55 protein-coding genes and 2 pseudogenes (1 of these 57 only partly in view) are annotated in these 57,495 nt (G+C 55.1%); 22 read left to right on the top strand and 35 right to left on the bottom strand.

Features of this window, described 5'->3' with window-relative positions; all coding sequences use genetic code 11:
- A protein-coding gene (locus MUU51_RS06530) for an SDR family oxidoreductase (protein WP_159768418.1) crosses the window boundary here: on the bottom strand, positions 1–734 show its 5' portion. 13 nt of this gene lie to the left of the window's left edge; only the first 734 of its 747 coding nucleotides appear in the window; it begins with the start codon at positions 732–734; the stop codon falls past the left edge of the window.
- A 121-nt stretch (positions 735–855) separates the two neighbouring features.
- Between MUU51_RS06530 and MUU51_RS06525 the strand changes: the two genes are divergently transcribed.
- On the top strand, positions 856–1,203 hold the full coding sequence (locus MUU51_RS06525; RefSeq protein WP_235033607.1) for a winged helix-turn-helix transcriptional regulator: 348 nt from the start codon (positions 856–858) through the stop codon (positions 1,201–1,203).
- 45 nt (positions 1,204–1,248) lie between these two features.
- Here the strand turns inward: MUU51_RS06525 and MUU51_RS06520 are convergent, their stop codons facing one another.
- Together MUU51_RS06520 and MUU51_RS06515 are read right to left on the bottom strand one after the other, a co-directional pair.
- Positions 1,249–2,433, bottom strand: a complete 1,185-nt coding sequence (locus MUU51_RS06520; RefSeq protein WP_159768415.1) for an aminotransferase-like domain-containing protein — start codon at positions 2,431–2,433, stop codon at positions 1,249–1,251.
- A 117-nt stretch (positions 2,434–2,550) separates the two neighbouring features.
- Positions 2,551–3,606 (bottom strand): YncE family protein, encoded by a 1,056-nt coding sequence (locus MUU51_RS06515; protein WP_374684787.1) that lies wholly within the window; start codon positions 3,604–3,606, stop codon positions 2,551–2,553.
- Between the two features lie 310 nt (positions 3,607–3,916).
- Here MUU51_RS06515 and fhuE point away from each other — a divergent pair, with 310 nt between their 5' ends.
- From fhuE to MUU51_RS06500, 3 genes are all read left to right on the top strand, one after another.
- Positions 3,917–6,088, top strand: coding sequence for a ferric-rhodotorulic acid/ferric-coprogen receptor FhuE (gene fhuE / locus MUU51_RS06510; protein ID WP_258967395.1), 2,172 nt, complete (start codon positions 3,917–3,919; stop codon positions 6,086–6,088).
- Between the two features lie 177 nt (positions 6,089–6,265).
- Positions 6,266–7,465: a TCR/Tet family MFS transporter gene (locus MUU51_RS06505; protein ID WP_374684786.1), complete on the top strand. Its 1,200-nt coding sequence runs from the start codon at positions 6,266–6,268 to the stop codon at positions 7,463–7,465.
- 14 nt (positions 7,466–7,479) lie between these two features.
- Positions 7,480–8,124 carry a TetR/AcrR family transcriptional regulator gene (locus tag MUU51_RS06500; RefSeq protein ID WP_258967393.1) on the top strand — a complete coding sequence of 215 codons (645 nt, stop codon included), beginning with the start codon at positions 7,480–7,482 and terminating at the stop codon, positions 8,122–8,124.
- Here the strand turns inward: MUU51_RS06500 and MUU51_RS06495 are convergent, their stop codons facing one another.
- Positions 8,125–8,562 carry an RrF2 family transcriptional regulator gene (locus MUU51_RS06495; protein WP_258967392.1) on the bottom strand — a complete coding sequence of 146 codons (438 nt, stop codon included), beginning with the start codon at positions 8,560–8,562 and terminating at the stop codon, positions 8,125–8,127. It abuts the gene before it with no gap.
- Positions 8,563–8,680: 118 nt separating this feature from the next.
- Here MUU51_RS06495 and MUU51_RS06490 point away from each other — a divergent pair, with 118 nt between their 5' ends.
- Together MUU51_RS06490 and MUU51_RS06485 are read left to right on the top strand one after the other, a co-directional pair.
- On the top strand, positions 8,681–9,301 hold the full coding sequence (locus tag MUU51_RS06490) for a class I SAM-dependent methyltransferase (RefSeq protein ID WP_258967391.1): 621 nt from the start codon (positions 8,681–8,683) through the stop codon (positions 9,299–9,301).
- Positions 9,302–9,628: 327 nt separating this feature from the next.
- On the top strand, positions 9,629–10,903 hold the full coding sequence (locus tag MUU51_RS06485; RefSeq protein ID WP_159768394.1) for a Glu/Leu/Phe/Val family dehydrogenase: 1,275 nt from the start codon (positions 9,629–9,631) through the stop codon (positions 10,901–10,903).
- Positions 10,904–10,956: 53 nt separating this feature from the next.
- Here the strand turns inward: MUU51_RS06485 and MUU51_RS06480 are convergent, their stop codons facing one another.
- A complete protein-coding gene (locus tag MUU51_RS06480; protein WP_159768391.1) occupies positions 10,957–11,571 on the bottom strand; it encodes a DapH/DapD/GlmU-related protein in 615 nt (204 codons plus the stop codon).
- A gap of 132 nt (positions 11,572–11,703) precedes the next feature.
- On the opposite strand from MUU51_RS06480, the gene tam reads away from it, so the two are divergent.
- Entirely contained in the window at positions 11,704–12,465 is a 762-nt protein-coding gene (tam, locus tag MUU51_RS06475) for a trans-aconitate 2-methyltransferase (protein ID WP_159768388.1), read from the top strand.
- 156 nt (positions 12,466–12,621) lie between these two features.
- Here tam and MUU51_RS06470 read toward each other — a convergent pair whose 3' ends face one another.
- Positions 12,622–13,062, bottom strand: a complete 441-nt coding sequence (locus tag MUU51_RS06470; protein WP_258967390.1) for a GNAT family N-acetyltransferase — start codon at positions 13,060–13,062, stop codon at positions 12,622–12,624.
- Positions 13,063–13,073: 11 nt separating this feature from the next.
- Entirely contained in the window at positions 13,074–13,988 is a 915-nt protein-coding gene (locus MUU51_RS06465) for a bestrophin family protein (protein ID WP_258967389.1), read from the bottom strand.
- Between the two features lie 169 nt (positions 13,989–14,157).
- Between MUU51_RS06465 and MUU51_RS06460 the strand changes: the two genes are divergently transcribed.
- Complete coding sequence (locus MUU51_RS06460; RefSeq protein ID WP_258967535.1) at positions 14,158–15,282, top strand: Fic family protein; 1,125 nt, start codon at positions 14,158–14,160, stop codon at positions 15,280–15,282.
- A 188-nt stretch (positions 15,283–15,470) separates the two neighbouring features.
- Here the strand turns inward: MUU51_RS06460 and MUU51_RS06455 are convergent, their stop codons facing one another.
- The 5 genes from MUU51_RS06455 to sad all read right to left on the bottom strand — a co-directional run bounded on the left by MUU51_RS06455 (position 15,471) and on the right by sad (position 21,696).
- Positions 15,471–16,922, bottom strand: coding sequence for a tagaturonate reductase (locus tag MUU51_RS06455; RefSeq protein ID WP_258967388.1), 1,452 nt, complete (start codon positions 16,920–16,922; stop codon positions 15,471–15,473).
- A gap of 116 nt (positions 16,923–17,038) precedes the next feature.
- Positions 17,039–17,566 carry a GNAT family N-acetyltransferase gene (locus MUU51_RS06450; protein WP_258967387.1) on the bottom strand — a complete coding sequence of 176 codons (528 nt, stop codon included), beginning with the start codon at positions 17,564–17,566 and terminating at the stop codon, positions 17,039–17,041.
- An 87-nt stretch (positions 17,567–17,653) separates the two neighbouring features.
- Positions 17,654–19,090 carry a sensor domain-containing diguanylate cyclase gene (locus MUU51_RS06445; RefSeq protein ID WP_258967386.1) on the bottom strand — a complete coding sequence of 479 codons (1,437 nt, stop codon included), beginning with the start codon at positions 19,088–19,090 and terminating at the stop codon, positions 17,654–17,656.
- A gap of 152 nt (positions 19,091–19,242) precedes the next feature.
- Positions 19,243–20,169: a glutaminase B gene (gene glsB, locus MUU51_RS06440; RefSeq protein WP_258967385.1), complete on the bottom strand. Its 927-nt coding sequence runs from the start codon at positions 20,167–20,169 to the stop codon at positions 19,243–19,245.
- A 138-nt stretch (positions 20,170–20,307) separates the two neighbouring features.
- Positions 20,308–21,696, bottom strand: coding sequence for a succinate-semialdehyde dehydrogenase (gene sad, locus MUU51_RS06435; RefSeq protein ID WP_258967534.1), 1,389 nt, complete (start codon positions 21,694–21,696; stop codon positions 20,308–20,310).
- 103 nt (positions 21,697–21,799) lie between these two features.
- On the opposite strand from sad, the gene ptrR reads away from it, so the two are divergent.
- On the top strand, positions 21,800–22,678 hold the full coding sequence (ptrR, locus tag MUU51_RS06430) for a putrescine utilization regulator PtrR (protein WP_258967384.1): 879 nt from the start codon (positions 21,800–21,802) through the stop codon (positions 22,676–22,678).
- Here ptrR and MUU51_RS06425 read toward each other — a convergent pair.
- The 3 genes from MUU51_RS06425 to MUU51_RS06415 form a co-directional block, all read right to left on the bottom strand.
- Positions 22,635–23,114, bottom strand: a complete 480-nt coding sequence (locus MUU51_RS06425; protein ID WP_258967383.1) for a GNAT family N-acetyltransferase — start codon at positions 23,112–23,114, stop codon at positions 22,635–22,637. The two genes, ptrR and MUU51_RS06425, sit on opposite strands and share 44 nt — an antisense overlap.
- Positions 23,115–23,199: 85 nt before the next feature.
- Positions 23,200–23,988: a PhzF family phenazine biosynthesis protein gene (locus MUU51_RS06420; protein ID WP_258967382.1), complete on the bottom strand. Its 789-nt coding sequence runs from the start codon at positions 23,986–23,988 to the stop codon at positions 23,200–23,202.
- Complete coding sequence (locus tag MUU51_RS06415) at positions 23,988–24,788, bottom strand: PhzF family phenazine biosynthesis protein (RefSeq protein WP_258967381.1); 801 nt, start codon at positions 24,786–24,788, stop codon at positions 23,988–23,990. The genes MUU51_RS06420 and MUU51_RS06415 overlap by 1 nt, the downstream gene beginning before the upstream one ends.
- A 244-nt stretch (positions 24,789–25,032) precedes the next feature.
- Here MUU51_RS06415 and MUU51_RS06410 point away from each other — a divergent pair, with 244 nt between their 5' ends.
- On the top strand, positions 25,033–26,229 hold the full coding sequence (locus tag MUU51_RS06410; RefSeq protein WP_258967380.1) for a sugar transporter: 1,197 nt from the start codon (positions 25,033–25,035) through the stop codon (positions 26,227–26,229).
- Between the two features lie 45 nt (positions 26,230–26,274).
- The gene (locus tag MUU51_RS06405; protein ID WP_258967379.1) at positions 26,275–27,099 is read left to right on the top strand and encodes an aminoglycoside phosphotransferase family protein; all 825 of its coding nucleotides are present in this window, start codon (positions 26,275–26,277) and stop codon (positions 27,097–27,099) included.
- Between the two features lie 25 nt (positions 27,100–27,124).
- Here the strand turns inward: MUU51_RS06405 and MUU51_RS06400 are convergent, their stop codons facing one another.
- Positions 27,125–27,295 (bottom strand): tautomerase family protein, encoded by a 171-nt coding sequence (locus MUU51_RS06400; protein WP_258967533.1) that lies wholly within the window; start codon positions 27,293–27,295, stop codon positions 27,125–27,127.
- Positions 27,296–27,350: 55 nt separating this feature from the next.
- Between MUU51_RS06400 and MUU51_RS06395 the strand changes: the two are divergent.
- A pseudogene (locus tag MUU51_RS06395) lies at positions 27,351–28,058 on the top strand (LysR substrate-binding domain-containing protein); the annotation flags it as partial.
- Between the two features lie 13 nt (positions 28,059–28,071).
- Here MUU51_RS06395 and MUU51_RS06390 read toward each other — a convergent pair.
- Complete coding sequence (locus MUU51_RS06390; RefSeq protein ID WP_159768338.1) at positions 28,072–28,740, bottom strand: MarC family NAAT transporter; 669 nt, start codon at positions 28,738–28,740, stop codon at positions 28,072–28,074.
- A gap of 259 nt (positions 28,741–28,999) precedes the next feature.
- Between MUU51_RS06390 and marR the strand changes: the two genes are divergently transcribed.
- The 3 genes from marR to marB all read left to right on the top strand — a co-directional run bounded on the left by marR (position 29,000) and on the right by marB (position 30,214).
- A complete protein-coding gene (gene marR, locus MUU51_RS06385) occupies positions 29,000–29,434 on the top strand; it encodes a multiple antibiotic resistance transcriptional regulator MarR (protein ID WP_159768335.1) in 435 nt (144 codons plus the stop codon).
- 23 nt (positions 29,435–29,457) lie between these two features.
- Complete coding sequence (gene marA, locus MUU51_RS06380; protein WP_125354491.1) at positions 29,458–29,832, top strand: MDR efflux pump AcrAB transcriptional activator MarA; 375 nt, start codon at positions 29,458–29,460, stop codon at positions 29,830–29,832.
- Between the two features lie 163 nt (positions 29,833–29,995).
- Positions 29,996–30,214, top strand: a complete 219-nt coding sequence (gene marB / locus MUU51_RS06375) for a multiple antibiotic resistance protein MarB (RefSeq protein WP_258967377.1) — start codon at positions 29,996–29,998, stop codon at positions 30,212–30,214.
- A 40-nt stretch (positions 30,215–30,254) separates the two neighbouring features.
- Here marB and eamA read toward each other — a convergent pair whose 3' ends face one another.
- Complete coding sequence (eamA, locus tag MUU51_RS06370) at positions 30,255–31,154, bottom strand: O-acetylserine/cysteine exporter (protein ID WP_159768329.1); 900 nt, start codon at positions 31,152–31,154, stop codon at positions 30,255–30,257.
- Positions 31,155–31,348: 194 nt separating this feature from the next.
- Here eamA and ydeE point away from each other — a divergent pair, with 194 nt between their 5' ends.
- Entirely contained in the window at positions 31,349–32,542 is a 1,194-nt protein-coding gene (ydeE, locus tag MUU51_RS06365) for an efflux MFS transporter YdeE (protein ID WP_159768326.1), read from the top strand.
- Positions 32,543–32,549: 7 nt separating this feature from the next.
- On the opposite strand, the gene MUU51_RS06360 is transcribed toward ydeE, so the two are convergent.
- Complete coding sequence (locus tag MUU51_RS06360) at positions 32,550–33,386, bottom strand: helix-turn-helix transcriptional regulator (RefSeq protein WP_159768323.1); 837 nt, start codon at positions 33,384–33,386, stop codon at positions 32,550–32,552.
- A 98-nt stretch (positions 33,387–33,484) separates the two neighbouring features.
- Between MUU51_RS06360 and MUU51_RS06355 the strand changes: the two genes are divergently transcribed.
- Positions 33,485–34,384, top strand: coding sequence for an SDR family oxidoreductase (locus MUU51_RS06355; RefSeq protein ID WP_258967376.1), 900 nt, complete (start codon positions 33,485–33,487; stop codon positions 34,382–34,384).
- A 55-nt stretch (positions 34,385–34,439) separates the two neighbouring features.
- On the opposite strand, the gene zinT is transcribed toward MUU51_RS06355, so the two are convergent.
- The 8 genes from zinT to MUU51_RS06315 all read right to left on the bottom strand — a co-directional run bounded on the left by zinT (position 34,440) and on the right by MUU51_RS06315 (position 42,639).
- Entirely contained in the window at positions 34,440–35,078 is a 639-nt protein-coding gene (zinT, locus tag MUU51_RS06350) for a metal-binding protein ZinT (protein WP_159768317.1), read from the bottom strand.
- A 70-nt stretch (positions 35,079–35,148) separates the two neighbouring features.
- On the bottom strand, positions 35,149–35,847 hold the full coding sequence (gene urtE / locus MUU51_RS06345) for an urea ABC transporter ATP-binding subunit UrtE (protein ID WP_258967374.1): 699 nt from the start codon (positions 35,845–35,847) through the stop codon (positions 35,149–35,151).
- Positions 35,848–35,856: 9 nt separating this feature from the next.
- A complete protein-coding gene (gene urtD, locus MUU51_RS06340) occupies positions 35,857–36,654 on the bottom strand; it encodes an urea ABC transporter ATP-binding protein UrtD (RefSeq protein WP_110508254.1) in 798 nt (265 codons plus the stop codon).
- Positions 36,654–37,727, bottom strand: a complete 1,074-nt coding sequence (urtC, locus tag MUU51_RS06335) for an urea ABC transporter permease subunit UrtC (protein WP_258967373.1) — start codon at positions 37,725–37,727, stop codon at positions 36,654–36,656. Before urtC ends, urtD begins: the two co-directional genes overlap by 1 nt.
- Positions 37,727–39,292: an urea ABC transporter permease subunit UrtB gene (urtB, locus tag MUU51_RS06330; RefSeq protein ID WP_258967372.1), complete on the bottom strand. Its 1,566-nt coding sequence runs from the start codon at positions 39,290–39,292 to the stop codon at positions 37,727–37,729. The genes urtC and urtB overlap by 1 nt, the downstream gene beginning before the upstream one ends.
- 97 nt (positions 39,293–39,389) lie before the next feature.
- Entirely contained in the window at positions 39,390–40,661 is a 1,272-nt protein-coding gene (gene urtA / locus MUU51_RS06325) for an urea ABC transporter substrate-binding protein (RefSeq protein WP_159768308.1), read from the bottom strand.
- A 332-nt stretch (positions 40,662–40,993) separates the two neighbouring features.
- A complete protein-coding gene (locus MUU51_RS06320; RefSeq protein ID WP_159768305.1) occupies positions 40,994–42,097 on the bottom strand; it encodes a cobalamin-independent methionine synthase II family protein in 1,104 nt (367 codons plus the stop codon).
- Between the two features lie 146 nt (positions 42,098–42,243).
- Complete coding sequence (locus tag MUU51_RS06315; RefSeq protein ID WP_159768302.1) at positions 42,244–42,639, bottom strand: rhodanese-like domain-containing protein; 396 nt, start codon at positions 42,637–42,639, stop codon at positions 42,244–42,246.
- 82 nt (positions 42,640–42,721) lie between these two features.
- Between MUU51_RS06315 and ftrA the strand changes: the two genes are divergently transcribed.
- Complete coding sequence (gene ftrA, locus MUU51_RS06310) at positions 42,722–43,714, top strand: transcriptional regulator FtrA (RefSeq protein ID WP_258967371.1); 993 nt, start codon at positions 42,722–42,724, stop codon at positions 43,712–43,714.
- Between the two features lie 112 nt (positions 43,715–43,826).
- On the top strand, positions 43,827–43,922 hold the full coding sequence (gene mgtS / locus MUU51_RS06305; RefSeq protein WP_110508261.1) for a protein MgtS: 96 nt from the start codon (positions 43,827–43,829) through the stop codon (positions 43,920–43,922).
- Between the two features lie 278 nt (positions 43,923–44,200).
- Here the strand turns inward: mgtS and MUU51_RS06300 are convergent, their stop codons facing one another.
- The 6 genes from MUU51_RS06300 to guaD all read right to left on the bottom strand — a co-directional run bounded on the left by MUU51_RS06300 (position 44,201) and on the right by guaD (position 53,049).
- Positions 44,201–44,608 (bottom strand): hypothetical protein, encoded by a 408-nt coding sequence (locus MUU51_RS06300; RefSeq protein ID WP_258967370.1) that lies wholly within the window; start codon positions 44,606–44,608, stop codon positions 44,201–44,203.
- A gap of 503 nt (positions 44,609–45,111) precedes the next feature.
- A complete protein-coding gene (gene dcp / locus MUU51_RS06295; protein WP_258967369.1) occupies positions 45,112–47,157 on the bottom strand; it encodes a peptidyl-dipeptidase Dcp in 2,046 nt (681 codons plus the stop codon).
- 32 nt (positions 47,158–47,189) lie between these two features.
- Entirely contained in the window at positions 47,190–47,963 is a 774-nt protein-coding gene (gene xdhC / locus MUU51_RS06290) for a xanthine dehydrogenase accessory protein XdhC (protein WP_258967532.1), read from the bottom strand.
- Complete coding sequence (xdhB, locus tag MUU51_RS06285; RefSeq protein ID WP_258967368.1) at positions 47,953–50,316, bottom strand: xanthine dehydrogenase molybdopterin binding subunit; 2,364 nt, start codon at positions 50,314–50,316, stop codon at positions 47,953–47,955. Before xdhB ends, xdhC begins: the two co-directional genes overlap by 11 nt.
- On the bottom strand, positions 50,306–51,724 hold the full coding sequence (xdhA, locus tag MUU51_RS06280) for a xanthine dehydrogenase small subunit (RefSeq protein ID WP_258967367.1): 1,419 nt from the start codon (positions 51,722–51,724) through the stop codon (positions 50,306–50,308). Before xdhA ends, xdhB begins: the two co-directional genes overlap by 11 nt.
- Complete coding sequence (guaD, locus tag MUU51_RS06275) at positions 51,721–53,049, bottom strand: guanine deaminase (RefSeq protein WP_159768281.1); 1,329 nt, start codon at positions 53,047–53,049, stop codon at positions 51,721–51,723. Before guaD ends, xdhA begins: the two co-directional genes overlap by 4 nt.
- Positions 53,050–53,572: 523 nt before the next feature.
- On the opposite strand from guaD, the gene ydfG reads away from it, so the two are divergent.
- Both ydfG and MUU51_RS06265 read left to right on the top strand, forming a co-directional pair.
- Positions 53,573–54,322, top strand: a complete 750-nt coding sequence (ydfG, locus tag MUU51_RS06270) for a bifunctional NADP-dependent 3-hydroxy acid dehydrogenase/3-hydroxypropionate dehydrogenase YdfG (RefSeq protein WP_258967366.1) — start codon at positions 53,573–53,575, stop codon at positions 54,320–54,322.
- A 93-nt stretch (positions 54,323–54,415) separates the two neighbouring features.
- The gene (locus MUU51_RS06265) at positions 54,416–55,102 is read left to right on the top strand and encodes a GntR family transcriptional regulator (RefSeq protein ID WP_159768275.1); all 687 of its coding nucleotides are present in this window, start codon (positions 54,416–54,418) and stop codon (positions 55,100–55,102) included.
- 47 nt (positions 55,103–55,149) lie between these two features.
- Here the strand turns inward: MUU51_RS06265 and MUU51_RS06260 are convergent, their stop codons facing one another.
- On the bottom strand, positions 55,150–56,613 hold the full coding sequence (locus MUU51_RS06260) for a mannitol dehydrogenase family protein (RefSeq protein WP_258967365.1): 1,464 nt from the start codon (positions 56,611–56,613) through the stop codon (positions 55,150–55,152).
- A 170-nt stretch (positions 56,614–56,783) separates the two neighbouring features.
- Entirely contained in the window at positions 56,784–57,362 is a 579-nt protein-coding gene (locus MUU51_RS06255; protein WP_258967531.1) for a TRAP transporter large permease subunit, read from the bottom strand.
- 17 nt (positions 57,363–57,379) lie between these two features.
- Here MUU51_RS06255 and MUU51_RS22285 point away from each other — a divergent pair.
- Positions 57,380–57,495 (top strand): annotated as a pseudogene (locus MUU51_RS22285) (hypothetical protein); the annotation flags it as partial.

Raw genomic sequence — 57,495 nt, 5'->3', positions numbered from 1 at the left:
ACGCCGCCATCAACCAGTAAATCGGTCCCAACGATATACGCAGATTCATCGGAGGCCAGAAATACCGCGGCTTTTGCCAGTTCAGACGAAGTGCCTAAACGCCCAATCGGCACCAGTTGACGGATACCCTCGCGCAGTTTTTCCTCTGCCACGCCGTTGCCCAGTTTACCCAGTGCCGGAGTTTCTGTTGGGCCAGGGCTTAAGCCGTTGACACGGATCCCTCGCGGATGAAGCTCGCCCGACAACGTGCGTGCCAGTGACAGTATTGCCGCTTTACTGGCGGCGTAAACGCTGCTCTGCGGTAAGCCAATCCGGGCGCTCACTGACCCGCAGACAATCACCGATGACGGATTCGCCAGCATCGGTAACAGCGCCTGGATGAGGAAGAACGGCCCTTTGAGATTGGTGCTCATCAGACGGTCATATGCGTGTTCATCCCACGCCTCAAGCGACTGATGCGTGACATCACCGGCGTTAGCGAAAAGGATATCCAGCCGTGGCCACTGTTCGCGTAATGCACCGGCCAACTGTTGTTGTTGGCCTAAATCGCCCGCATCGCTTTTGAGAATCAGCACATTTTCACCGAGCTGCTCCCTCGCGGCCAGCAGGCCTGATTCGCTGCGTCCGGTTATCGCCACCGTCGCACCTTCCTCCAGGAACTGGCGAGCTGTTTCCAACCCAATGCCGCTGGTGCCGCCGGTAATTAATGCGTATTTGCCGTTAAGTCTGCCCATTATGTCACCTCATATTTAGCTGGTGACGTCATTATTTGCGCTATAGTATCTTTTAGATAGTAGGCACCTTTTGGATACTAAGGCACGCCATGGAATGCATTGACGAACGACGGGAGTCCGCATGACAAAAAATATTTACCTGGTGCCAACCGCAGGGTCGGATTGTCCGATGGTTGGTTTTGTAAACCTGATTGCCGGGAAATGGGCGATCCCTATCCTCTATCGGCTGATCCTGATTGATGAGCCGGTCCGATTCAGCGAATTACAGCGCGCGGTCGACCCTATCACCCAAAAAGAGCTCACGCGCCAGCTGCGCCAGTTTGAAGCGCGCGGGTTGTTAACCAGAGAGGTATTTGCCGAAGTGCCGCCGCGTGTGGAATATCAGATTACCGCACTCGGGAAATCACTGCGCCCGACGCTGGATTCATTGGCGGAATGGATGCGGGAGAATGCCGCCGCGATGAGGTGAAGACTAGCCCGGCAGCAGAGCACCACCGGGCGAAACATACGGAAATTACAGTGCAGATTTAAGACGTTTAACGGCTTCGTACAGTTGCTCTTCGGTGGCAGTCGCGTAAGAAAAACGCAGCGTTTTCTTATCCGCATGATCGCTAAAGAAGAACTCGCCCGGCACGTAAACCACACCTTTTTCCAGCGTCTGCTTCAGCCATTTTGTGGTGTCGAAGTCATACCGGAACTGCGCCCACAGGAACATACCGCCCTGTGGCTGATTAAAGGTGATGTGATCGCCGAGTTCCTCTTTCAGGAAGCGCGACAGCGCCAGGCATTTTTGCTTATAGGCATCACGGATCAGCGCGATTTGCGGGTCAAGGCGATTCAGGGTCAGATACGCCGCCACCAGAGATTGGGTAAATGAGTTGGCGTGAAGATCGGTCGCCTGTTTCACAATCGCCACTTTCTGTTTCATCCATTCCGGCAGAATAATCCAGCCCACACGCAGGCCCGGTGCCAAAATTTTTGAGAACGTCGACGTGTAGACCACGCTGTCATGGTTACCCAGTTCAGCTGCGGTCTGGAACAAGGTTTTCTGACGTTCTTCGGTAAAGCTGATGGCGCCATAGGGGTCGTCTTCGATGATCACGAAGTCGTGTTTAATCGCCAGTTTGACCAGTTTTTCACGACGTTCGGCGCTCAGCGTAGTCCCGCTCGGGTTACCGAAGGTCGGCACAATGTAGACCGCTTTGATGCGCGTCGTGTGCAGCAGTGTTTCGAGCTCATCGACGAGCATCCCATCGGCGTCGCTGCCCACCGACTGCACGGTGGCGTTGGTCAGACTGAGAATTTGCAGGGTCGCCAGATACGTTGGACGCTCTACAACAAACACATCGCCCGGATTAGCAAGCGAACGGATCAGCAAATCCAGCGCCTGCTGAGAACCCGAAGTGACCAGCAGACGGTCAGCCGTGGTGTCAATTCCACGAGATTGACACAGCCCGACCAAATGATCGCGTAATTCGACGGTCCCTTCTGTTAAACCGTACTGGAACGCCTCACCGAAGTTCTCTTCGACGACGAGCTGCGTGGCCTGGATAAGCCCTTCTTTATCGAATAATTCTCCCGACGGGATGCCGCCAGCCAGTGAAATAACGCCTGGCATTTTACTGTGTTTTAACAGTTCACGAATGGCGGAAGGTTGAAGCTGTTGGATGCGGTCTGCGAGGTGATTGCTCTTGCTCATGTTTTTTCTCTCGTTTTTATTCACCTAAAATATACATAGCACCCAAACGAATAAGCAATGCCTTTAACAATCAAAAGCAAAAAACCACGCCAGGCGTGGTTTTTATGCGCAACAGACTCAGTTCAGTGCAATACGCACCACGCTATCCGGGCCTTTGGTGGTGTTGTCTTCATTAAATTCCTGCTTGACCGTTACATACAGCGACTGTCCATCCGGCGAGATAAGCAGGCTATTTGGATGACTGTCAAAAGACCAACTGTGTTTCACTGCATAACTGGTGGCGTCCAGCTGCAGTACTTTCTTCGATTCACGCTGGCTGATATAAATTTCGTTGCGCTTATCATTAAATTTAATCCCTAACGCATCACCTTCAATGCGTTTAAGCACCTTGCCAGTCCGTTCATCAATGACCAGCGTCACTTTGGCTTTGGAATCGTCAGTCACGAACAGCCGACCGGTTTTGGCGTCTTCCGCCATGTTCAGGAATAAATACGTTTTTCCGTCGCCTGGCGTCCAGCGCTGTTCTATTTTGTAGGTTTCAGGATTGATCGTGAGAATTTCCCCGCCCCCGTTGGCTGCATAGATACGCTGAGTGACCGGGGAATAGATAATGCCAGTGACCCATTTGCCGGCATTTTCAATCCGATGTTTCAGCGTCATGGTGTTTGCGTCGACGACCGAAATAAAACCTGGGTCCGCGACACCGCCGATAAACAGCATGCCGTTGTGCCAGAAGATTTCTCGCGCGCCCACCGGGTCGCCGTCTTTGTCTTTGCCTTCAAACATCAATCGTTGCAGCACTTTTCCGCTTTCGGCATCCACTTTCGATACCCCACCGTCCAGCGTGTTGGTGGTGTAAAACAGCTTCCCACCAGGATCCATCGTCATGCCGAAGTTTTTGTAATCGGTAAAGGTCTCACCGGTTTTTTTCAGCGTAGCCGGATCAAGACGATATAACGCCCCGCCGTTTACATCTTTAAAACCCTGTGCGCTGGCGACGTACAGGGCCTTTGTTTCTGGCAAATACACCATTTCATACAGTCCATCGCCTATCACCTTTTCCGACACGCCAGTCACCGCAGTTTGCGCCTGAACGTTAAAGGTCGACAGGCTGAAAGCCGCGGTCATCGCAAGGGCGATTGTTGTTTTGTACTGCGCGAAGGGAAATAGCATCTGAAACTCCGTAATAGGAAAGAACCCTGCCCAAAATGGGAAAATCGGTGTGGCTTTTATATTAATGAGAATCATAAGCATTTGCGTTATTTCTGTAAACCCATTGAAAAACAGGGTTATCAGTCGGTTGCTGATTCACAAATTGTTACATATAGAGCTAAACTCTTGCGCGACGACGCAAAAGCAAATAATTATTATTACCATTCTTATTAAGTCGTTCTCCGCTTTTCACGTACCAGGCCATGAGAGAGCCAGGGCATCCACAGAAACGACAACGCTTCACATAACAATAATTCTGACAGGAACCTTTATGTTTTTTATCTGCAAGGAAGCCAGCGGCGGCCCCCGCACGTCTGGCAAAAAGTTAATGACCGTTTCACTGCTTGCGTCAGCTATCCATGCCCTGCTCTATTCACCTCAGGCACTTTCTGCCAGTCCTGAGAGCGAACAAACGATGATCGTCGAAGGCAGCAGCGGTACGGACAGCGACGAAACGCATGATTACAACGTGAAATCGACTCATGCGGGCACCAAAATGCAGCTTGCTCCGCGTGATTTACCGCAGTCTTTCAGTGTGATCACCGAGCAGCGCATGAAGGATCAGGATCTGGAAAATGTCGGTGATGTACTGACGAACACCACCGGTATTTCAGCACAGGTGGTGGACAGCGAGCGCTCGACCTACTTCTCACGCGGATTTGAAATCAGTAATTACACCTATGACGATATCCCCACCTCCGTTAGCGACGTGTGGAACTACGGCGATGCGGCATCTGATACGGCGATTTATGACAGAATAGAAGTGGTTCGCGGTGCAACGGGCTTGATGACCGGCGCAGGAAGCCCGGCGGCGTCGGTGAATATGGTACGCAAACATGCCGACAGCAAAATATTTACCGGCAATCTGAGTGCCAGCTACGGCAGCTGGAACGATCAGCGCTACGTGGCCGATCTCTCTGCCCCGCTCAATCAGGAAGGTTCCGTGCGTGCCCGTGTGATTGCCGGTTATCAGGACCAGGACGGCTGGCTCGACAGGTACCATAAGACCAAAAAATTCTTATACGGCGTTATTGATGCCGACGTAACCGACAGCACCCTGCTCTCATTGGGTTATGACTATCAGGAAAGCAACACCGATAACCCGACCTGGGGCGGTCTGCCAACGTGGTACAGCAACGGCAAGCGTACCGATTACGATCGCAGCCTGAACAGCGCCGCAGACTGGACGCGATATAACCTGAATTCGCGCAAAGTCTTTGCCAATCTGACTCACACCTTCGACAACGGCTGGATCTTCCGCGTGAACGGCACGCACGCGGAGCAAACGTTTAACGACAAGCTGCTTTATGTGATGGGCAATCCGGACGAAACCACCGGCGCAGGGACCACCGGTTTTGGCAGTAAAGACCGCGGCGAACGTCATCTGGACTCCATCGACACCTACGCCAGTGGCCCGTTTGAGCTGTTGGGTCGTCAGCATCAGCTGGTGGCCGGCGTGAGTTACAGCCGTCAGCATAATTCAACTTTTAGCGCCGATGGCCCGTTGGACAGCGAACAAATGGGTATCTTCAACAATGGCTGGACTGGCAATGTGGTCGATCCGCAATGGGGTGACTGGTATCAGAACGCCGATGACATCGTAAGACAGAAATCGGCTTACACCGCAGCCCGCCTGTCTCTCGCCGATCCGCTGTCACTGATCCTGGGGGCGCGCTACACCCAGTGGAGCACTATCGGCAGCAGCGGTGACATGAGCAAAAACAACATTACGCCATACGGCGGTTTGGTGTATGACATCGATGACACCTGGTCAGCGTATGCCAGTTACACCTCTATCTTCCAGCCGCAAACCAAACGCGACTCAAGCGGCCAGTATCTTTCACCGATTACCGGGAAAAACTACGAAACGGGGCTCAAATCCGACTGGTTCAACGGCAGCCTGACGGCTACTTTCGCGATTTTCCGCATCGAACAAGAAAACGTCGGGCAGGAAGTGGAAGGTGAATTTGTGAATGGCAGCAGTGAGCAGGCCTATCGTCCGGCGAAAGGCGCCGTCAGCAAAGGTGCGGAATTTGAATTAAACGGTGCCCTGACGGATAACTTGCAGATGACATTCGGCGCGACGCGTTATGTGGCGCGGGATTCTGAAGGCCGGTTTAACAGTAATATGCCGCAGACCACCTTCAAGCTGTTCACCCGTTATCAGGTGCCCACGCTGGCAGACCTGACCATCGGCGGTGGGATGACCTGGCAGAATAAAACCTTCCAGGATGCAATTGGGCCAGACGGCGAAACGCAGCGTGTTTATCAGGGAAGCTTCCCGCTGGCGAGCCTGTTTGCCCGATATCAGGTCAGCAAACAAGTCGCCGTTCAGGCGAATGTTAACAACCTCTTCGACCGCAGCTATTATAGCTGGCTTGGCGACTCGGCGGTGTACGGCGAACCGCGGAATGTCTCCGTCAGCGTAGGGTATACCTTCTGATGTTCTCGCCCTGGCGCTCGCCGGGGTCTCTTTTTGAAGTCTTAAGCCGCTCTCGCCTGTTCCGTCCTACTCCTTTCCATCGCTATCGTTGACAAGTCATCGGTGATCGCACACACTAAATGTGTACCAAGTACATTTTTATGTTCAGTACACTATCTTCCTCTTCAGAGAATCACTATGAATAAATCCCTGATTGTTATCTTCACAACAATCTGTCTCGATGCGGTGGGCATTGGTCTTATCTTCCCTATTCTTCCACGTCTGCTGGAAGACGTGGCGCACACCACCCACATCGCACCGTATATTGGCATCATGACGGCGCTGTATGCTGCGATGCAGTTTGTTTTCGCCCCGATGCTGGGCGCGTTAAGCGATAACATTGGTCGTCGACCGGTGCTGCTCATCTCCCTTGCCGGCGCGGCGATCAACTATGTTGTGATGGCGTTCGCGCCTCATCTTTGGATGCTGTTTGTTGGCCGTGCGATTGCCGGGCTGACCAGCGCCAACATTTCCGTCGCCACCGCCTACATCACCGATATTTCAAAACCTGAACAACGCGCGCGCCGTTTTGGCCTGTTTAACGCCATGTTTGGCATCGGCTTTATTATTGGCCCGGTGTTAGGCGGCGTGCTGGGCGATACCTGGATTCGCCTGCCGTTTCTGGTGGCTGCAGTGCTTAACACCTGTAACCTACTGATGGCGCTTTTTTTATTGCCAGAATCGCGCGTTCCGGCGCATCGTTCACTGAAACTTTCCGCGCTTAATCCTCTCCAACCGATGCGTTGGGTATTTTCAATGAAAAAGCTGATGCCGCTGGTGCTGGTCTTCTTCATTCTTAGCGCAACCGGTGAAGTATACGGTACCTGTTGGGCGCTGTGGGGCTCGGACACTTTCGCCTGGAACGGCATGTGGATTGGCCTGTCGCTAGGCGCGTTTGGCGTGTGTCAGACGCTGGTTCAGGCGTTTTTACCCGGCCCGGCGACCCGTCTTTTTGGTGAACGGGGCGCGGTTCTGGTGGGTGTCGCCTGCTCCTGCTGTGCGCTGGTGATCCTGGCCTTTACCCGTGAAGGCTGGGTGGTGTTCGCGATAATGCCGCTGTTTGCGCTGGGCGGGATTGGTGCTCCGGCGTTACAGGCGCTCGCCACCCGGCAGGTCGATGCAGATCGTCAGGGTCAGTTCCAGGGCGTGCTGGGGTCAGCCATCAGCCTGGCGTCGATTATCGCCCCGCTCGGCTTTTCGTCATTCTATTTTGTCGTACAGCAAAGCTGGCCAGGTGCTATCTGGCTATCAGTGGTTGTGGTGTACGCTATCGCGGTGCCGTTAATTATTCTGGGCACGCGTAAAAACGTTGACGCTGAATCCACTGATGCTGCGTAATTAAAGGAGAAACCATGTCTGAAGTTACCGACCGTCGTGCCAGAAAGCGTCTGGAAACGCGCCGCAATATTTCTTACGCCGCGACCGGACTGTTTGCAGAAAAAGGGTTTGATAACGTCACCATTGATGAAATCGCATCGGCGGCAGACGTCGGAAGAATGACGGTGTTTAACCACTTTCCCCACAAAGAAGATATGTTTTTCGACCGAGACGATGAGATTCGCCAAACGGTGGCCGACGCGCTGCGTCAGCGCAAGGACGCTGAGTCTCCCATTGAATCATTGCGCCTGTTGGCTCATCGGCTGATTGCTGAAGATCGCCCTTTCTTGCAGTTTTCCGACGCCAGCCAGGGGTTCATTGCAATCATTAAAGGCAGTGACACGCTCAAAGCGCGGGCCAGAGCGATTCGGGATGAAGTAGCAAACGGCGTGGCCGTCGAGCTTGCGCACTGTGCGGGGCGTGAAGACGTAGATGCAGATGCAGATGCGAGGCTTGCGGCTGCGCTACAGCTGGCCTGCTGGAGTACGGCGCTCATCAGCGCCCATGAGGAATTTGCGCAATCTCTCGACGCTACCCGGGCCGCCGCGACCTTTCTGAAACTGGTTGATAAAGGGGCCGCCGGGCTCAACGCGGCATTAGCCGGAACGCCTTACGTCTGATTAGCCTTCCGAACCCGCCGAGGCGCGTTTATCAAAGCGCTCGGCAAGGTTCGCCAGCGTGATATCCGCAAACTTCGCCAACAGCTTTTGTTCCGCTTCTGCCAGCACGCTTCCCAGCTCTTCATTTACGGCGGCTTCGACCGCGCAATTCGGATGCTCATCCCCGCTGCCAATGGCAAAAAGCTGCTTTACCCCGACCCCCTGATATATATCCAGTAGTGTTATTTCATTGAGGTCTTTCGCAATACGCCAACCGCCGTGATGCCCCTTCTCGGATGCCACAAAACCGGCATCCCGCAGCCCTGCCAGCGTGCGTCTGACGACGGCGCTATTGCTTCCGAGCATATGCGCGATTTGCTCTGAGGTGAACGCTTCGTTGCGTCTGGCCATGTGCAGCAGCACATGCAGCATTCGTGACAGCTTATTATCCTGGCGCATTGATGACTCCGCGAAAACGATTTCATGTATCTTACAATGTTACGTGAGATTGACAAGGCGATAAGTCATGTGATTTTATAAGTCACATGAAATCCCTTCCCTGCTCCAGGAGAAAACCATGAGCTCATCACCAACGTCTGCGCAGTTCTGGGACGATCGCTACGCTAACATTTCGCCGGTGTCGAATGGCAAACCGGGCACCATGCTGGTGCGCTTTACCGGAGATCTTTCCCCGGGTCGGGCCCTTGAACTGGGATGCGGCCGTGGTGACGATTCCGTCTGGCTCGCGAAACACGGCTGGCAGGTCACCGCCGTTGATATTGCTAAACAAGCTCTCGCCTATGCCGCTGCCAATGCCCGTCGAAATAACGTTGAAGAGAGCATTCACTTCGAACAGCATGATCTGTCGCTGACGTTTCCTGAGGGAGAATATGATCTGGTTACAGCGTCGTTTCTGGAATCGCCCGTCGATTTTGGTCGCCAGATGGTTTTGCGAAAGGCTGCAGCCCTTGTTGCACGCGGCGGCGTGCTGCTGATTACCTCTCACGGCTCGGCGGTTTCGTGGTCGGATCATCGACCGTCCCCCTTCCCCACGCCTGATGAAGCACGGGCTGAACTGCGACTGGGCGATGACGCATGGCAGTCCATTTTCGTCGGAAATATTGAACGGCTGGCGACGGGACCAAACGGCGAAACCGGGGACATTTTGGATACTGTGCTGGTTCTGAAGCGGTCCTGAGCACCAATACCGCCAAGACACAAAGTCAACACAGTTAATTATCATTATATTTACTTTTAGAGGCGCGTCATACTTCTGGAAAATAGATTATTTCGTTTATTATGCACTTAAAGTGCATGAATTTAGGCTTTAAAAGGCGCTCAGACGCCTTTTTCATTTGGATATTTATTCAAATATGCTGTTAAAAATTACTTCCACAACATCTCATTCCTGCGCTTCGCCTGATGCTAAATTTTAAAAAAGTGTTAAATTTATACTCACATAGTCAGTAACGCTATGGACCACGGTTAATTAAGAACATATTACTTACAATACTTAAGGTTCATCATGGATAAGTTATCTTACGCTTCAGATAGCAATACATCTGCCTGGAATACCTACCTGCAACAAATCGAGCGCGTTGCGCCCTACCTGGGCGAGCTGACCCGTTGGGTGGATACCCTTCGTCATCCGAAACGTGCGCTGATTGTCGATATTCCAGTACAGATGGACGATGGCACCATCCGTCATTTCGAAGGTTATCGGGTGCAGCACAACCTCTCCCGCGGCCCGGGCAAAGGCGGTGTGCGCTACCACCCGGATGTGGATCTGAACGAAGTTATGGCGTTGTCTGCCTGGATGACCATCAAATGTGCTGCGCTGAACCTGCCTTACGGCGGCGCAAAAGGCGGCATTCGCGTTGACCCGTTTGCCCTGTCGGAAGGCGAACTTGAGCGCCTGACCCGTCGCTATACCAGCGAAATCGGCATCATTATCGGGCCACAAAAAGACATTCCTGCTCCAGACGTTGGCACCAACGGCAAAGTGATGGCGTGGATGATGGATACCTACTCCATGAATCACGGCAGCACCATTACCGGCGTCGTCACCGGCAAACCGATTCACCTTGGCGGCTCTCTCGGACGTGAAAAAGCGACCGGCCGCGGCGTGTGGATCAGCGGCCGTGAAGTGGCGCGCCGGGCAAACATTCCGGTGGAAGGCGCTCGCGTTGCAGTGCAAGGTTTCGGTAACGTCGGCAGCGAAGCGGCTCGCCTGTTTGCCGCATCGGGTGCGCGCGTGGTAGCGATTCAGGACCACACCGCCACGCTGTTCAATGCGATGGGCATCGACATGAACGCCCTCACCGCCTGGCAGATTGAACACAAACAGATCGCCGGGTTCCCGGGGGCTGAAACCATCGCCAGCGAAGCGTTCTGGGACGTTGAAATGGACATTCTGATCCCGGCCGCGCTGGAAGGTCAGATTACCCGTCACCGCGCGGAAGCGTTGAAATGTAAACTGATCCTCGAAGGCGCGAACGGCCCGACCTATCCGGATGCCGACGATATGCTTGCCAACCGTGGCATTATCGTGGTGCCGGACGTTATCTGTAACGCCGGTGGTGTCACCGTCAGTTACTTTGAATGGGTTCAGGACATGGCGAGTTTCTTCTGGAGCGAAGAAGAAATTAACGCGCGCATGGATAAAATCATGACCGACGCAATGGTTCACGTCTGGGAAAAGGCAGCTGAAAAATCCTGTTCCCTGCGTACCGCCGCGTACATCGTTGCCTGCGAACGCATTCTCCTGGCACGTAAAGATCGTGGTATCTATCCAGGTTAAGGCCTGAAAACGGTGAGTCGCCCCTCGGCTCGCCGTTATTTTATCGTGCGCAATCAGCGATACTTTTCGCAAAACTGCGCAATATCCTGGTGCTGAAAATCCGCTAAGCGTGCAACGATCGTTTCCAGCGGCCAGTCCCACCATGCGATGCGCTGCAATTCGTTGGCAATGGTCCCGGTAAAGCGCGGACGTAACAGTTTGGCCGGAACCCCGCCGACAATAGTGTATGGCGCCACGTCTTTAGTGACTACCGCCCCCGCTGCCAGAACCGCACCGTCCCCTACCGTAACGCCCGGCAACACAATGACCCCGTGCCCCATCCAGACGTCGTTGCCAATAACCACCCGCTCATCCCGGCGCCGGGCGAAAAAATCATGATCGCGGGTGGCGTTCGGCGAATAGTATTCCGGGCAATAGGTGATGCGGTGCTGTGATGCACGTTCCATCGGATGATTCGGCGCGCCGAGGCGAACATGGTTGGCAATCGCCACAAAGCGGCCTATTTGCGCATCGGCAATCGTGCAATATTCCCCAACGTATGAGAAATCGCCGAGAGACGAATACTCCAGCGCGCTGTGCGCCAGAATCTCACACTGTTGGCCAATCCGGCATTCGCGCAGACGCACGCTGCTTTCAATAAAGGTTTCGGCAAGTTTTACGGTTTTCATTAACGCACAGCTCCAGAGAGAATTATTGATACTCTATTGCCTGTTTGTTAACAAAAAATGACCAGCGTTTTCGGTTAAATCACACAGCCTGCGCTATGCTGTAAGCCGTTGAAACCGCGCTAGGGAGTCAAAATGGCTGACTGGAACCCGTCGTTGTATTTGCAGTTTGCGTCAGAACGTACCCGCCCGGCGGCAGAGTTGCTCGCCCGTATTGCTAAACCTTCAGCAAAACACATTGCCGATTTGGGCTGCGGTCCGGGTAACAGCACCGAGCTGCTGCGGGCCGCGTGGCCAGAAGCCGCCATTACCGGCGTGGATAACTCCCCGGCGATGCTGGATAAAGCGCAAAAAGCGCTGCCGGATTGTCAGTTTGTGAATGCCGATATTGTCACATGGCAACCCGAACAACCGCTGGACGTACTGTATGCCAATGCGTCGCTACAATGGGTGTCCGGACATTCAGCGCTGTTTCCGCATCTGGCCTCACTGCTGGCGAAAGATGGCGTGTTAGCGGTGCAAATGCCGGACAACTGGCAGGAACCGTCACATGCCTCAATGCGGCAGGTTGCCGCCGAGCTTGGGTACCCGGCGCACAGACGCATTCCGCTGGAAAGCGTGCAGAGTTATTACGATTTATTGAGCGGTAGCGGCTGTGAAGTGGATATCTGGCGGACGACTTATTTCCACCCGATGGCATCGCATCAGGCCATCGTGGAATGGCTGAGTGCCACCGGCTTGCGTCCTTTCTTGCAGGATCTGGATAGCGTCAGCCAGAAGGCGTTTTTGAGTCGTTATCTGCAATTACTGGAAGAACATTATCCTCGCCAGCAAAACGGACAGATCCTGCTGGCGTTCCCACGTTTGTTTATTGTTGCTCGCCGCATTACCAGCTGAAGTCGCGGACTAAAGAGAGGTCCCAGGCCGTCGCGAACAAGGAAACAAAAATGATAATGTTCACGGCGGTCTCAATTTTCTTTTCCATGATGATTCTCCTGTTGGCTCGATGGCCATGTTACTGGGAAAATCTTAATGATTTCTTACCCTGCACGGTTACAGATTCATCCGATAAAGTACAAACCCTTCCACATCGGTGAACTCGTCATACAGTTTTCGGGCCGGATTATCGGTGCCAGTGTGCCAGTAAACGCGCGACCAGTTCTTCTTTTTACCTTCATCAACCAACGCCTGAATCAGCTGGCGGGCAATGCCGTGACCACGCATTTCAGGTGCCACAAAAAGGTCTTCCATATAACAAATGGTAGATAATTCCCACGTCCCCTCATGCAAAACGCTGTGCGTGAAACCCACGACATCGCCGTTAACAACGGCAACGCGCCCGTAAATCGGAGACTGGTCGTTCATCATCCGCTGCCAGGTTTTCTCCGTCACGGACTCACGGACGTTTGACTGGTAAAAGGCGTTATAGCCATTCCACAGGGTGCGCCACTGGGTTTTGTCCTGGGGTTGAATGTCACGAATCAAAACGTCCATTGCGGATTTCCTTAGGTGAGTTGATAGCACTTATCGGGGAGCATTTTTGCTGGCACGTCTTTTTCATCATTCATTTGCAGCAGATCGATCTCGATCGCGTTAGTGATGGCGTCCAGCGGCAGGTCATTATTTTCCACCCCGAACGGTTCTTCAAGCTCTTCCGCCAAAACATCCAGGGATATAAAAGTATAAGAAATCAACATCGAAATGAACGGCGTCATGTAATGCAAGTCACTCACCAGTGCAAATGGCAGCATAATGCAGAACATGTATACCGTTCGGTGCAGGATCAGCGAATAAGCGAACGGCACCGGCGTGCCCGCAATGCGCTCACAGCCAGCCAGCACGCCCGACATATCATTGAGTCGATTATTGAGACTGTGGAACAGAATGTCCGATAGCACGCCTTGCTGACGATGTTCTGCCAGCCAGTTGCCCATCAACAACAAAATTCTGTTCGCGGGAGACTGTACCGCTAAAACCTGTGCGAGCTGTTCTGGCGTCAGGTATTTCTCCAGCGTTTTTTCCTGCGGTAAACGACGTAGCTGCATACGCAGCGAGTGCGCAAACGCGATTTGCAGACGCACAAATGCCGTCATATCCGTTTCCGGCGGCAGCGTGTTTTTGACTTCGCGCAGCAGCGAGCGTGAGGCAATCATCAACTGGCCCCAGAGCTGGCGAGCCTCGACGTAGCGTGAATAACAGGCGTTATTACGAAAACCAAGGAAAATGGCGATGGCGACGCCAAGAATACTGAACGGCGCGACAGTGAGCTTCACGCCTAGCGAGGTATACCAGGGCAGCAGAATGATAACCGCCACTGACAACAGAAAATTGAGAAATAGTCGGGAGAAAATCTTGGGTAACACCGCGCCGTGCCAGACAAAAATGCGGGGCAGCCAGTGTTCAGTCGGTCTGAGGATCATGAGTCACTATCAGTAAGAAAGGAAGGCTGCGTTATTTAACGTGATCCAAATCACTCTTTCAAGTTTAATGCGATATTTAGCTACAAAACAATAACAAGTGGTAGTTTTACTTTTCGCTCTATTCGGCTCATAATGTGAGCCAATTACGATATTATTCGGCTCAGAGGTCATCATGACGCAATGGATCTGGCAACAACCGGACTGGCCCGCTTTTCACTGGCGGGACGAAACCGTTTTGCCGCTGCTGCGCCAGCTGCAGCGTAAATCCGGCGTGCTGATTGGCCGCAGCGAAATGCAGGACGAAGACCGGCAAACGCTGGATGCGCTGCTGTCGAACGTGCTCGCCTCTTCGGCGATTGAAGACGAACGGCTCAATGCCCAATCGGTCCGCTCGTCTCTCGCCCGCCGTCTTGGCGTCGATGAAGAAACACCGTTCCCGGTATCCGAGCGCTCTGAGGGCGTGGCGTCGATCATGCTTGATGCCATCGACAATCGCCATGCACCGCTGTCTATGGCTCGTTTGAATCAGTGGCACCATTGGCTTTTTCCGCATGACCCCTGGTCCATGCACGCCGTTCATGCGGGAGAATTGCGCGGCGGCGAACCGATGCAGGTCGTCTCTGGCCGAATGGATAAGCCGGTGGTGCATTTCGAAGCACCGCCGCGCGAAGGACTCGACGCCCTTCTGGACGCCTTTATTGCATGGTTCAATCAGAGTAAAGATGACCCGCTTTCGGACCCAATACTGCGAGCGGCCGTGGCGCATTTGTGGTTCGTGACGCTGCATCCGTACGATGACGGCAACGGACGATTAACGCGTGCGCTGACGGATCTGGCGCTGGCTCAGGCGGATAATCAGAGTATCAGGCTGTATGCTATGTCGGTGTCGATTCTTGAACGGCGGAATCACTACTATCGCATCCTCGAGCAGACGCAAAAAGGTGGCCTGGACGTGACAGAGTGGGTGTTGTGGTTTTTGCAAACGCTCGATGTGACGCTGGATACGGCACTGGCCAGAATCGACAGCACGCTGGCGAAGAGCCGGTACTGGAAACACAACGATTCGGTGCGCCTGACACTGACAGCCGAACAGCTGAAAGTGATCAATCGCCTGCTTGACGGCGGTGAATCAGGCTTTGCCGACGGGATCAGCGCCAGTCAGTATCAAAAAGTCGCCAAAGTCAGTAAAGCCACCGCCACGCGTCATCTGGCGTATTTTCTTGAACAGGGTTTACTGGAAAAGCTGCCCGGCGGCGGGCGCAACACACGTTATCAAATCACCCAACCTTCGTGAGCCGATAAACCTGGCCAATTCGGCTCTTATAGTGAGCCGAATATTTGCGGTATTTGGCTCATTTCTCCCCTGAGAGACAAAACGCGCTGAGGTGTTAAAGGGTGCGTTATTAAAGCCATAAATATGTATGTTGTAACTAATGCATATTCTACATAACCCGGCACGCTGGCCGGGTCAGATTCAGGCAATCAGCAAAGCGGTTTAACGGCTTCGCGCATCCCCTTCGTCAGTATGGTATCAAGGTCGTGCGTCACCTGCTCAACCAGACCGTTAACTTCTGTCAGGTCCTGCTCCCAGTGCTCTTTCACCGACAGCACAGACTCAACCAGCGACGTGGTGCTGATTTGCTTATCGTGATGCAGCGACCAAAGCTGCTGGTAGCGCTCAAGCCAGTGCGCATCGTCCTGCACCGGATAGCGTTCACCGTGACGTTCAGCACGATAAAATGCAATCAGCGCCGCCAGGGAGAACGTCAGTCGTTGAGGCAGTTTCCCGGTCGCGGCCTGCCCCGCCAGCAGTTGCGGCAGAATACGGGGGCGGAATTTGGTCATTCCATTCAGCGAAATCGACAGTAGCTGATGCTTGATGTACGGGTTACGAAAACGCCCGGTCACCGCACGGGCAAATGACTCCAGTTCATCGCGCGGTAAATCGAGAACCGGGATAATTTCCTGATGAATCGCTTTCTCAACGAATGCGCAAACGTCGGCATCGTTCATTGATTCACCCACGGTATCCAGCCCGGCCTGATACGCGACCGGCACCAGCGCGGTGTGCGCGCCGTTGAGGATCGCCACTTTACGTTCTTTATACGGTTTGATGTCATCGACAATCAGCACGTTGAGCGAAAGTTTGTCGAGACGCAGTTCGCGGGCCAGTGTTTTTGGCCCCTGAATCACGAACAGGTAAAAGTGCTCGGCAGTATCGAGGAATCCGTCTTTATAACCGAGCTCAGCTTCGAGATTTGCCGCTTCATCTCGCGGATAACCGGTCACGATGCGGTCAACCAACGTGGAACAGAATGCATTGGCAGTATTCAGCCAGGCCACAAATTCCGCCGGTAGCGCCCATTCCTGTGCATAGCGCAGGACCAGTTCACGCAGGGCATTGCCATTATAATCAATCAGCTCACACGGAATGATGACCCAGCCTTTATCCGCCGCACCATTGAAGTGGCTGAAACGTTCGAACAGCAGACGCGTCAATTTCGCCGGATAGCTCACCGCTGGCGCATCTTCAAATTTGTCGCCCGCGTGATAGCTGATACCCGCTTCAGTGGTGTTAGAGAACACAAAGCGCATCTCAGGATTGTGCGCCAGTTTCAGGAATTCCTGATAATCGGCGTAGGCGCTGATTTCACGGTTAACAGAACGAATCAGACGCGCGTCGCTGACGGCTTCGCCCTGCTCGTTCAGGCCGCGAATGATGGTAGTGTAGAGGCCATCCTGGGTGCTGAGCGACGGCGGAAAATCGCTATCGATTGGACGCACAATCACCACGCCAGAATTGAGGTCGGTGTGCTCGTTCAGGAGATCAATTTGCCAGTCGACAAAAGCCCGAAGAAAATTACCTTCTCCGAACTGAATGATGCGTTCAGGGTACTGAGCGCCGGGAAAATCGCGGCGGTTTAATGTTTTCACAATGGGTTTCCCTTATTGATTGGTCATACAGCCTGCGTTATTGGTCTAATAACTTATCAGACTTTAAAACCAGGAAACCCTGTTTTGATCAAACCGGATGCTGCTTTTGAGGCGGTTTATACAAATTTGTAATAGACCGACGTCGCCGTCATTTCACCGTCAGGCATCAGCGCATAGCGCGGGATCTCACCGGCCTTTTGCCAACCGCACTGCTGATAGAAGTCTTCCGCGCCGCTTCCCGTTGCGGTGTCGAGTACCAGAACCGATTTAGCCTGAGCGACAGCTTCCTGCTCCAGGGCGGACATTAACCGTCGCGCAATGCCCTGACGGCGACCGCGAGAGTGGACTAACAACTTTGCCACTTCCGCGCGATGCGGTTGGTTTTCCGGTAAATCGGTGATCAGCTGGACCGTTCCGAGCAGAGTACCGTCGCCGAGCTCTGCGGCAAGAACGACACGCTCGTTCGCCGCCACGCTGTGAGCGATTTTTTGCCAGAATGCCACTGCTTTATCGGGGTGAAATGGCAGCATAAAACTGACAGACGCCCCGCCGTTCACGCTATTGACCAGAATCTCGCTCAGCTCAGGCAGGCGTTGCAGAATGTCGTGATGGGAAAGAGGAAAAACGCGCAGCGACAAAGTCATGTTGGGCTCCTTGAAAAAGGTTTTCACTATCCACTTAACAAACTAACAACACAACAAATCGGTCATAGGCTTTGCTTATTCATTTGGCTATGACACAACCGTATTGAAGATACCTTCTTCAGCCAGAGATTTGGCGCAGGTTTTGTTACGCCCGGCTTTTTTAGCCCGGTAAAGATACTCGTCGGCTTCCACCAGCAATTCATTGAAGACATCAATATTTTCGTTGCTGCCGAGCGTTCCGCTTCCGGTCCCAATACTTACCGTAACCCGCAGCGGCAGCTGTCGCCACTGGAACACGTTGGCTTCGACACGCTGACGAATTTTCTCAGCCAGATGATAACCATCCAGCGGATCACGCGTTTTCGCGGCAACCACAAACTCTTCGCCGCCCATCCGTGCCACCAGCCCCTGCCCACCCACCGTGTCATACACCTGACGCGCAAACGCCGCTAGCACATAGTCGCCACATTCATGGCCGTAGTTATCGTTCACGCTTTTAAAGAAATCGATATCCAACAGCATCACCGTCAGATGCTGACTGGTATTGGCGGGTTGGTTTTTGAGGGCTTCATAGAGGCCAGAGCGCGAGTAGACGCGGGTCAGAAAATCGAAATCCGCACGCAGCGAAACCTGACGAACAAGATTATTGATGGCCGCCACGGTGGTAGAAACGATCACCGGACTGATAGCCAGCGACGCAATCCCCAGACGCGTGGAAAAAAGCTGTGCGGTTTGCAGCGGCCCGCTCACGCCAAGATTGATAATTCCATTCGTCACCAGAATGATTTCACTGGCTCCGGTAATCAGCGTCAGCGCAGAGGTGACCGGCAACGGATAACGAAGGGCGCACCAGATAAGCGCAGGCAGCGGAAAAGTGAGACTCCCTGCTCCGCCAATAGCGATCGCCGCCAGCATAGAGAGCACCAGCGTCAGCACCGGCAGCAGTTGTTGCCAGCGGATCCGGGTAATTTCGTGTGGCAACGTCAGGGTCATAACGCACGGTAAAATCAGCACGCCGGTAGAAAACTGTTCGCTAAACCAGTCCGCCAACAGCGGCATGAATGATTGCCTGTCGATCCCGACCGATCCAAGCGCACCCAACAGCGCGCAGAAAATCGCGGAAATAAGACAGTAATAGAATAACCGCAAAGCGTTAATTGGCTCAGGTTCACTCCCTGCCTGACGTTTATCGCGCATGACCAGCTGCGCCACCATCACGATAAACACCATATTCGAGGCGTTGATTATCAGCGACGCAAAGCCCCATTGGGTCGTCATTACGTCAAAAAGCAGCATTGCGCCGTAGCAAATCGCATAATAATGCAGTCGGTTAAGCCAGACGTAGCGGGCAAATATTGCTGCCATCACCGCATTCAGCGGCCAGAAGAGCGAAAGCTCCTGCACAAGGCGCAGCATAGCGCCCATCGCATAAAACAGTGTGGTGATAATAAACAGGAAAAATACATTACGCAGGACATGCGCTTCACTGAATACAGTAAATCGGGGGACAGAAATCGAACGCATTAATTATTTTCCATATAATCGCAAGCAGCAATTATTTCGGCAATTACAGGGTAATGATTGGTAATACAGATACTATTGATCACAATCTGCGTATTAACAATTATCTGTGTTAGTTATTTGTTGTCCATTTGCAACGCGAAGCGATGAATAAATCAATAGACTGAACGCCCCAACCGCTGGGTTAGTTTTTCCAGAATCGCGGTCCCCGCCAGCGAGTTCCCGGCGTCATCAAGCTGTGGACTCCAGACGGCAATCGCCATTTCGTGCGGCACAATCGCCACGATCCCTCCGCCCACACCAGATTTCGCCGGAAGCCCCACGCGCCAGGCAAATTCCCCGGCATTCTGATACATCCCGCTGGTCGCCATTAACGCATTCACCTGGCGTGCCTGTAACGGCGTGATGATGGTCTGATCGCGCTGTGGGAAATGCCCTTGATTCGCCAGAAACAGAAAGGTTTGCGCCAGTTCGGCACAGCTCATTTTAAGAGCGCAATAATGGAAGTAGTTTTGCAGCACCGTCGCCACGTCATTATGGAAGTTGCCGAAGGACTTCATCAACCAGGCAATAGCGGCATTACGGGCGGAATGATCGAGTTCGGATCGCGCCACCACCGTGTCGTAGGCAATATCCTCGACGCCGGACAGCATGCGCACAATCTCCAGCATGCGCTGACGCGGCGCACTGAGACGACTTTGCAGCATGTCGCATACCACCAGCGCGCCGGCATTGATAAACGGATTACGCGGAATACCCTGCTCGATTTCCAGCTGCAGCAGTGAGTTAAACGGCTGTCCGGACGGATCTTTCCCCACCCGCTGCCAGATTTCCTCTTCGGCGTAGTGATTCATCGCCACCACCAGACTCAGCACTTTGGAAATCGACTGAATGGAAAAACGCTCCTGCGCATCGCCCGCAAAAAAATGCTGGCCATCAACGGTACTGATGGCAATACCCAGCTTTGCGCCATCCACACAAGCCAGTGCCGGAATGTAGTCCGCCACTTTGCCTTTCCCAATCAGCGGTTTTACCTCTGCCAGAACAGATTCCAGCATACTGTTATCGATGACCGTTGCCACTCTTGCTCCTTGCCCACAGGCCGATTTCGGCTTGCGAGTATACCAGCGTCAACGGTTGAGCGCACAGTGTAAGCACCAGAGGAGAGAATGCAGAATTCAGGCCCGGTAAACTTGTGTTACCGGGCATTCGGGAGGGGATCAGTGCCGGTCTTTCCAGACAGTCTGCACATTGCAGAACTCATGCAGGCCGAAGTGCGACAGCTCGCGACCAAAGCCGCTTTTCTTCACGCCGCCAAATGCCACCCGGGCATCGGAGGCACTGTAGCCGTTGATAAACACGCCGCCGCATTCCAGTTCATCGGCGAAACGCTGAGCCTGGGTATCATCTGCGGTATACACCGTAGCTGAAAGACCAAAGTCGCTGTCATTCGCCAGAGCCAGCGCATGATCGGCATCGCGGGCGATGGTTACCGCCGCTACCGGGCCAAACATCTCCTGACGGAAAGCAGTCATTTTAGGTGTGACGTTGCCTAGCACCGTCGCAGCATAGTAGTTACCTTTGCCGGAAATCTTCTCGCCGCCGAGCAGCAGCGTGGCGCCCTCTTCCAGCGTCGCGGTCACCTGGTCATGCAGCTCGTCACGGAGGTCGTAACGCGCCATCGGCCCAAGGTCGTTTTGCTCATCCTGCGGATTACCCATTTTCAGTTTGGCTGCCGCGGCAACAAACTTCTCGGTAAAGGCATCGGCAATACCCGCTTCCACGATAAAGCGTTTCGCCGCCGCACATACCTGTCCGGTATTCTGGTAGCGACCCATCACCGCTGCTTTCACCGCTTCATCAATATCCGCATCGTTGAGCACGATGAACGGATCAGAACCGCCTAGCTCCAGCACGCATTTTTTCAGCGCCGCACCGGCCTGAGCACCGATAGCCTTCCCGGCGCGCATACTGCCGGTTAAGGTCACCGCCGCAATACGCGGGTCGTTAATCATCTGCGATACGCCATCATTTGTGGCATTCACCCAGCCAAACACCCCCGCCGGAATACCCGCTTCGGTGAAGATATCACCAATCAGCTTCGCGCTGCCCATGACGTTTGGCGCATGTTTCAGCAGGTAGCTGTTGCCCGCCAGCAGAATGGGTACTGCGCCGCGCAGAACCTGCCACAGCGGGAAGTTCCACGGCATGACCGCCATGATTGGGCCAAGCGGACGGTATTCAATCACCGCCTTATTATTCTCCACCTGCGTCGCCTCAGTAGAAAGCATCGCAGGACCGTGTTCGGCATACCAGTCACAGAGGTTCGCCGACTTGGTCACTTCGCCACGAGCCTGAATAATCGGCTTGCCGATTTCACGGCTTATCATCTGCGCCATCTCTTCGGCATGTTGACGCAGCACATTGCCCACTTTACGCAGCGCATCGGCACGTTCGGAAACAGCAGTTTTATTCCACTGGCGATAACCGGTATCGGCCAGCGCGACCGCCTGATTAACGTCATCGGCCGTGGCCCAGGCGAGCGTGGATAGCGTTTCGCCCGTCGCCGGGTTGAGGGAAATGGCGTGAGTTGCAGGTGATGTCATGATTTTCTTCTCTCTGTTCGATGAGGCTGTTGATTAATACTGGACCACTCTGCTATTTATGGAAAATGAATAATATTAACCATCCCATTCACGATACGAGAACGTTATGGACTTAACACAGCTTGAGATGTTTAACGCCGTCGCCCAGACCGGCAGCATTACCCAGGCCGCGCAAAAGGTGCATCGCGTGCCCTCTAACCTGACTACCCGCATTCGTCAACTGGAAGCGGATTTGGGCGTGGATCTGTTCATTCGTGAAAACCAGCGTCTGCGTTTGTCCCCGGCAGGGCACAGTTTTCTGCGCTACAGCCAGCAAATTCTGGCGCTGATCGATGAAGCCCGAATGGTGGTGGCGGGCGATGAGCCTCAGGGGTTGTTTTCATTAGGTTCGCTGGAAAGCACCGCGGCGGTGCGCATTCCCACCACACTTGCGCTGTATAACCAGCGCTACCCGAAAATTCAGTTTGATTTGGCGACGGGTCCCTCTGGAACCATGATTGACGGCGTGAACGAAGGCAGACTGAGCGCGGCGTTCGTTGACGGACCCGTGATGCACCCGAATCTGGAAGGCGTGCCGGTATATCAGGAAGAGATGATGATTGTCACGCCGAAGGGCCATACGCCGATCAAACGCGCCAGCGATGTGAACGGCACCAGCATTTATGCGTTTCGCGCCAACTGTTCATACCGCCGTCATTTCGAAAGCTGGTTTCATGCCGACCGCGCCACGCCGGGCCGCATTCACGAAATGGAGTCTTATCATGGGATGCTGGCCTGTGTGATTGCGGGTGCGGGTCTGGCGATGATCCCGCGCAGCATGCTCGAAAGCATGCCCGGACATCATCAGGTTGATGCCTGGCCGTTGGCCGAAAAGTGGCGCTGGCTGACGACCTGGCTGGTGTGGCGTAGGGGGGCGATGACCCGTCAGCTGGAAGCGTTTATCACATTGCTTGACGAAGGTCCGCAACCAGCAGTTTCTCCATAAAAATGCTCAGCGGGTCAGGCAGATACGGCGCAAACGCCTCGCGCTGGAAATACCCGCTACGTTCATAAAGTTTTACGGCTGCATGTTGATGAATACCGGTTTCGAGGCGCAGTGTATCGCAACCGCGCTGCAGCGCTTGCTTTTCCAGCGCGGTTAACAGCGATTCACCCAGGCGCTGCCCACGGTGCGTCGGGTCGATATACACCCGTTTCATTTCGCCGCTCCCGTCACCGTTTAACACCACCGCCCCGCAGCCAACGGGCTGCTGCTGCGCATCACGAATAATCAGCATCAGCCGCTGTGATTCCACGAGCTGCGTTAAATCGAGCAGATGATTACTTTCCGCCGGATACAGCGTCTGCTGATAGCGGTCGAGGGCGTCAATCAGCGCCACGATATCGGGATGGTCAGGGGAGCACGGCGTAATCGTATACATATCAATCTCCTTGCGCGTTTTCCCCTGACTGTAAACCGAAACGGACGTTGCGGTTCATAGCATTAACTTATGCCGCCTGACGACCTTAGCGCAGCAGGATTTTCCCCTGCATCCACGTCACCGCCGTGCCGCTCATTAGCACGCGATTGCCCTGCAATACACAGCGCACATCCCCGCCACGCGCAGAAACCTGGCGGGCCAGCATCTGCGTTTTACCGAGTTTTTCACTCCAGTAAGGAATAAGCATGGTGTGCGCCGAACCGGTGACCGGGTCTTCCCAGACGGCTTCTCCCGGAGAAAAGAAACGGCTGACAAAATCGTAATCCCCCGAGCCATGCGCGGTGATCGTCACTTTATGTGCAACCGGCGTCATTGCCGCAATATTCGGGGTGACCGCCTCGACCTGCTCACGGCTCGCCAGTTCTATCAGCCACGCGCGCCCTTTGCGGGCAGTTACGTAATCCGTAATGCCCAGCGCGGCCAGCATTTCAGCCGGTGGCGTTTGCTCTGTGGTGTGCCCGGCGGGGAAATCCAGGGTCAGCCATTCGCCTTCGCGACTGACCGTTAACCGGCCGGACGCCGTATCAAAGTGAATTCGTGCGTCCGGGTAATCCAGATGATTGAAAATCACGTGGGCAGTCGCCAGGGTGGCGTGCCCACACAAATTAACCTCATTGCGGGTCGTAAACCAACGCAGTTCAAAGCCGCCTTTCGCCGGAATAAAGAAGGCCGTCTCCGACTGATTATGCTGTTTTGCGATTTGCAGCAGTTGTTCATCAGGAAGCCAGCTATCCAACGCACATACCGCCGCCGGATTGCCGCCAAAATTATGTCGGCTGAACGCATCAACCAGCCAGACAGGAAGGGTTTTCATCAGAGTGCTCCTTCGTGGAGATAGATGCTGCCAATGATCCAGGTCGTGGCCTGGCCGCCGATCAGTACCCGCTCGCCCTGCCATTCACAGCGCAACTCGCCACCGCGAGCAGACACCTGACGCGCCTGCATCTGCGTTTTTCGCAATTTATCGCCCCAGTATGGGATCAACATACTGTGTGTCGAACCGGTGACCGGGTCTTCCGCCACGGATTCGCCGGGACAGAAAAAGCGGCTGACAAAGTCGTCCGTATCGCCTGGGGCCGTGACGCACACCATTTTGTCGAGCGGCAGCATGGCGTGAATATCCGGCGTCAGCTCTTCAACCTGTTGCTGACTTTTCAGCACCACCAGGTAATCACGCGCGACGCGCACCTCTTCATATTCATTAATACCGAGCGCATTGAGCAGCAGCGCCGGAGGCTCCACGGCCTCGGTTTTCCACGCCGGGAAATTCAGAGTCAGCCAGTCGCCACGGCGGGACACCGTCAGTTCACCGACAAAGCGCGTCGAAAAACGGATTTCAGTGTGCGGGTAATCCAGGAATTCGAAAATGACGTGAGCGCTGGCGAGCGTGGCGTGTCCGCAGAGATTAATTTCCCCTTGGGTGGTGAACCAGCGCAATTCAAACCCGTCGTCGGTGCGCACGAAGAATGCGGTTTCGGACTGGTTATGCTCCTGTGCCATTCTCAGCAGCGTGTCGTCGGGCAACCATTCGATAAGCGGACACACCGCCGCCGCATTCCCGCCAAACGAGCGGTCGCTGAAGGCATCAACCATATAAAACGGAATTTCCTGCATAGCCAGTATCCTTTTGTTTTTATGAGCACTTAATAACATTAATACCGTCTTTGCCCACGAATTACGAGCCTCCTTCCAGTGAAGTTGATGAACGTCGCCCCATTCCAACGGGCAGCGTAACACTGACCATCACCGCGTTATCACTTTCTGATATGAGATCTTAGTCACAAAACGGTTGTGTTTTGCACAATGATGGTTTTAAGATCGACCTCTCTTCTTCCCGTTATCCATCCAGAAAACTGATATGACAACTAACACCGTCTCGCGCAAGGTTGCGTGGCTGCGGGTGGTCACTCTGGCCATTGCCGCTTTTATCTTCAATACAACGGAATTTGTGCCAGTGGGGTTGCTGTCTGATATCGCCCGCAGTTTCTCGATGGAAACGGCACAGGTAGGGATAATGTTGACGATCTACGCCTGGGTGGTGGCGCTGATGTCGCTGCCGTTTATGCTGCTCACCAGCCAGATGGAGCGACGCAAACTGTTGATCGGTCTGTTTGTGCTGTTCATCGGCAGCCACGTGCTCTCGTTCCTCGCCTGGAACTTTACCGTGCTGGTCATTAGCCGCATTGGTATCGCCTTCGCCCACGCCGTATTCTGGTCGATTACCGCTTCACTGGCGATCCGTCTCGCCCCGGCGGGCAAACGCGCCCAGGCCCTGAGCCTGATTGCGACCGGTACCGCCCTGGCAATGGTGCTCGGTTTGCCGATTGGTCGCGTTGTCGGCCAGTATTTCGGCTGGCGTACCACCTTCTTTATCATCGGCCTCGGCGCGCTCATCACCCTCGTGGCGCTGACGAAGCTGCTGCCTAAGATTCCAAGCGAACATTCCGGCTCGCTGAAAAGCCTGCCGCTGCTGTTCCGTCGTCCGGCGCTCATGAGCCTGTATCTGCTTACTGTGGTCGTCGTGACCGCCCATTACACCGCGTACAGCTACATCGAACCGTTTGTCATTAACGTAGCCGGGTTTGACGCCAGCTTCGCTACGCTGTTGCTGTTAGCGCTGGGTGGGGCCGGGATCATCGGTTCGGTTATCTTCAGTAAGCTCGGCAACCATTACGCTTCAACGTTAGTCAGCGGTGCCATCGCCCTGCTCACCGCGTGTCTGGCATTGCTGATGTTAGCAGCTGAAAGCGAAATGAATCTCGCCGTTCTGAGCATCATCTGGGGCGTGGCAATCATGATTATCGGCCTGGGAATGCAGGTGAAAGTGCTGGCGATTGCCCCGGACGCCACCGACGTGGCGATGGCGTTGTTTTCCGGCATCTTTAATCTCGGCATTGGGGCAGGCGCGCTGGTGGGAAATCAGGTCAGCCTGCATTTCTCAATGGCCGATATCGGCTACGTCGGCGCGGTTCCGGCGCTGGCGGCACTTGTCTGGTCCGTGATTATTTTCCGCCGCTGGCCTGTGACGCTTGAAGAGCCGGCTCAACAACATTAACGAATACCTGTCCCTTTATAGACAGAAAGAGATAAAGGAAGTCGCATGGATCAGGACACGTTCAAGCCCTGGCTGAATCGCTGGAAACTCATTCCAGATGGCGCGCCATTGAAGACGCATACCTCGCAGCTGTTGCCGGTGAGAACAGCGACCGGCCTCCCCGCCATGCTCAAAATGACCGATGACAAGGATGAACAAACCGGGAACGCCCTGATGGCGTGGTGGGAAGGAAATGGTGCAGCGCGGGTGATTGCGCATGAAAATGAGGCCATCCTTTTGGCACGCGCCACAGGGCCAGCCTCTCTGTCTGCGATGTCCCGGGAAGGTCAGGACATCGAGGCCTGTCGAATCATGTGCCTGACCACCATTCGGCTTCACACCGCCCCCAAACGACCTTTACCCTCGCTGCCTTCACTGGAGAATTGGTTTGCCCCATTAAAAGCCACGGCCAACAAACAGGGCGGGATCCTGGCGCGCTGCGCTGAAATCGCGGCACACCTACTGTCGACGCCACAGGATATCGTCGCGCTGCATGGTGACTTACATCATGCGAACGTTCTGGATTTTGGCGCATCCGGCTGGCTGGCCATTGACCCCAAAGGGATAAAAGGTGAACGAGGGTTTGATTACGCCAATATCTTTACCAACCCCGACCTTGCTCATCCCATCCCCCGGGTTGCTCCTGTACCCGAGATATTTAAGCAGCGATTGGCTATCGTCAGCGAGATGTCCGGAATAGACAGGGAGCGTCTGCTCATGTGGATCATCGCCTGGTGTGGGCTCTCAGCAAGCTGGTCACTCGAAAGCCACTCTCCCATCACCATTCCTTCAGCCGTCGCTGAACTGGCCATTGCCGAACTTAGGCAATGACCTGGATAAACGTTTTCATCCCCGTTTACGGGCAAAACTGCTCGCCCCGGCTGAAGCTCCAGTCTTCGGCCTGGTTGAACTGAATCGTTACCATCACATCCTCTGGGCTGATCCCCACCTTTGCCGAAAGCCCCTCACTCAACGCCCGATAGAATCGCCGTTTCTGCTCGGTACTTCGCGGATTTCCGGCTGTTATCAGTACCAGGACAAAGTCGTCACTGCGCCCACCGCTCAGATAGTGCCTGTCGTAGATGGGCTATGCCAGACGGCTGCTGGCGTTAAACGATGAAACATTGCGGGCGCTACGTGGCGAACTGCTGAAAGGCGAAATCCACATCGGGATGCAGGAAGATTTTGGTGAGTCGCTGATGCCAGGCATTCTCGGTCAATTCAGCAGACTGCACCCGGATTTACGCATCCACGCCCGCGTCGACAGGAACGCTCCACTTATCGCCGCGCTGGCAGAAAACAATCTCGACATCGCGCTGATGTGGGAACCACAAAACCCTGTCGAACAGGGGGAATCGCTGAGCCGCTGCCCACTGGAATGGATTTATCATCAGGATTTAAACCTTGATGCCCTGCTTGCCGACGAGAAACCGCTACCGTTGGTGATGTTCGACAGCCCTTGTTTGATGCGCTCCCGGGCGATTGAATCTCTCGACAACGCCGGGATCCCATGGCAGATAACCTTCGTCAGTCACAGTCTCAGCGGTATCTGGGCTGCGGTTCAGGCGGGGCTTGGTCTGACACTGAGAACGCATTTTGGTCTGCCCGCAAATCTGTTAACGGCCGGATCGCGGCTACCCTCTCCGGGAGATCTGGGAATAACATTGGTACAAAATGCGTCTTCCTCTGAAGACCGTCAGGTTCAGGCGATGTTAGCGGGGCTGATAAAAGACGCGGTGGCGGGACAAAATGACCAGAGGAAACAAGGGCGACAACCTGCCGCCCTCTAAGTTTACGAAAGCGTTAAGCGTGGTAGGTGCTGATAATTTCCAGCACGCCGTTGATGATAAACTGCACGCCCATGCAGACCAGCAAAAAGCCCATCAGACGAGAAATGGCTTCGATGCCCCCTTTCCCGACCAGGCGCATAATCGCCCCTGAGCTGCGTAAACAGCCCCACAAAATCAGCGCGACGCCAAGGAAGATCAACGGCGGCGCAACCAGTACCACCCAGTCCGGAAAATTCACGCCGTGCCTTACGGTAGACGTCGAACTGATAATCATCGCGATAGTACCGGGTCCGGCCGTGCTCGGCATCGCCAGTGGCACAAACGCAATATTGGCGGTCGGCTCCTCTTTCAGTTCTTCCGACTTATGTCTGGCTTCCAGCGAATCGTGCGCCTTTTGCTGCGGGAACAGCATCCGGAAGCCGATAAACGCCACAATCAGGCCACCGGCAATACGCAGCCCGGGAATCGAAATCCCGAAGGTATTCATTACTACCTGACCGGCGTAGTACGCCACCATCATGATCGCGAATACGTACACCGAGGCCATCAGCGACTGACGATTACGTTCGGCGTTATTCATGTTCCCGGCCAGCCCAAGGAACAATGCAACGGTGGTTAACGGGTTCGCCAGCGGCAACAGCACCACCAGTCCGAGGCCAATAGCCTTAAACAAATCCAGCATTCATCAACACTCCTGTGTTAGCACTCAACGGCCGGCTGAGTATAAGAGCTTTCTCGTTGCCGTGACTATGGCTAATTCATGACGAAATCTTACCCTCGCGTGTCCATAACGGCAGGTTATCCATCAGAGGCTTACAGCACAAAAAGTGTGCCGTGAAGCGTTTTAGCAATTCGTGGCATAAGCTTATTCATTCAGTTGACTTATGGTTGCCTGGGCAATAATATCCCTCGCAACTAAACTACTTGCCAGGGCAACCTTTGTGAAAAGCACCAGTGATCTGTTTAACGAAATCATCCCACTCGGTCGCTTGATCCACATGGTCAACCAGAAAAAAGATCGTCTTCTGAACGATTATCTGTCGCCTATGGATATCACCGCTTCGCAGTTCAAAACCCTGTGTTCGATTCGCTGTGAAGTGTGCATTACCCCTGTTGAGCTAAAAAAAGCGTTGTCGGTCGATCTCGGTGCCTTGACCCGAATGCTCGACCGCCTGACCTGTAAAGGTTGGATTGAGCGTCTGCCAAACCCGAATGATAAGCGTGGCGTACTGGTGCAATTGACACCGGACGGCGCGGAATTATGTGAGCAATGCCACCAGCTGGTGGGACAAAACCTGCATCAGGAATTAACAAAAAACTTAACGGTGGATGAGGTCGCAGCCCTTGAGCTTCTGCTCAAGAAAATCCTGCCGTAAACAGAACAAAGAGGTAAGTCGCGATGTCCAGACGTAACACTGACGCTATCACTATTCATAGCATTTTGGACTGGATCGAGAGCAATCTGGAATCACCTTTGTCGCTTGAGAAAGTGTCGGAACGTTCCGGTTACTCCAAATGGCACCTGCAACGGATGTTCAAGAAAGAAACCGGACATTCACTGGGTCAATATATTAGAAGCCGTAAGCTGACTGAAATCGCACAGAAGCTGAAAGAGAGCAATGAGCCGATCCTGTATCTGGCCGAACGCTATGGCTTTGAATCCCAGCAGACGCTGACGCGTACCTTTAAGAACTATTTTGACGTGCCGCCGCACAAATATCGCATCACTAATATGCCCGGCGAGTCGCGTTATCTGATGCCACTCAATCACTGAATAGCCAAGATAATTCGAGTTGCAGGAAGGCGGCAAGACTGCGAATCCCAGCCGCTTACTCAGGTAAGTGACTGGGGTGAACAGGCGTTGCCAACGCACATGCAGCTTGAAGTATGACGGATAGAGTTGTTAATCGCCTGCACAAGACATATCGAGGAAAAAAATGAAACTGTTCGCCTCCGCCGCCCTCACCTTGTTGGTGCTGGTCTCCGGCCAGAGTTTTGCGGAGCAATCCACTCACCCGGCAAGTAACGCGGCCCGTGACACGATGCTTATACCTTCAGCACAGGATCGGTCGCCGTTTGACTTTAACCACATGGGTTCCGGCAGTGACAAATCCGACGAACTGGGCGTGCCATACTATAACGGAAACTCCCAGTAACTCTTTTGCCCCGCAGATGCGGGGCTTTTTTCTTCACGCCTTATCCCTGCATGACTTTCGCCCGGCGCAATCGCAAACCAAACACGTTGATGTACAACCCGGCCATGATCAGCACCGCCCCCATCATCTGTAATGCCGAGAGCGTTTCATCGAGCAGCAACGCTGCACTGGCGATGCCCACCACCGGTACCAGCAGAGAAAGCGGCGCCACGCGCCAGGTTTCATAGCGTCCCAGCAGCGAGCCCCAAATGCCGTAGCCGACAATCGTCGCGATAAAGGCCAGATACACCAACGACAGAATGGTCGTCAGGTCAATATCCACCAGGCTCTGCATCATTGCCGTTGAGCCATCCAACAGATACGACGCCAGCAAAAATGGCACAATGGGGATCAGCGCACTCCACACCACCAGCGACATCACCGGTGGACGCGACGCGTGCTGCATGATTTTCTTATTGAAGATATTGCCACAGGCCCAGCACAGCGCCGCCGCCAGCGTCAGGAAGAACCCGAGCAGTGCGACGTGCTGGCCGTTCAGACTCGCTTCAATCAGCACCAGCACGCCAAACACCGCCAGGGTTATCCCCGTCAGCTGTTTACCCTGCAAACGTTCGCCAAACACAAACGCGCCCAGAATAATGGTGAAGAAGGCCTGCGCCTGCAGTACCAGCGACGCAAGCCCCGCAGGCATACCCAATTTAATCGCGCTGAACAGGAAGGCAAACTGACCGAAGCTGATGGTCAGCCCGTAGCCAAGCAGCAAAGAGAGCGGGATTTTCGGCCGGGCGACAAAGAAAATGGCCGGAAACGCGACCAGCATAAAACGCAGGCCCGCCAGCATCAGCGGAGGCATATTATGCAGTCCGACCTTAATGACCACAAAATTGAGTCCCCAGACGACGACCACCAACAGCGCTAACAGCCCATCTTTCCGCGTCATAACCCGCCCCTGAAATATTAAATTTTTGTAAACAGAATCAAAGTATCGAAAAATGAGCGCGAGGAACAGATCATTATTTTTAGCAGGTGGTCAAGGCACTTAGGGATAAATTGGGATCTGTACAAGCCCCCGGATGCCGTGATAATTGTGATTACACACAAAATAATAACATAAGCAATTTGTCGGGCTAAACCATGAAATCCTCAATAAAACGTTCAACCTCAGCGTTGCTGGCGTCGTCGTTGCTGTTAACCATCGGCCGCGGCGCCACGCTGCCTTTTATGACCATCTACCTGACGCGCCAGTACGGCATGAGTGTCGAGGCCATCGGCTATGCCCTGACGCTGGCCCTCACCGTCGGGGTGATTTTCAGCCTTGGCTTTGGCATCCTGGCGGACAAATTCGATAAAAAACGCTACATGATTGTCGCCATTGTGGCCTTTATCGCCGGGTTTATCGCCATTCCGCTCGTGCACAGCGTCGCCCTGGTGGTGTTTTTCTTTGCGCTGATCAACTGTGCCTATTCGGTCTTTTCGACGGTATTAAAAGCCTGGTTTGCCGACGCACTGAGCGTGAGCGACAAAGCGCGCATTTTCTCGCTCAACTACAGCTTTCTGAACATGGGGTGGACCGTCGGCCCGCCGATTGGTACCTGGCTTGTAATGTACAGCCTGCAATTACCGTTCTGGCTGGCCGCCATCTGCGCCGCCTTCCCGCTGGTGCTGATTCAGCTTTACGTGCAGCGTGGCGCGCAAAGCGATGAAGAGAAAGTCGCCACTGTGTGGCAGCCGTCGGTGCTGCTGAAGGACAAAGCGCTGTTCTGGTTTACCCTCTCCGGCCTGCTGGCGTCGTACGTCGGCGGCTCGTTTGCGACCTGTATTTCGCAGTACGTGCTGACGATTGCCGATAACGCGGATTTTGCGCAAAAAGTGGTCTCGGTGGTGCTGCCGGTCAACGCGGTGGTGGTGGTCAGCCTGCAATACATTGTCGGACGTAAAATCACTGCGCATAACATTCGCCCGCTGATGGCTATTGGCACGCTTTGCTTCCTGCTGGGTCTGGGCGGCTTTATGTTCTCAGGCGAGAATTTAATTTACTGGGGTGTCGCCGCGGCAGTGTTTACTCTCGGTGAAATCATTTATGCCCCGGGCGAATACATGCTGATTGATAACATCGCCCCGCCAGGCATGAAGGCGAGCTATTTTTCCGCACAGGCGCTGGGCTGGCTGGGAGCGGCCGCCAACCCGATGCTGACCGGGCTAATTCTCACCTCGTTACCGGCCTGGACACTGTTTGCCATTATGATGCTGGTGATTGTGCTGGCATGGCTGATGATCCTGCGCGGCATGCGCGTAAAAACCTGGGACGGCGCGTTGAAAACGGCCTGACTCAGTATTATTCAGCGCCGATTGTGCTCGCCGCAATCCAGCGCTGAATGATTGCCCGACTCTCGTCATTGGCCGGATTGAACACCATCATTGTCAACTCCGGCCGCCCTTCCACCGCGAAGGTTGAAAACTCCAGCGAAATTGGCCCCAGCTGCGGGTGAAGCAGACGTTTAAGGCCTTCACCGTGTCCGGCCACATCGTTATTACGCCAGTAGCGGGCGAAATCCTCACTTTGCGCGGACAGCTCCGCCACCAGACGATCAATCTCTTCCGATGCACCAGAGCGCGCGGCATCTGCCCGAAACGCATTAACAATCAGCCGTGCCACGCCGTCCCAGTCTTCCTGCATTTTCCGGGCTTGCGGATCGGTAAACAGCAGACGCAGAATATTGCGCTGTTCCGGCGGAAGTTGACCATAATCCTTGAGGACGACAGTCGCCGGTCGGTTCCATGCCAGAACATCCCAGGTCGCGGTTTTGATAATCGCCGGAATACTGAAACTGTCCAGAACCCGTTGCAGGCGCGGCGTCATGGAATCCGAAGCGCTAAGGCGGTTTTCTGGCGGATGGCCGAAGGCCAGAATAAACAGGTGGTCACGTTCCGGTGCAGTCAGACGTAGCCCTCCGGCAATGCGGTTCAGTACTTCTCGCGACGGTGCTCCACCGCGTCCCTGTTCAAGCCAGGTGTACCAGGTCGGGCTGATGCTGGCGAGCTGCGCCACCTCTTCACGCCGCAGGCCCGGCGTACGGCGGCGACCGGGCATGAACCCGAACGACGCCGGATCGAGTCGCAGGCGGCGGGCGCGCAGGAAATCACCCAAAGGATTATCGGAAAGTAGCGTCATAATTAACCTGTTAGTGTTTATACCCTGATAATGTCACTACTTTAATAGTAATCGACGACGACATACGCTGTCGCTGAAATTCATTCAGGAGACAGGCTATGCGTATTTTTGTTACCGGTGCGACGGGTTTTATAGGCTCACGAGTGGTGTCAAATCTTCTGGCAGGCGGTCATCAGGTGACCGGTCTGGTGCGTTCGGAAGAGGCAGCGCGTAAATTATCCGACGCGGGCGCCACGCCTCAGCGCGGCACGCTGGAAGACCCGCAAAGCTGGCTCTCAGGAATCGAAAACTGCGACGCGGTGATCCACACCGCCTTCGATCATGATTTCAGCCAGTTCGTCGCGAACTGCGAAAAAGACCGCCGGGTGATCGCCGCCATTGGCTCGGTGTTAAAAGGCACCTCTCGCCCATTGATTATTACCTCCGGCACCGCCATGGGTGACGACGATAGCGGCCAACCGGCGCGTGAAGATGTCTTCAACCCGGCCAATCCAAATCCGCGTAGAGCGTCTGAACTGGAAGGCAACATCCAGCTGGCAGCGGGCGTTGACGTGCGCGTGGTGCGTCTGCCACAGGTGCATAACACCGAACGTCAGGGGCTGCTGAGTTATTACACCCCTCTCGCCCAGCAAAAGGGCATGGCTGCGTATATTGGCGAGGGCGAAAATGGCTGGTGTGCTGCGCACGTCGATGACGTCGCCCGTCTGTATGTGAACGTGCTGGAGCAAGGCAAAAGCGGCAAACGCTATCACGCGGTTGCGGAAGAAAGCATTTCCGCCCGCCAGATTGCGGAAGTGGTTGCGGAAGGATTAGGCGTGCCTTGCGTGTCGCTGAAAGCAGAACAGGCAGAAGCACATTTTGGCTGGTTCGCGCTATTCGCCACCCACGATCTTCGCGCCAGCGGAGAATGGACGCGCCAGCAGCTAAACTGGCAGCCGAAAGGCCCTCGATTGATGGACGATTTGCGTAATATGGATTATTCCGTGTTCACAAAATAATGTTTTCGATCGGTTGAAAATTGCCCGGTGAGCGTCAGTGCCACCGGGCATTCTTTTAATGGTGCAACATTTCATCCACCACCTGATGCGTATGCAGCTGCTCAGGATAATACGTCGGCCAGTTATCCATCTCTTCTAACAATGCCGCCTGTGAAGCATTGCCGCTGAAAATATGGAAATGCTGAGACTGCCGCGGCCCGATAATGTGATCGCTAAATTGCACGAATGTCGGTGCAGCACTTTTGCTGTCGGTGCATTCAAACAGATAGCGCACGCCCTTCTTGCCGGACGCATAGTGCAGAATTTTGTAGCCGTCGTAGCGGTATTCACACGCCGCCGTTTTATCGCCGTCATGAAACGCCATCACGTTGTTTTCAATCTCGATTTTTCCGACGGCCGTTTTGTATCCCGCCGTGTAATATGCTTTGATTTGCTCAACGGTTTTGCTGCCGTCCTTCTGCGCTTTCTGTTTAAACACCGGGTCCAAATCCCCGTTCTGCAACAGCGGATAGACCGACTGCCAGATGCCATCCCAATTGGAAAGCGGACGGTCGCGGACGTCGCCGTCGCTAAAAATGCCCGAAGCCGCTTTTTGTTCGGCCTCGCTCATCTGATGTCCGTGTGAATGGGCGAGCACGCTGCTGCTGACCAGCAGCCCCAGAATAGTCAGAGTGAAACGTTGAAAAGACACCATAAATCCCTCGGGTCGATGTGAAAAATGAAATGTTATAATATAACAATTAACACATCAACCCTTCGGGCAATCAAATCGTGACCATACCGCGCACGCCGTCGGCTTCCATATTTTCACCACGCCCTTGCTGCACAATGGTGCCACGCGACATCACCAGATACTGGTCTGCCAGGTCTGCGGCGAAATCATAAAACTGTTCCACCAGCAGAATCGCCATATCGCCCCGGCGTGCCAGTTGGCGAATTACCTCGCCAATTTCTTTAATCACCGAGGGTTGAATGCCTTCGGTCGGTTCATCGAGGATCAACAACTGCGGGCGACTCGCCAGCGCCCGGCCAATCGCCAACTGCTGCTGTTGGCCGCCGGAGAGGTCACCGCCCCGCCGCTGTTTCATCGCCCGCAGCACCGGGAACAGCTGATAAATTTCTTCTGGCACCGCTCGCGCATCACGGGCAGAAAATCGCGACATGCCGAGCAGCAGGTTTTCTTCGACAGTGAGTCTGGGGAAGATTTCTCTCCCCTGCGGCACATACGCCATACCCGCCTGCACCCGCTGGTGCGGTTTACGCTGCATGATGGCCTGATTTTGCCAGTTCACGCTGCCACTGCGGGCCGGAATCAGCCCCATCAGGCATTTCAGTAACGTGGTTTTCCCGGCGCCGTTGCGCCCCAGTAAACAGGTGATTTCCCCCGGCTGTGCAGTGAAGCTCACGCCGCGCAGAATATGGCTACCGCTGTAATATTGATGCAGTTCCTGAACCTGTAGCATTCGACCTCCTTAGCGCCCCAGATAGACTTCAATCACCTGCTCGTTGGCCTGAACGTCACGCAGCGACCCTTCCGCCAGAACCTGGCCCTGGTGCAGAACGGTCACGCGGTCGGCGATGGTCTCGACAAACCCCATATCATGTTCCACCACCATCAGCGAATGGCGGCCCGACAGCGTGCGAAACAGCTCGGCGGTGTATTCCGTTTCAGCATCAGTCATGCCCGCCGCGGGTTCATCAAGCAACAGCAAATGCGGCTCCTGCACCAACAGCATGCCGATTTCGAGAAACTGCTTTTGTCCGTGGGACAGCAGCCCCGCGCGGCGGGCGCGTTCGCCTTCCAGGCGCAGCAACTGCAACACCTCGTCGATGCGGTCCTGCTGTTCACCAGAAAGTTTCGCCCGCAAACTGGCCCACACCGATTTATCGCCCTTCATCGCCAGCTCGAGGTTTTCCGCCACGCTCAGCGCTTCAAACACCGTCGGCTTCTGGAATTTACGTCCAATGCCCTGCCGAGCGATGGCAATTGAATCCAGTGTGGTTAAATCTATCGATTGATCGTAAATCGCCCTGCCGCTTTGTGGCCGGGTTTTGCCGGTGATCACGTCCATCAGTGTGGTTTTTCCCGCGCCGTTAGGGCCAATCACGCAGCGCAATTCACCCACGCCAATTTGCAGCGACAGATTGGTTAACGCCTGGAAACCGTCGAAATTGACGTTGATGTTCTCGAGCTGCAAAACCGGATCCGTTTGCTCGCGGAAGCGATCCCCCGGCAGCTGACGGGTAAAAAGTCCTTCATCGGGCTGCATCATTTGTCTCCTTTGCGCAGCAGGCCAATCACGCCTCGTGGCAGGAACAGCGTCACCACGATGAAAATCAGGCCAAGAAACAGCTGCCAGTATTCTGGCATCGCCACCGTGAACAGGCTTTTCGCGCCGTTCACCAGCCCGGCACCGAGGATGGGCCCAATCAAGGTGCCGCGCCCGCCGAGTGCGACCCAAATTGCCGCCTCAATCGAGTTGGTCGGCGACATTTCGCCCGGGTTGATAATGCCCACCTGCGGCACATACAACGCTCCCGCCAGACCGCACAGCACGGCGGATAGCGTCCACACCAGCAGTTTGAAACCGCGTGGATCGTAGCCGCAGAACATCAGCCTGTTTTCCGCATCACGTACCGCCGTCAGAACGCGGCCAAATTTGCTGCGTGCCAGCGCGAAACCCACCGCCAGCGTGGCAAGAAGCAGCAGGACCGTCGCCAGAAACAGCGCGGCGCGCGTGCCGGTGGCGCTCACCGGAAAACCAAGAATAGTGGTGAAGCCGGTAAAACCGTTGTTGCCGCCAAAACCGGTTTCATTACGAAAGAACAGCAGCATCCCGGCGTAGGTCAGCGCCTGAGTCATTATCGAGAAATACACCCCTTTGATTTTGGAGCGGAAGGCAAACCAGCCGAACACCAGCGCCAGCAGACCCGGCACCAGCATCACCAACAGCATTGCCCACGCAAAATGTTGCGTTCCCCACCAGAACCACGGCAGCTCGTTCCACGATAAAAAGGACATAAACGCCGGGAGTCCATCGCCCGCGGCCTGACGCATCAGGTACATACCCATCGCATAGCCGCCAAGGGCAAAGAACAGCCCGTGCCCCAGCGATAGCATTCCGGCGTAGCCCCAGACCAAATCGAGCGCCACCGCCACAACCGCGTAGCAGAGAATTTTGCCGACCAGGGTCAGCGTCCAGGTCGAAATGGCCAGCGGATGGGTGGCCGGAAGCAGCGCCAGAAACGGCATACTCAACAGTACCAGTACCGCCAGGCCGCCAATCCAACGCAGCAGACGCGGCGCCCGGCGGGCAAGTGTTAAGGTTAATGGCTGGCTCATCAGTCAATGACCCTCCCTTTCAGCGCAAACAGCCCCTGCGGACGCTTCTGAATAAACAGAATGATCAGCACCAGAATCAGAATTTTGCCGAGCACCGCGCCCATTTGCGGCTCCAGAATTTTGTTGAAGATCCCCAGGCCAAATGCGGCTGCCACGCTGCCCGCCAGCTGGCCGACACCGCCGAGCACCACCACCAGGAACGAGTCAATTATGTAGCCCTGACCGAGTTCCGGCCCGACGTTACCCAGCTGAGACAGCGCCACGCCGCCAAGCCCGGCAATGCCGGAACCGAGGCCAAACGCCAGCATATCCACACGCCCGGTCGGCACGCCGCAGCAGGCCGCCATCGCACGGTTTTGCGTTACCGCCCGCACGCGTAGGCCGAGCCGCGTTTTGTTGAGAATGAGCCAGGTAAAAAACAGCACCAGCATCACAAAACCGATAACCACAATCCGGTTCCACGGCAGAATGAGATTCGGCAGCGCCTGAATCCCACCCGACAGCCAGGCCGGGTTAGAGACTTCGAGGTTCTGCGGGCCAAACAGCATTCGCACCAACTGGATAAGCATCAGGCTGATGCCCCACGTCGCCAGCAGCGTTTCCAGCGGACGGCCGTACAGATGGCGGATAATCGTCCGCTCCAGCAACATGCCAATTCCGCCGGTGATGCAGAACGCCACCGGCAGCGCCAGCAGCGGATAAAATGCCAGCCACTGCGGCGCAAACTGGCTTAGCCCCTGTTGTACCAGCCAGGTGCTGTACGCTCCGAGCATCAGCATTTCGCCGTGTGCCATGTTAATCACGCCAAGCAGGCCGTAGGTGATCGCCAGCCCCAGCGCCGCGAGCAGCAGGATCGAGCCGAGCGAAATGCCCATAAATGCCTGGCCGAGAATATCCCCCCAGAATAAACGCTGCTGGATCTGCTTCAGGCTTTCCACCGCGGCGGCACGCACCGTAGCATCGGGTTCATGTTGGGCATCGGTATAAGGTTGCAGTCGCGCTTGCGTTTCCGGGTCGGATGAATGCCCGAGCAGGGTCATCGCCTGTTTACGCACCGCGGCATCCGGACTGCTGAGCTGTAAATTAGCCAGCGCGAGTTCAAGCTGTTGCTTCACGCCATCGTCGGTTTCCACCTTCAGGCGTTTTTCCAGCATCGGGACCACTTCTGGCCCGGCATCGCGTTGCAAGGTTTTCGCTGCGGCAAACCTTAGTGTGACGTTGTCACTTACCAGTTGATGCGTGGCGAGGGCGCCGGCCACCAGATTGCGCAGACGGTTGGTCAGACGAACGGGTTTGAGGTCGCCTTGCGGCTGGACGGTGGCGTCTAAGGCCAGCGGTTTGCCGCTTTCAATGCTGAAGGCATGATGCGCGGCGTCACTGCGCAGGCTTTCGGCGCTCAGGGCCTGTAACAGTGGCAGACGCTGCGGCTGCGGATCGACCGCCCACTTTTCAAGCATGGCCGACTGCTGGCTTCGGTTGGCAGCCACAAAATCATCCGCGTCTCCGGCGTGAGCGAAACACGGCAACAGCGAGGCTACCAACAGCAGCCAGCGGACTGGTTTCATCAAAGACTCCTTTTTGTGAATATCGTGCGGTCTGATGCTCTCTCCCTGGCCCTCTCCCCCGTGGGAGAGGAGGCCAGGATGAGGGAGAAAATGCCACTCAGTTGCTGGCCATTTTCATTGGCTGATCTGGCTTCTTATCGTTACCCGGAATGTATGGGCTCCATGGCTGCGCGCGTACCGGCTTATCGGTCTGCCAGACCACGTTAAACTGGCCGTTGCTTTCGATTTCGCCAATCATTACCGGCTTATGCAGGTGATGGTTGGTCGCATCCATCGTCAACGTAAAGCCCGACGGCGCTTTGAAGGTTTGTCCGGCCATTGCCGCACGTACTTTGTCCACGTCGGTGGTACCCGCTTTTTCCACCGCCTGCGCCCACATATGAATGCCGACGTAGGTGGCTTCCATTGGATCGTTGGTTACCACCGTGCCCGCATTCGGCAGATTGTGGGCTTTGGCATACGCGCGGTAATCCGCGACGAAGCTCTGGTTAGTCGGGTTATCGACGGACTCGAAGTAGTTCCATGCCGCGAGATTGCCAACCAGCGGTTTGGTATCTATCCCGCGCAGTTCTTCTTCACCGACCGAGAACGCCACCACCGGCACGTCGGTCGCTTTCACGCCCTGGTTAGCCAGCTCTTTGTAGAACGGGACGTTGGAATCGCCGTTGATGGTCGACACCACCGCCGTTTTCCCGCCCGCGGAGAATTTTTTGATATTGGCGACGATGGTCTGGTAATCGCTGTAGCCAAACGGGGTGTAAACCTCTTCGATATCTTTATCCTGCACACCTTTAGAATGCAGGAACGCGCGCAGAATTTTGTTGGTGGTGCGCGGATAGACGTAGTCGGTGCCGAGCAGGAAGAAGCGTTTGGCCTCGCCGCCATCTTCACTCATCAGATATTCCACCGCCGGAATAGCCTGCTGATTCGGCGCAGCCCCGGTGTAGAACACGTTTGGCGACATTTCTTCGCCTTCATACTGCACCGGATAGAACAGCAGCCCATTCAGCTCCTCAAACACAGGCAGCACCGATTTCCGCGAAACTGAGGTCCAGCAGCCGAACACCGCCGCCACTTTGTCCTGAGTCAGTAGCTGACGCGCCTTTTCAGCAAACAGCGGCCAGTTTGAGGCCGGGTCAACCACCACCGGTTCCAGTTTTTTACCGAGCACGCCGCCCTTGGCGTTGATCTCGTCGATGGTCATCAACGCCACGTCTTTCAACGGCGTTTCGGAAATCGCCATCGTTCCGGACAGCGAATGCATAATCCCCACTTTGATAGTGTCAGCGGCATACACGCTGACGCTAAAACCGAGAGCAATCGTGGAGGCAGAGAGAGCAAAAGCTTTAAGCAAAGTTCGACGGCGCATGATTCACTCCTGAAAGAGACAGCAACAAGGATTAAAAACATCGGTGTAGTCGTCAGGAGACAGGCAAGAATGATGCCAACGTGGGAAAAAGTACGGAAAACAGGCGGGTGGACTGGGGAATTACAACTTTCGTTGCAGAAAATACCCTATGCCATTCGAGTTACATCGAGGCGGCAAGAGAATACGTCCCGATGAGCTTACTAAAGTAAGTGATTCGGGCGAGTGAACGTAGCCAACAAAGAGGTAACTTGAAGGGCGAAGGGTATGTGGAACGTCCGATTCAGGAGCAGCACTGCATTAAAAAGGTGCAGCGCTGCCCTGTGAGTTAAACCTTACCAGACGTCAGCGGCAATCTCGGTCACCAGACGGACTTTCTGCCACTGCTGGGCTTCGGTCAGGCTGTTACCCTCTTCGGTAGAGGCAAAACCGCACTGTGGGCTGAGGCAAATCTGCTCTTTCGCCACGTACTGCGCCGCCTCTGCCAGACGCGCTTTCACACCCTCCGGGTTTTCCAGTTCACCATTTTTCGTGGTGATCAGGCCCAGAACCACCTGCTGATGGCCCGGACGCACAAAGCGCAGCGGCGCGAAGTCACCGGAACGGTCGTTATCGTATTCAAGGAAGAATGCGTCGACGTTAACGCTGCCGAACAGCACTTCCGCCACCGGCTCGTAGCCGCCAGAGGAAATCCACGTTGAGCGGAAATTCCCACGGCACACGTGCAGTCCGATGGTCAAATCGTCCGGTTTACCTTCCAACGCTTTGTTCAACACCCGGGCGTAGGTTTTCGCCAGCTCATCCGGATTGTCGCCGCGCTCACGCACCTGCTGGCGCTGTTCATCAGAGCAGAGATATGCCCAGACGGTGTCATCGAGCTGCAAATAGCGGCAGCCTGCATCATAAAATGCGCGGATCGCATCGCGCCAGGTGGTGGCTAAGTCATCAAAATAATCGGCCAGATCCGGGTAAACCGTGGCATCGATATCTTTGCGACCGCCGCGGAAATGCAGCACGCTTGGGCTTGGAATGGTCATTTTCGGCTGTGCGTCGCCGCTGATGCTTTTCAGATAGCGGAAATCGTCAAGCATCGGGTGCGAGCCGAAACCGAGCTTGCCAATCACGCGCACGCCGTGGGCTTTGGTTTGCACCCCGTTAAACTGAATGCCTTTGTCAGAATCGTAACGCTCAACGCCCTGTAAACCGTCGAAGAAGTCAAAGTGCCACCACGCGCGGCGAAACTCACCGTCGGTCACCACGTTCAGGCCACAATCACACTGGTGCTGCACCACGTGGAGGATCGCTTCATCTTCCACCGCACGCAGCGTCTGCGCGTCGATGGCACCTTCCGCAAACTGCTGGCGGGCGTGTTTAATGCTGTCCGGACGTAAAAAACTGCCGACGATATCGGCGCGGTATGGCGCGGTGTGACGTGACATGGTCTCTCCTTGTCGTCAGGCAACTGATTGCCTGACGTGATAATTGCGAAATCAATGTTTAGACTTCTGGATGGCTATATACCCTAAACTTGCCATGCGGGAGAGGCGCAGGCAAACGAGATAAATTCATCACCCGTGAAAAAAATTCATGATGAGGCAAATGCCAGGCCTTCATCCGCCCAGCCGGTGAGTCCGCCAATCATGATTTTTACCGGACGCCCAAGCTGCGCAAGCTTCAGCGCCGCCCTGTCTGCTCCGTTACAGTGCGGCCCTGCGCAATAGACCACGAACAACGTTTCCGGTGGCCACTCGCGCAAACGCGCTTCGGTGAGATAACGATGCGGAAGATGCAGCGCGCCGGGCAGATGCCGACGGGCGAACGTCTCAGGCGAACCGACAACATGCAGCAGCACAAAATCCACCTCTCCGCTTTTTGTTGCCGAATACACATCATCGCAGTCAGTTTCCACGCTCAGACGGCGCTGAAAATGGGCAATGGCGTCCTGCGGGCTCGCCGCCTGGATCTCAGTGACATAACGCATGGTATTTCCCTCTTGTTGTATTAACGGATGTCGTGTTACCTCTTATCTCATCAAAAATTCAGGACAGGCACCGCCCGCCGACATGACAGAAATCGCCAGGATAATGACAACCGCTTCTCGCCCGCTGGTCGTGGCCCTCGCCTATGACGGCCTCTGCACCTTTGAATTTGGCGTCGCCGTCGAGATTTTTGGTCTGCCACGCCCGGAGCTGGGCGAAAACTGGTATCGCTTTGCGGTGGCTTCGGTGGATGACGGCGAACTGCGCGCGACGGGAGGGATCCGCATTGTGGCCGATGGCGGCTTTGCGCTTCTGGAACAGGCGGACACCATCGTGATCCCCGGCTGGCGCGGGGCGGACGCCCCGGTGCCGCAGGCATTATGTGAGGCATTGCGCCAGGCGCATCAGTGTGGCTGTCGGCTAATGTCGATTTGTTCAGGCGTGTTTGTACTCGCGGCCAGCGGCCTGTTGAACGGGCGTCAGGCCACTACCCACTGGCGTTATACCGATGAACTACAGCGGCGTTTCCCCGCCGTTCAGGTGGTGGAAAATGTGCTGTACGTCGGCGACGATGGGCTGATGACCTCGGCGGGCAGTGCGGCGGGAATTGATTTATGCCTGCACGTAGTCCGCAGTGATTTTGGGCTGGATGCCGCCAACAGTGTCGCGCGGCGCTTAGTCGTCCAGCCACATCGCGACGGCAGCCAGACCCAGCAGCTCGAGCGCCCAGTGGCACGCAGCCGGGAAAGCGAACGCCTCGGGCAGCTATTTGACTGGCTTCACGCGCATCTTGCCGAACCCCATACCCTGGAATCGCTGGCCCAGCGCGTCGGGATGAGCCCGCGCACGTTGCTGCGCCGTTTTCAGGAAGCCACCGGTGTGACGCCCGCTCGCTGGTTGCTCGATGAACGGCTACAGCGCGTGCAACAAGCCTTAACCGACAGCCGACTCAGCGTTGAACATATCGCCGCGAATAACGGCTTTGGCACCACCAGCGCCCTGCGCCATCATTTTCAGCAACGTTTCGCCCTCAGCCCACAAGCATTTCGCAAAAAATTTACTCAAGTGGCTAAATAATTCACCTAATTAACGATTCGTTTAGATTGACTCCGGTATTCTCTGTTCATCGCGGCTAATTAAGGTAAGTGAGGATTTTATCGTACGCTTTTAACATTAACGGAGGTTAGTCATGCTGGGTAATATGCATGTCTTCATGGCAGTTTTGGGAACCATCGTATTCGCCGGTTTTCTTGCTGCGTATTTCAGCCATAAATGGGATGACTAATGAACACTGATAGTCCCGACCCGTAACGGCCCCTTGATGCTTTTCGCACAAGGGGCTTTTTGTTGGCATTTATCCAGGTTGCGAGAAATTAAAGACAAAAAAAACCGCCAACGGTGTGGCGGCAAATGCTTGCATGGATAGATTTGTGTTTTAATTATTCAGCAAATCGGGCGCGTCCTTGCCTTATTTGCCTCATACTCACAGGCTACCACCCTGAACGTCAATGAAGCCTAAACGAAGCGGCTTTCTATACGAACGGTCCGGTCTTCGCCCTTGACTTAACGCACCACCACGCCCATGACTTTGCCTGCTGAGTTCATATTAAATTCCGCCGTGTGTCCGGATTTCTTCCAGCGGGTTTGTTCTTCATTCAGCGGTTTCCAGCCCGTTACCCGCATATAATCAACCGCCTGTCCCTGATACTTGCCGGCGATGTCGGAGTCAATACTCCGTGCTAAATCGCGCGTTTCCTGTGCGTCGCCCTTCACACCATTCTGAGCCTGGGCGTGTTGATTCTGCTTGTAGGTGAGCGTTGGGTTACACGTTCCGTTAGCCTCACTAACCTGTGTGCAGCCCGATTTTTCCAGCTGTGCACGCCAGGCTTCACTAATGGCAGAAGCAGGAAAAGAAAAGATCCCACCAACCACCAGCGTTGTTGCTACCATCATTATTTTTTTATTCATCATTCAATCCTGAGTATTATTAAAATAACGCCCCTGTCAATTCAGTATTTTTTATCATTCCGTGTTTATGCTGGGCGTTTTGTTGCGCATGAGTGTCATGTGCCAGAGCATCATATTTATTTATGCGCACAATGAACAGATCCGATGAGCAGTGAATAATATCTTTTTATCTGTTTGATTTAGAAGATATTAGGATTATCAGTTTAGGTTATGTTGAGTGGGTGTATCTAAAGTGTATTGCGGATAAAGATATTATTTTTAAGAACTGTATAAATAAGGCACCAGATAATTCTAAAGCATAACAATTAACAGGTATTCTAAAACATTCCCGGTAGCACTGCGATTACCGGGTCGACACATTCACACGTCGTCCCGGCAAGTTTGCGCCCCCAGGTAAGAAAAAAGACCCCGAAGGGTCTTTGGATTATTTTTTCTCGTCGGCATAGCGCCGGGCGTTATCGAACAGATTGGTACACATCGCTTCTCTCCTTTTTACTGATGGGGAACTATTCGCTTAACCCGCGATTGATGAGCATCGGTTCCGGCAGCGGATCGTGTCCACGCCAGTCGCGGTATAACGCTTCCAAATCACTGCTATTGCCGCGCGATAAAATCGCCTCGCGGAATCGCTGACCATTTTCACGCGTCAGGCCGCCCTCCTCGACAAACCACTGGTAGCCGTCATCGGCCAGCATTTGCGTCCAGATATAAGCGTAATAGCCTGCCGCGTAGCCGCCGCCAAAAACATGCGCAAAATAGCTGCTGCGATAGCGCGGCGGCACAGAGGCCACATCGAGGTTTTCTCTGCGGATTGCCTGCTGTTCAAACGCGTCTACGTCATCGGGCAGCGTGTCAGGCGTCTGGGTGTGCCAGTTCATGTCCAGCAGCGCGGAACTGACCAGCTCGGTCATGTCGTAACCTTTATTGAACGTCGCGGCACGCATCATGCTGTCACGCAGATTTTTCGGCATCGGCTCTCCGCTCTGATAATGACGCGCAAAGCGGGCAAATACCTGCGGATGGCGAGCCCAGTGCTCGTTAATTTGCGATGGGAACTCGACGAAGTCGCGCGGCGTGCGCGTGCCGGACAGGGTCGGATAACGCTGGACGGCGAACAGCCCGTGCAGCGTGTGACCGAACTCGTGGAACAGTGTCACCACATCGTCCCAGCTCAGCAGCGCCGGGTTGCCCGCCGTCGGCTTCTGATAGTTGCAGACGTTGTAAATCACCGGGCGCTGTTCGAGCAGCGTCGACTGCGTCACGTAGTTATCCATCCATGCGCCGCCGCCTTTCGAATCACGGGCAAAGAAATCACCGTAGAACAGCGCCAGACCTACGCCATTGGCGTCAAAAATTTCCCAAACGCGAACATCCGGGTGGTAAACCGGGATATCAAAACGCTCGACAAAGCGGATACCAAACAGCTGCGAAGCGGTCCAGAACACGCCGTCGGTCAGCACGTTGTTCAGTTCCAGATACGGTTTGATCTGCGCTTCGTCAAGATCGTAACGCGCCAGCCGCACCTGCTCGGCGTAATAATTCCAGTCCCAGGCTTGCGCCTGAAAACCGCCCTGCTGCTCATCAATCACGTGCTGAATATCGGCCAGTTCACGTTCGGCGCGCGCCCGGGCGGCGGGTGCAATCTGACGCATAAAGGTGAATGCGGCTTCCGGCGTTTTCGCCATCTGATCAGCCATGCTCCAGCTCGCGTAATCGCGATAGCCCAGCAGCGCCGCCTGTTTTGCGCGCACGGTGGCCAGACGCAAAATCAGCGCCCGGGTGTCGTTCCCGTCGTCTTTCTCATTGCGTAACCAGCCCGCATCGAACAGGTTTTTACGGGTTTGTCGGTCACGAAGCTGCGCCAGCGCAGGTTGTTGGGTGCTGTTCAGCAAGGGCAGAAGCCAGCGATCGTTGAGTCCTTTTTCATGGGCCGCGCTGGCGGCAGCGGTGATGTCTTCGGGACTGAGGCCATCCAGTTGATGGTGATAGTCAAGCACAAGACCGCCGGATTTGGCGGCGGCCAGCAGTCGCTGGTGAAACTGGGTGCTGAGCGTTGCGGCTTCGGTGTTCAGCGTGCGCAGCTCGGTTTTCTGCGCTGCCGCAAGCTTCGCCCCCGCCAGAATAAATTGCTGATGGATAACCTCGACTAACCGCCGCGATTCCGCATCCAGGTCCAGCGTTTCCCGCTGCTGCCAGATGGCATCGACGCGGACAAACAGCGCCTCGTTGAGGTACAGATCGTTGGCTAATTCCGCCAGTTCGGCAGAAAACTGCTCGTCGAGAAGCTGGAGCGTGTCGTTGGTGTGGGCGGCGGTCATGGCAAAAAATATAGACGTGACGCGGCCCAGCAGCTCGCCGCTTTTTTCAAGCGCCACGAAGGTGTTGTCGAACGTTGCGGGCGCGCTGTTCCCGGCAATTGCCGCGATCTCTTCACGTTTTTGACGCAGGCCCGCATCAAACGCAGGACGGTAATGACCGTCCTCAATCGCATCAAAACGCGGGGCCTGATAAGGCAACAGGCTGACGGTTAAAAACGGGTTCTCACTGCTCATCACGGACTCCTGAAAACGGGATTCTCCTTAGATTAGGCAACCCCTTGATAAACCGCAATGATTTCCCCCGCCACCGCTACGGCGATTTCGGCGGGCAGTTTGCCTTTTACGTCCGGCAGGCCAATCGGGCAGCGCATCGTATCCAGTGTATCTCGGGCAATGCCTTTACCCTCCAGCAGATAATCAAAACGCTGGCGCTTGGTTTGCGAGCCGATCACGCCCAGATAACGATAGCGCCCACGTCGCAGCAGCGTTTCTGCCAGCGCCAGATCCAGCGGATGATGATGAGTCATTACCACGAACAGGCTGTTATCCGGCGCATTGTGGGCAATTTCACACGGGTCATCGGTGTGATGACAGCGCACTCCGGCGGGTACCGCGCCAAACTGTGCCTCGCGCTGATCCACCCAGTTCACCCGGCACGGCAGCGTGGCGAGAATGCTCACCAGCGCTTGCCCCACATGCCCGGCCCCAAAGACGTACACTTCCGGCTGTGGCCGTCCCCAGGGTTCGAACAGCACCTGGGTCATACCGCCGCAGCACTGCCCGGCACGCGCGCCGAGGGGGAACGTTTCCTGGCGCGGCGTCTGCGTGCCGGAGTGCAGCATTTCGCGTGCGATGGCGATGCACTGAAATTCCAGATTACCGCCGCCGATGGTCAGCCATCTCTCGTCGAGGCTGACCACCATCTTGGTGCCCGCCTCGCGCGGCACGGAGCCTTTATCCTGCAACAACGTCAAAATCACCGCGGGCACGCGTCGCTCGCGCAAAGACATCAGTACGTCCAGCCACTCATCAGCTTTCATCACCGCCCGCCTCCAGTTGAGTGACACCCGCCAGCACCCGTTCTGGCGTCGCCGGGGCGTCGAGCATCGGGTGACGACGATAATCTGCCACCGATGCCACCGCGTCCTGTAACGCGCACCACACCGAAATGCCGAGCATAAACGGCGGTTCGCCCACCGCTTTAGAGCGATAAACCGTCTCACTGCTGTTAGCGTGCGCCTCCAGCAGTGAGACGTTAAACACCTCAGGCATGTCGCTAATCGCCGGGATTTTGTAGCTCATCGGGCCGTCGGTGAGCAGCCGCCCGTTGTTATCCCACTTCAGCTCTTCGGTAGTCAGCCAGCCTGCGCCCTGCATGAAGCCGCCTTCAATCTGGCCGATATCCAGTGCCGGGTTCAACGACTGTCCGACGTCGTGCAGAATATCGGTGCGTAACAGACGATATTCCCCGGTCAGCGTGTCGATAATGACTTCGGAACAGGCCGCACCCCAGGCGAAGTAATAGAACGGTTCGCCGCGCCCGGCCTGACGGTCGTAGTGAATGCCCGGCACCTTGTAAAATCCGGTTGCCGAGAGCGGAACCTGATTGAGCCATGCCAGCATCGCCACGTCGGCAAAACTGAAATAGCGTTCGTTGACCTGCACCACGCCGTTGCCAAACGTCACCCGATCTTCGCTACACTGGTGCAACGAACACAGCATCTCCACTAAGCGCTGTTTGAGGGTCTGGGCGGCGATTTCTGCGGCTTTACCGTTAAGATCCGCTCCGGACGACGCCGCCGTCGGCGACGTATTTGGCACTTTTCCGGTGCTGGTGGCGGTGACCTGAATCGCATCCAGAGGGATTTGCAGCACGTTGGCCACGATTTGCGCCACTTTGGTGTTCAGACCCTGGCCCATTTCGGTGCCGCCGTGGTTGAGCTGTAGCGTGCCGTCGCTGTAAATCAGGATCAGCGCTCCAGCCTGATTGAGGAAACTGGCGGTAAACGAGATCCCGAATTTTACCGGGGTCAGTGCCAGCCCGCGTTTTAGCACCGGGCTTTGGGCGTTAAAGCGGACGATCTCCGCCCGACGCTCGGCGTAGCGCGCGGAGTCCGCCAACTGACCGATAACCGTTTGTGCCAGATTTTGCTTTACCGGCTGGTGATAATGGGTGACGTCGCGGCCTTCACTGCCGTAGGCGTTAATTCGACGGATATGCAGCGGGTCGAGGGATAGCTGACGGGCGATGGCATCCATGATTTGTTCAATGGCGACCATGCCCTGTGGGCCACCGAAGCCCCGAAACGCGGTGTTCGAGGCCAGATTGGTCCGGCAGCGATAGCCGGTGACCCGGGCATCGCCGAGGTAATACGCATTATCAGCGTGGAACATGGCCCGGTCGCAGATTGAACCGGACAAATCCAGCGAATAGCCGCAGTTGGCAGCCAAATCAATGACTACGCCGTGCAGCATTCCCTCGTCGGTGAAGCCCACATCAAAGCGCACGAAGAACGGATGGCGTTTGCCGGTGATGCGCATGTCATCGCGGCGCGCCAGGCGTAGTTTCGCCGGGCGTCCGGTCACCCGCGCCGCCAGCGCGGCATGACAGGCAATCCCCGCCGCCTGCGTCTCTTTTCCACCAAAGCCGCCGCCCATCCGGCGCACGTCAACGGTCACTTTGCTTTGCATTACGCCCAGCACTGACGACACCAGTTTCTGCACTTCGGTCGGATGCTGCGTTGACGACCAGATTTGCATTGCGCCATCTTCGCCGGGCAGCGCCATCGCCACCTGGCCTTCAAGATAAAAGTGCTCCTGGCCGCCGATATGAAACTGACCCTGCAAGCGATGTGGCGCAGCGGCCAGCGCCGCATCGGCATCACCGCGTTGCTGAACGTGCGGCTGTTCGACAAAGTACGATTTCGCCAGGGCCTGTTCAACGTCCAGCACCGCTTCCAGCGGTTCAATGGTTATCTTCGCCGCTAATGCTCCGGCACGCGCCGATTCGGGCGTTTCAGCGGCAATCATCAACACCACCTGACCGTGATATTCCACCGTTTCTTTGGCAAACAGGGGGTCACCCGGCGCCAGTGGCCCGATATCCAGCTCGCCCGGTACGTCCTGCCAGCTCAGCACGCGCACCACGCCCGGCACCTGCAAACAAGCGGCGATGTCGATGTGAATAATGCGTCCGTGGGCGCAGTCGCTGAGCACCGGACACAGATGCAGCATCCCGGTGAGCGGCGTTTTATCATCGATGTATTCCGCCGCGCCGCTGACGTGACGCGCGGCGCTTTCATGCACGCGGGATTTGCCCACGCGACCGTTTAACTGCTCAAGAAACTGCGCTTTCAGCATCGTTTCGGAAACGGCTGGCGGTTTAGCGGACATAATCAGTCACCTCCACGAGATGTTCAGACGTCATGTGCAGGAAATAGCGTTTCAGCAGATTTTTCGCCACCTGCAGGCGGTATTCCGCGCTGGCGCGGGCGTCGCTGAGCGGCGAGAAATCCGCTGCCAGCGCAGCGCAGGCGGCGTTGAGCGTCTCACGATTGAGCGCCCGGCCGATCCACGCGGCTTCGCATTGCAGGGCTCTGGCAGGCGTAGCCGCCATGCCGCCAAAGGCGATGCGTGCCCGGCTCACGACGCCGTCGCAGACCTCCAGATTAATGGCGGCAAACACCGAAGAAATGTCGTCTTCCCGTCGCTTCGAAATTTTCCACAATCGCATATTTCGTGACAACGTCACGTCATCAATGAGGATATGGCTGATGAACTCCCCCGGCTGCATGACGGTTTTACGGTAGCCAATAAAGAAATCGATCAGCGCTATGTCGCGTGTTTGTCTCCCGCAGCGCAGGCGAAGTCGTGCATCGAGGGCCAGCAGCGCCGGGGCGCAGTCCCCGATTGGCGAAGCGTTAGCGATGTTGCCGCCCAGCGTGCCCTGGTTGCGAACCTGCTGAGAGGCAAAGCGATCGAGCATCTCGCTCAAGGCAGGGAGCGTCTCTTTCAATTGACGCTGTAGGCTGTCCAGGGTGGTCATCGCGCCAATCACCAGTCGGTTGCCCTGCTGTTCGATTCCGCGCAGTTCTGCTACGCGCGCCAGCGAAATCAGCTGGCCGTGTGGCTGGTGCGCCTGCGTCACCCGTAAATTAAGATCGGTTCCACCCGCCAGCAGTCGCGCCTGCGGGTGTTGGGCATAGCATTCTGCCAGCGCATCGATCGTTTTCGGCATCAACAGCCGTTCATCCGTTGGCTCGCCGAGGGCCTGAAGCTGTGCCACCGTTAGCGCGGCCTGTGCATCAAATTTATCCGCACAGCAATCAGACATTATGCTCAACGCGGCTTCAACTATTGGCCGATAGCCGGTGCAACGGCACAGATTTCCCCCCAGTTGATGCGCAACCGATGCGCAGTCTGCTGCTGCTCCATTTTTTTGCATGGCAAAGGCCGACATCACGATGCCCGGCGTGCAGAACCCGCACTGGGAGGCATGGCCGCCGGCCAGCGTGCGCTGTACCGGATGCAATTCTTCGCCATCCGCCAAATCTTCCACCGTCAGCAATTGTTTGCCGTGCAGTTGGCCCACTAATAACAAACAGGCGTTAGCGCTCTGGTAGCGAATTTTGCCGTCGTCCACGCAGCCGAGCACCACGGTGCAGGCTCCGCAATCTCCAGACGCGCAGCCTTCTTTGGTGCCGCAGCGCAGCCTGTCGTTACGCAGCCAGTTCAGCACGGTCAGATTCGGATCGACGTTTTCAAGCGTGACCGGCTGCTGATTGAGTAAAAATTGGGTCATGCCGCCACCTCCAGCCCATCACGGTTCCAGGCACATTCGCCGTTGATCCACGTCTGGGCGATATTGCGGTCATCGCCGAGGGTTATCAGCATGAACAGCAGTTCGTAAATATCTTTGCAGCGGGCGCTGCGCAGCTGTTGAAGCGGCGAAACCGCCGGGTCCAGCACCACAAAATCCGCCTCTTTGCCGACGCTGAAATTGCCGATGTGCTCATCGAGACACAGCGCCCGCGCGCCGCCGAGGGTGGCGTGATAAAACGCTTCGCTGGCGCACAGTTTGTAGCTTTGCAACTGACCAATTTTGTAGGCTTCACCGAGCGTGCGCAGCATGTTGAACGTGGTTCCGGCGCCAACGTCGGTGCCGATGCCCATTTTCACGTTCTTCTGCCAGCAGGTTTGCAGACGGAACAGGCCGCTGCCGAGGAACAGATTCGAGGTCGGGCAGAACGCCACCGCTGAATCACTGTCGTGCAGGCAATTCCATTCCGCATCCTGTAAGTGAATGGCGTGGGCGAATACGCTGCGTTTGCCGGTCAGGCCGTAGTGGTGGTAGACGTCGAGATAATTTTCATGTTCCGGCCACAGGCTTTTCACCCATGCAATTTCCTGCGGGTTTTCGCTCAAATGGGTGTGCAGCCAGGTGTCCGGAAACGCTTCGCGCAGCCGCTGCACCGCTTCAAGCAGCGCTGGCGTTGAGGTTGGCGCGAAACGCGGGGTAATGGCGTAGCCGAGACGCTGATGATTGTGCCAACGCAGGATGAGCTCACGGGTTTGCTGATAGCTCTGCTCAGCGGTTTCGGTTAAATAGTCGGGCGCGTTGCGGTCCATCATCACTTTCCCGGCGATGAGACGCATATTTTGCTGTGCCGCGGCGGCAAACAGCGCGTCGACCGATTCCGGATGCACGGTGCCAAACACCAGCGCAGTGGTGGTGCCGTTCGAGAGCAGTTGGTTGAGGAAGAATGCTGACATTTGCGCCGCGTGTCCGGCGTTGCCGTACTGACTTTCCACCGGGAAAGTGTAGGTGGTCAGCCATTCGAGAAGTTGTTCACCAAATGCGCCGATCATTTCTGTTTGCGGATAATGCAGATGGGTATCGACGAACCCCGGCACGATAAGCTTGCCGCGCAGATCGACCCAGTCGTCCGGCTGTTTGAGCATTGACTGCCCTTCTTCCCAGCTCATCAGCGCGGCAATGCGCCCTTCTGCGATGAACATCAGGCCGTCGTCAACGTAGCGCGCCTGACGGGCTATTTCCTCAGGGCTATCAGCCGTTGCGGCAATATCAAAAAAGCGCCCGCGCAGCGCGTGGCGATAGTCGACCATTCTGACCTCTTCTTATCCCGGTTGGGTCCGGGTTATTTATACCCGTCATACTTCAAGCTGCATCTTTGTTGTCTGCTCTTACTCGCCCGAATCACTTACCTGAGTAAGCTCATCGGGACTCGTTCGATTGCCGTCGCGATGCAACTCGAATTATTTTGGGTATATGCAGGTGTATTGTCAGAATAGTATTGCAAACAGAATGCCAGCTTTATTTTTTCTATTTCCGTTATATTTCAGTGCGTTATTAATTATTCATTCATTTGCGCAACAAACTGAATATTATTCAGCTCGCAACCGTTTGCTTATTCTGGCAATCGGTTTCCTTGCATAAATATTCCTCTGAACATTGGCGAAAACAGAAACGGCTGCGTAAAACGATGCACAACGCTGAAGCAGTTGCACCGTTTTTGCGCACGGTGACGGGGGCTTTAAAGTGGTACAACAGGTTGCAAAGTTCCGCTCCCGAAGCCCGACCACGCGTGGTATTGTATGGCAACAGTTAACGCATTGAGGAACAGGAAGAATGATTGTACTTGTTACCGGAGCGACCGCCGGGTTTGGTGAGAGCATCACCCGCCGTTTCATCGCCAATGGCCATAAAGTTATTGCCACCGGACGCCGTCATGAGCGTCTGCAGGAACTGAAAGAAGAACTGGGCGATAGCGTTCTGACCGCGCAGCTCGACGTGCGTAACCGCGCAGCTATCGAAGATATGATGGTTAACCTCCCTGCTGAATGGCGCAATATCGACATTCTGGTCAATAACGCCGGGCTGGCGCTGGGCATGGAGCCTGCGCATAAAGCCGACGCGGATGACTGGGAAACCATGATCGACACCAACAACAAAGGGCTGGTGTATATGACCCGCGCGGTGCTACCGGGCATGGTTGAGCGCAACTGCGGGCATATCATTAACATCGGTTCTACTGCCGGGAGCTGGCCGTACGCGGGCGGCAACGTTTACGGCGCGACCAAAGCGTTCGTTCGCCAGTTCAGCCTGAACCTGCGCACCGACCTGCACGGCACCGCCGTTCGCGTGACCGATGTTGAGCCGGGCCTGGTGGGCGGCACTGAGTTCTCAAACGTGCGCTTCAAAGGTGACGACGCGAAAGCCGAGAAAACGTATGAAAATACCAGCGCCCTTTCTGCGGAAGACGTGACCGAAGCCGTGTGGTGGGTGGCAACGCTGCCAAAACATGTCAACATCAATACCCTCGAAATGATGCCCGTCAGCCAGTCCTTTGCTGGCCTGAGCATTCATCGTCAGGGCTAAGCGATTCTACTCCATCCGGCCTGCGGGCCGGACTGGGCGTAGCGTCATATTCAGCGTAAAATAGCGCACTTACCCCGCAATGAAGAAAGAGCAATGGCCGCAGAATCGCAACTTAATCCGACACAGCCCGTGAACCAGCAAATTTACCGTATTTTGCGCCGGGATATCGTGCACTGCCTGATAGCGCCGGGTACACCGCTGTCCGAGAAAGAGGTTTCGGTTCGCTTTGACGTTTCGCGCCAACCGGTGCGTGAAGCCTTTATCAAGCTGGCCGAGAACGGGCTGATTCAGATTCGCCCGCAGCGCGGTAGCTACGTGAATAAAATCTCTCTTTCCCAGGTGCGCAACGGCTGCTTCGTGCGCCAGGCCATCGAATGCGCGGTGGTCCGCCGGGCGGCGGCAATGATTACCGACGCCCAGTGTTATCAGCTGGAGCAAAACCTGCACCAGCAGCGGATCGCCATTGATCGCCAGCAGCATAATGATTTCTTCCAGCTCGACGATGAATTTCATCAACTTCTGTCGCAGATTGCCGACTGCCAGCTCGCCTGGGACACCATCGAGAACATTAAAGCCGCCATCGACCGCGTGCGTTATATGAGTCTCGATCACGTTTCCTCTCCGGAAATGCTTTTGCGCCAGCATCAGGATATTTTTAGCGCGCTAGAAAAACGCGATGTGGAGGCGGTCGACAAAGCGATGACCGTTCATCTGCAGGAGATCAGTGAATCCGTGCTGTTGATTCGTCAGGAAAATGGCGAGTGGTTTAGCGAAGAATAATGACATGTTAGCAAGCCCGGCAAGCAACGCCCGCCGGGCATCAGCATTTACAGCTTTTCAGCAAAGGCAGCCACGGTGGCTTTAGCCCCTTTCTCCAGCAGAGACAGATAGGCATTTGTCACCTGCGAGACAAATTTCCCTACCAGCGGCAGCTCATTTCCAAAGATGGCCTCGATACCCAGCAGCGCTTTCACGCGGGCTTCGCCCTGCTCACTGTTTTTCACCACGGTCTGAATAGTGCTGAGCAGCGGATCGCATACTTCAATCGCTTCACCTTGCTCGTCGGTCCCGTCGACATAGCGCATCCAGCCCGCTACGCCCAGCGCCAGCAGTGAGAAATCGCTGTTATGCGCCAGATGCCAACGGACGGAATCCAGCATACGCTGCGGCAGTTTCTGACTACCGTCCATGGCAATCTGCCAGGTGCGGTGACGCAGCGCCGGATTACTGTAGCGCGCAATAAGCAGGTCTGCATAGCGGCCCAGATCAACGCCCTTCACTTTCAGGGTCGGAGCCTGCTCTTTCAGCATCAGCGCGTGCGCGGCGCGACGATAGTTTTCGTCTTCCATGCAGTCGTTAATATGCTGATAGCCCGCCAGATACCCCAGATACGCGAGGAAGGAGTGGCTGCCGTTTAGCATTCTCAGCTTCATTTCTTCGAACGGGATGACATCGGAAACCAATTCGGCCCCGGCTTTTTCCCACTGTGGACGCCCGGCGACAAAATTGTCTTCGATGACCCACTGGCGGAACGGCTCGCACGCCACGCCCGCCGGATCACGCACGCCGGTGATGGCTTCGATTTTTTCCAGCGTTTCAGCGGTGACGGCAGGCACGATGCGGTCAACCATGGTCGACGGGAACGTGACGTTCTGTTCGATCCACTCGGCCAGCTCGCTGTTCAACGCCCGCGCATAGGCACGCACCACTTTCCCGAGTACATGACCGTTTTCCGGCATGTTGTCACAGGACATCACGCTAAAAGGCGCCAGCCCTGCCGCTTTACGACGGGCCAGTGCTTCGACCACTACGCCCGGTGCAGACGTTGGCTGATGCGGGTTTTGTAGATCGGCGGCGATCATCGGGTGACTGAGATTCAGTTCGCCGGTTGCCGGAGAGTGGCAGTAGCCTTTCTCGGTGATGGTCAGCGACACGATCGCCACCTGCGGCTCGCACAGTTTTGCCAGCACGGTTTCGAGGCCGTCGACCTGGGCGTGGAGGGCTTCTTTCACGACACCTACGATACGGGCTGTCCACGCATCAGCGGACATCTCTGCCACGGTATACAAGTTATCCTGACGCTTGAGGTCAGCGATTTGCTGCTCACCGCCAATCAGGTTCACTTCTGTGTAACCCCAGTCGCTGTTGTGCTCCTGAGCTAAAATATCGGTATAAACGGCCTGATGTGCGCGGTGAAATGCACCAAAGCCGAGGTGCACGATGCGGGGTACGAGTCTGGTGCGGTCGTATGCGGGTAATGTGGCTTTGGCTTTCAATAAATGATTATTCATGTGGTTGCTCATTTTAGTGAAACATCATCGAACCTGAAGATGTAAACCTCTCATGCAATTGGTATGACATCTTTGATTTCCATCAACTACCATACAAGAAGGGTCGCAACCGGCAGGAAATCCTTCTCTAATCCGACGGGCTACAGCCTTCAGTCACTCCATCTGAGTTGTCACATCAGCACTTGCGGTAAAAAAAGCGTGATGGATGGAAAAAACACCAACATCAGTACGAACAAAAGAAATGCAATTAAATACGGGATCGACGCTTTAACAAATGCCACAGAACTGCAATCGAGAATTCCGCACACCGTATACATACATATTCCGACAGGTGGTGTATTTGCCCCCAAAAGAGTAAGCACCACAAATATGAGTCCGAAATGTATCGGGTCAAACCCTGCATCGATGGCAATAGGTAAAAGGATTGGCGTAAGTAATAAAATAATGACACTGCCGTCAAACAACATCCCTGCAACCATAATGAATGCTAACAACAAGAACAGTATTCCATAAGGATTTTCAGTAATTTGCAGGATGGTTTCCGCCAGTTGCTGGGGGATCTGGTCGAGGATGGTGATATGCCCGAGAATCGCTGCGGACATGATCAACAACATAACGACACCGATATCTCTGATCGTTTCTTTTAGCACCTGCCACAATGCAGCATTATCTAATGCCTTATAAACATAGCGACCAATAATGAATGAATAGAAAACAATAAATGCCCCTGCCTCCGTCGTCGTAAAGATCCCCAGGGCTTTGTTGAATAAATCGAACTTTTGCTGAGTTAAAGGATCAGATCACGCATCATCCGGCAACACGGGTCGTCCCATGGCAAAGCAGAAGTTTAAAGTCACCAACTGGCGTAACTACAACAAAGCA

The organism is Scandinavium manionii (genome assembly GCF_024764775.1).
Lineage (GTDB): Bacteria > Pseudomonadota > Gammaproteobacteria > Enterobacterales > Enterobacteriaceae > Scandinavium > Scandinavium manionii.
This window is presented reverse-complemented; position numbering and strand designations above follow the sequence as displayed.

Coding starts and splice junctions, on each gene's coding strand:
- MUU51_RS06525 (WP_235033607.1), top strand. CDS start 856: ATGACAAAAAATATTTACCTGGTGCCAACCGCAGGGTCGGATTGTCCG.
- MUU51_RS06520 (WP_159768415.1), bottom strand. CDS start 2,433: ATGAGCAAGAGCAATCACCTCGCAGACCGCATCCAACAGCTTCAACCT.
- MUU51_RS06515 (WP_374684787.1), bottom strand. CDS start 3,606: ATGCTATTTCCCTTCGCGCAGTACAAAACAACAATCGCCCTTGCGATG.
- fhuE (WP_258967395.1), top strand. CDS start 3,917: ATGTTTTTTATCTGCAAGGAAGCCAGCGGCGGCCCCCGCACGTCTGGC.
- MUU51_RS06505 (WP_374684786.1), top strand. CDS start 6,266: ATGAATAAATCCCTGATTGTTATCTTCACAACAATCTGTCTCGATGCG.
- MUU51_RS06500 (WP_258967393.1), top strand. CDS start 7,480: ATGTCTGAAGTTACCGACCGTCGTGCCAGAAAGCGTCTGGAAACGCGC.
- MUU51_RS06495 (WP_258967392.1), bottom strand. CDS start 8,562: ATGCGCCAGGATAATAAGCTGTCACGAATGCTGCATGTGCTGCTGCAC.
- MUU51_RS06490 (WP_258967391.1), top strand. CDS start 8,681: ATGAGCTCATCACCAACGTCTGCGCAGTTCTGGGACGATCGCTACGCT.
- MUU51_RS06485 (WP_159768394.1), top strand. CDS start 9,629: ATGGATAAGTTATCTTACGCTTCAGATAGCAATACATCTGCCTGGAAT.
- MUU51_RS06480 (WP_159768391.1), bottom strand. CDS start 11,571: ATGAAAACCGTAAAACTTGCCGAAACCTTTATTGAAAGCAGCGTGCGT.
- tam (WP_159768388.1), top strand. CDS start 11,704: ATGGCTGACTGGAACCCGTCGTTGTATTTGCAGTTTGCGTCAGAACGT.
- MUU51_RS06470 (WP_258967390.1), bottom strand. CDS start 13,062: ATGGACGTTTTGATTCGTGACATTCAACCCCAGGACAAAACCCAGTGG.
- MUU51_RS06465 (WP_258967389.1), bottom strand. CDS start 13,988: ATGATCCTCAGACCGACTGAACACTGGCTGCCCCGCATTTTTGTCTGG.
- MUU51_RS06450 (WP_258967387.1), bottom strand. CDS start 17,566: ATGACTTTGTCGCTGCGCGTTTTTCCTCTTTCCCATCACGACATTCTG.
- MUU51_RS06445 (WP_258967386.1), bottom strand. CDS start 19,090: ATGCGTTCGATTTCTGTCCCCCGATTTACTGTATTCAGTGAAGCGCAT.
- ptrR (WP_258967384.1), top strand. CDS start 21,800: ATGGACTTAACACAGCTTGAGATGTTTAACGCCGTCGCCCAGACCGGC.
- MUU51_RS06425 (WP_258967383.1), bottom strand. CDS start 23,114: ATGTATACGATTACGCCGTGCTCCCCTGACCATCCCGATATCGTGGCG.
- MUU51_RS06420 (WP_258967382.1), bottom strand. CDS start 23,988: ATGAAAACCCTTCCTGTCTGGCTGGTTGATGCGTTCAGCCGACATAAT.
- MUU51_RS06415 (WP_258967381.1), bottom strand. CDS start 24,788: ATGCAGGAAATTCCGTTTTATATGGTTGATGCCTTCAGCGACCGCTCG.
- MUU51_RS06410 (WP_258967380.1), top strand. CDS start 25,033: ATGACAACTAACACCGTCTCGCGCAAGGTTGCGTGGCTGCGGGTGGTC.
- MUU51_RS06405 (WP_258967379.1), top strand. CDS start 26,275: ATGGATCAGGACACGTTCAAGCCCTGGCTGAATCGCTGGAAACTCATT.
- MUU51_RS06390 (WP_159768338.1), bottom strand. CDS start 28,740: ATGCTGGATTTGTTTAAGGCTATTGGCCTCGGACTGGTGGTGCTGTTG.
- marA (WP_125354491.1), top strand. CDS start 29,458: ATGTCCAGACGTAACACTGACGCTATCACTATTCATAGCATTTTGGAC.
- marB (WP_258967377.1), top strand. CDS start 29,996: ATGAAACTGTTCGCCTCCGCCGCCCTCACCTTGTTGGTGCTGGTCTCC.
- eamA (WP_159768329.1), bottom strand. CDS start 31,154: ATGACGCGGAAAGATGGGCTGTTAGCGCTGTTGGTGGTCGTCGTCTGG.
- ydeE (WP_159768326.1), top strand. CDS start 31,349: ATGAAATCCTCAATAAAACGTTCAACCTCAGCGTTGCTGGCGTCGTCG.
- MUU51_RS06360 (WP_159768323.1), bottom strand. CDS start 33,386: ATGACGCTACTTTCCGATAATCCTTTGGGTGATTTCCTGCGCGCCCGC.
- MUU51_RS06355 (WP_258967376.1), top strand. CDS start 33,485: ATGCGTATTTTTGTTACCGGTGCGACGGGTTTTATAGGCTCACGAGTG.
- zinT (WP_159768317.1), bottom strand. CDS start 35,078: ATGGTGTCTTTTCAACGTTTCACTCTGACTATTCTGGGGCTGCTGGTC.
- urtE (WP_258967374.1), bottom strand. CDS start 35,847: ATGCTACAGGTTCAGGAACTGCATCAATATTACAGCGGTAGCCATATT.
- urtD (WP_110508254.1), bottom strand. CDS start 36,654: ATGCAGCCCGATGAAGGACTTTTTACCCGTCAGCTGCCGGGGGATCGC.
- urtC (WP_258967373.1), bottom strand. CDS start 37,727: ATGAGCCAGCCATTAACCTTAACACTTGCCCGCCGGGCGCCGCGTCTG.
- urtB (WP_258967372.1), bottom strand. CDS start 39,292: ATGAAACCAGTCCGCTGGCTGCTGTTGGTAGCCTCGCTGTTGCCGTGT.
- urtA (WP_159768308.1), bottom strand. CDS start 40,661: ATGCGCCGTCGAACTTTGCTTAAAGCTTTTGCTCTCTCTGCCTCCACG.
- MUU51_RS06320 (WP_159768305.1), bottom strand. CDS start 42,097: ATGTCACGTCACACCGCGCCATACCGCGCCGATATCGTCGGCAGTTTT.
- MUU51_RS06315 (WP_159768302.1), bottom strand. CDS start 42,639: ATGCGTTATGTCACTGAGATCCAGGCGGCGAGCCCGCAGGACGCCATT.
- ftrA (WP_258967371.1), top strand. CDS start 42,722: ATGACAGAAATCGCCAGGATAATGACAACCGCTTCTCGCCCGCTGGTC.
- mgtS (WP_110508261.1), top strand. CDS start 43,827: ATGCTGGGTAATATGCATGTCTTCATGGCAGTTTTGGGAACCATCGTA.
- MUU51_RS06300 (WP_258967370.1), bottom strand. CDS start 44,608: ATGATGAATAAAAAAATAATGATGGTAGCAACAACGCTGGTGGTTGGT.
- dcp (WP_258967369.1), bottom strand. CDS start 47,157: ATGAGCAGTGAGAACCCGTTTTTAACCGTCAGCCTGTTGCCTTATCAG.
- xdhC (WP_258967532.1), bottom strand. CDS start 47,963: ATGAAAGCTGATGAGTGGCTGGACGTACTGATGTCTTTGCGCGAGCGA.
- xdhB (WP_258967368.1), bottom strand. CDS start 50,316: ATGTCCGCTAAACCGCCAGCCGTTTCCGAAACGATGCTGAAAGCGCAG.
- xdhA (WP_258967367.1), bottom strand. CDS start 51,724: ATGACCCAATTTTTACTCAATCAGCAGCCGGTCACGCTTGAAAACGTC.
- guaD (WP_159768281.1), bottom strand. CDS start 53,049: ATGGTCGACTATCGCCACGCGCTGCGCGGGCGCTTTTTTGATATTGCC.
- ydfG (WP_258967366.1), top strand. CDS start 53,573: ATGATTGTACTTGTTACCGGAGCGACCGCCGGGTTTGGTGAGAGCATC.
- MUU51_RS06265 (WP_159768275.1), top strand. CDS start 54,416: ATGGCCGCAGAATCGCAACTTAATCCGACACAGCCCGTGAACCAGCAA.
- MUU51_RS06260 (WP_258967365.1), bottom strand. CDS start 56,613: ATGAATAATCATTTATTGAAAGCCAAAGCCACATTACCCGCATACGAC.